Below are 45,024 nucleotides of genomic sequence, written 5' to 3' on the forward strand. Positions count from 1 at the left end.
CATGCTCACCATGCGGAAGCGGTCCTTCGAGCGCACGCGGACGGCGGCGACCGGGTCGTTGTACTTGACATCGCGGCGGCGGCGCAGGGTCAGCGCGATGGCGGCGACCATGCCGACCAGCAGCAGCGCGGCGCCGACTTCGATGGCGTAGATGTAGTGCGTGTACATCGCTTCACCGAGGGCGCGGGCGTTGTTGTAGTCGCCGGCGACCGGGGCTTGCGGGCCCGAGCCGTACCAGGTCGACCCCAGCACGAAGGCCATTTCCAGCACCATCACCAGGCCGATCACCAGGCCCAGCGGCAGGTAGGTCTTCATGCCTTGGCGCAGGGCATCCATGCGGATGTCCAGCATCATGACGACGAACAGGAACAGCACCATCACGGCGCCCACGTACACCAGCACCAGCAGCAGCGCGAGGAACTCGGCGCCCAGCAGCATCCACAGCATGGCCGCGTTGGCGAACGCCAGGATCAGGTGCAGGACGGCGGTGACCGGGCTGCGCGCGGTGATCACGCGGAACGCCGCGATCACCAGCACGGCGGCCAGTATGTAAAACAGGACAGTGGTAAAAGTCATGGATCAGGACCCTGGGCTCAACGGTAGGGAGCGTCTTCGGCCCGGCGGCGGGCGATTTCGGCTTCGTAGCGGTCGCCCACGGCGAGCAGCATGTCTTTGGTGAAATACAGGTCGCCGCGCTTTTCGCCGTGGTATTCGTGGATGTGCGTTTCCACGATCGAGTCCACGGGGCAGCTTTCCTCACAGAAGCCGCAGAAAATGCACTTGGTCAGGTCGATGTCGTAGCGCGTGGTGCGGCGGGTGCCGTCGTCACGCTGGTCCGACTCGATGGTGATGGCCAGCGCGGGGCACACGGCTTCACACAGTTTGCACGCGATGCAGCGCTCTTCCCCGTTGGGGTAGCGACGCAGCGCGTGCAGGCCGCGGAAACGCGCCGAGGTCGGCGTCTTTTCCTGCGGGTAGCGCAAGGTGACCTTGCGCTTGAAGAAATACTTGCCCGTCAGGCGCATGCCCTTGAGCAGTTCGGCCAGCATCAAGCTGCCGAAGAAATCTTTGATCGCTTCCATATCCTGCCTCTGCCTGGCGGCTTAGCGCCAAATGTTCCAGGGCGTCTGCATCCAGATCGCCACAATGACCAGCCAAACACCGGTCAGCGGGATGAAGATCTTCCAGCCCAAACGCATGATCTGGTCGTAGCGGTAACGCGGGAACGACGCACGGAACCATACGAACAACGAAACCACGACGAACGTCTTGAGACCGAGCCAGATCCAACCCGGGATCCAGGTCAGCGGCGCGATGTCGATCGGCGAAGCCCAACCGCCCAGGAACATGATCGACGCCATGCACGACAGCAGGATCATGTTGGCGTATTCGCCCAGGAAGAACAGCGCGAAGGCCATGCCCGAGTATTCGACCATGTGGCCGGCCACGATTTCCGATTCGCCTTCCACCACGTCGAACGGGTGGCGGTTGGTTTCGGCCACGGCCGAGATCACGTAGATCACGAACAGCGGCAAGAGCGGCAGCCAGTTCCAGGACAGGAACGTCAGGCCCTTGTCGGCGAACCAGCCGCGGTTCTGCACATGCACGATCTCGGACATGTTCAGGCTGCCGGACACCAGCAGCACCGTCACCAGCACGAAGCCGATGGCCAGTTCATACGACAGCATCTGGGCCGAGGCGCGTAGCGCGCCCAAGAACGCGTACTTCGAGTTCGAGGCCCAGCCGGCGACGATCACGCCGTACACGCCGATCGACGTGATGGCCATGATGTACAGCAGGCCGGCGTTGACGTTGGCCAGGACCACGTCGGGGCCGAACGGCACCACCGCCCAGGCGGCCAGCGCCGGCATCAGCGTGACCACGGGGGCCACGACGAACAGCACCTTGTTGGCCTGGCTGGGGACCACGACTTCCTTGGTCAGCAGCTTGAACACGTCGGCGAACGGCTGCAGCAGCCCCTTGAAACCGACGCGGTTCGGGCCCATGCGCACGTGCATGGCGCCGATCATCTTGCGCTCCCAGTACGTCAGGTAGGCGACGCACAGGATGATGGGCACGGCGATGACCACGATCTTGATGAGGGTCCAGAGGACCATCCAGACCGTCGGGCCCAGCAATGCCGTTCCCTGGCTTTCAAGAACATTGAGCCATTCCATCAGGCACGCTCCACGCTGAGTTGACCAAATGCGCCACCCAGGGCTGCGGTATTTTCAAAGGCTGCGGCGATGCGCACGGCGCGATCGGCCACGGCGTCGTCCTGCACGGTTTCGAGTTCGACAGCGCCCTGCCCGCCCGTCACGCGCACCTTGACGCCGGCGGTCAGGCCGAGGCTGGTGAGCGTGTTGCCGTTCATGCGCGCGGCGGGCAGCTTCGAGGCCGGCGCGGCCTGCAGCGGCTCCGAGCGGCGCACCATGGCGTCGGTACGGTAGATCGGCACGTCGGCAACGCGTTCCAGCCCGGTCAGGGGCTGGCCCAGGCCCAGCGGGGCCTTGATGTCGTTGGACAGGCGGCCTTCGACGCCGCCGGCCAGCGCGGCGTCGCGCACGGACTCGGAGGTTTCGTCATCGAAGCCGGCCAGGTGCAGGACGTTGCCCAGCACGCGCAGGACCTTCCAGGCCGGACGGGTCTGGCCGAACGGCGCGACCGTGCCCTTGAAGCTCTGGGCCAGGCCCTGGGCGTTGACGAACGTGCCCGAGGTTTCGGTGAACGGCGCCACCGGCAGCATGACGTCGGCCCATTCGGCCGCGGCCGAACGGTAAGGCGTCAGGGCCACGGCGAACTGCGCGCCGCGCAGCGCGGCGATGGCCTGCTGGCCGTTGTCAGCGTCCAGCAGCGGCTCGGCGTGCAGCACCACGTAGGCCTTGAGCGGCTCGGCCAGCATGGCGGCGGCGTTCTTGCCGCCCTTGCCCGGGATGGCGCCGGCCAGGTAGCCGCCGACGGTGTTGCCGCCGGAGGTCAGGAAACCGAACTTGCCGCCGGCCAGATCGGCCACGGCGCGGCCGTTGGCGGCCAGGGTCGAGGCCTGGGCGCTGGCCACGGCCAGGTTGCCCATCAGCACGGCGGTGTTGGCACCCGATGCCAGGCTGGCGGCGATGATCTTGGCGTTCTCGCCCGGCGTGACCGAGGCGAACTCGGCCGGCACCGCGGCTTGCTTGGCTTGCGCCAGGGCCACGGCCACTTCGGCCAGGGCGCGCGGCAGCTCGGACGGGGCCACGGTGAGGCGGCCGGCGACCGGCATCAGGGGATCGTCGGCGGCGCTGTCGACCATCAGGATCTGCGTGCCGCGCTTGGCGGCCTGGCGCAGGCGCTGGGCCATCAGCGGGTGGTCCTTGCGCAGGAACGAGCCGACCACCAGGACGCGGTCCAGGTTGTCGAGTTCGGCGATCGGCATGCCCAGCCACGGCGCGCCGGTCAGCGCGGCGTCGAAGGCCGGGTCGGTCTGGCGCAGGCGGAAATCGATGTTCTCGGAACCCAGCGCGCGGACCAGGCGGCCCAGCAGCGCGTATTCCTCGGTGGTGGCGTATTCGGACGCCAGGGCGCCGATCTGGCCGGCGCCGAAGCTGTCACGCACGCGCGACAGGCCTTGGGCCACGGCGGCCAGGGCGTCGGCCCAGGAGGCTTCCTGCCACTTGCCGTCGGCGCCCTTGATCATCGGGGCGGCCAGGCGGTCTTCGCTGTTCAGGCCTTCGTACGAGAAGCGGTCGCGGTCGCTGATCCAGCATTCGTTGATGGCTTCGTCCTCGAACGGCACCACGCGCATCACGCGGTCGCCCTTGACCTGGACCACCAGGTTGGCGCCCAGGCTGTCGTGCGGGCTGACCGAACGGCGACGGGCCAGTTCCCAGGTGCGGGCGCTGTAGCGGAAGGGCTTGGAGGTCAGCGCGCCCACCGGACAGATGTCGATCATGTTGCCCGACAGTTCGGACTCGATCGAGCGGCCCACGAACGAGGTGATCTCGGAGTGCTCGCCACGGCCCAGCATGCCCAGTTCCATGACGCCGGCGATTTCCTGGCCGAAGCGCACGCAGCGGGTGCAGTGGATGCAGCGGCTCATTTCCTCGGCGGAAACCAGCGGGCCCAGGTCCTTGTGGAACACCACGCGCTTTTCTTCCTGGTAACGCGAGGAAGAGCCGCCGTAGCCCACGGCCAGGTCCTGCAGCTGGCATTCGCCGCCCTGATCGCAGATCGGGCAGTCGAGCGGGTGATTGATGAGCAAGAATTCCATCACCGACTTCTGAGCGGCGCGAGCCTTCTCGGAGCAGGTGTGCACGACCATGCCGTTCGTCACGGGGGTGGCGCAGGCGGGCAGCGCCTTGGGCGCCTTTTCCACTTCGACCAGGCACATGCGGCAGTTGGCCGCGATGGACAGTTTCTTGTGGTAGCAGAAATGCGGCACGTAAAGCCCGACTTTCTGGGCCGCATGCATCACCATGCTGCCCTCGGGCACTTCTACCGTATTGCCGTCGACGGTTAGTTCAACCATTGCTGTTCCTGAGACCTACAGATATTGCGGAACCACACACGACTTGTGCTCGATGTGGTGCGCGAATTCGTCGCGAAAATGCTTGAGGAAGCCACGCACGGGCATGGCGGCGGCATCACCCAGGGCGCAGATGGTGCGGCCCATGATGTTGCCGGCCACGTTGTCCAGCATGTCCAGATCTTCCGGACGGCCGTGGCCGTTTTCGATGCGATGCACCATGCGGTACAGCCAGCCGGTGCCTTCGCGGCACGGCGTGCACTGGCCGCAGCTTTCCTCGAAATAGAAATACGACAGGCGCAGCAGCGACTTGACCATGCAGCGCGTCTCGTCCATGACGATCACGGCGCCCGAACCCAGCATGGAACCCGCCTTGGCGATGGCGTCGTAGTCCATCGTGGTTTCCATCATGATGTCGGCCGGCAGCACCGGGGCGCTCGAACCGCCGGGGATCACGGCCTTGAGCTTCTTGCCGCCGCGCATGCCGCCCGCCAGTTCCAGCAGGGTCGAGAACGGGGTGCCCAGCGGGATCTCGTAGTTGCCGGGACGCTCGACGTCGCCGGTGATCGAGAACAGCTTGGTGCCGCCGTTGTTGGGCTTGCCAACTTCGAGGTAGGCCTGGCCGCTGTTGCGGATGATCCAGGGCACCGCCGCGAAGGTTTCGGTGTTGTTGATGGTGGTGGGCTTGCCGTACAGGCCGAAGCTGGCCGGGAACGGCGGCTTGAAGCGCGGCTGGCCCTTCTTGCCTTCCAGCGATTCCAGCAGCGCGGTTTCCTCGCCACAGATGTAGGCGCCGTAGCCGTGGAACGCGTGCAGCTGGAAGTTGAATTCCGAACCCAGGATCTTGTCGCCCAGGAAGCCGGCGGCGCGCGCCTCCTCCAGGGCTTCTTCGAAGCGCTCGTAGACTTCGAAGATTTCACCGTGGATGTAGTTGTAGCCTACGCTGATGCCCATCGCGTAGGCGGCGATCGCCATGCCTTCGATCACGATGTGCGGGTTGAAGCGCAGGATGTCGCGATCCTTGAACGTGCCGGGTTCGCCTTCGTCCGAGTTGCAGACGAGGTACTTCTGGCCCGGGAAGGCGCGCGGCATGAAGCTCCACTTCAGGCCGGTCGGGAAGCCCGCGCCGCCACGGCCGCGCAGGCCCGACGCCTTGACTTCGGCGATGACGTCTTCCGGCTTCATGCCGGTGGTGAGGATCTTGCGCAGGGCTTCGTAGCCACCGCGCTTGACGTAGTCGGCCAGGCGCCAGTTGGCGCCGTCGACGTCGGCCATGATCTGCGGCTTGATGTGACGGCCGTGCAGGCACATCGAATTGGACAGGTCGTTCAGCGGGTTGGGCTCCAGGCCCTGCGCGAACTGCTTGTAGATGTCGGGCGCGTTCATGCCGACTCTCCTTGCGCCTTGAGGGCCGCGACCAGCGCGTCCAGCTTCTCTTCGGTCATGCGCACGCACATATGCTTGTTGTTCACGATCAGCACGGGGGAATCGCCGCAGGCGCCCATGCACTCGCCCTCGACCAGGGTGAACTGGCCGTCAGCGGTGGTTTCGCGGTAGTCCACGCCCAGCTTGCGCTTGAGGTAGTCGCCGGCGCGTTCGCCGTCGCGCAAGGCACAGGGCAGGTTGGTGCAGACCGCGATCTTGGTCTTGCCGACGGGCTTGACGTCGAACATGTTGTAGAAGGTGGCGACTTCCTGCACCGCGATGGGCGGGACGCCGATGTAGTTGGCCACATCTTCGATGATGTCGGTAGCCAACCAGCCCTTCTCTTCCTGCGCGATGGCAAGAGAGGCCATGATGGCGGACTGCCGCTGGTCGGCCGGGAACTTGGCGAGTTCTCGGTCGATTTTCTGGTAGGCCTGTTCGGAAAGCAGCATAGTTTGAATCCGGGTTATGCGGGCGTGCTCGTGACGGTTCTGGGCGGATCAGCGATCGATCTCGCCGAAAACGATGTCCTGCGTACCAATGATGGTGACGGCGTCGGCGATCATGTGACCGCGCGACATTTCGTCCAGCGATTGCAGGTGGGCGAAGCCGGGCGCCCGAATCTTCAGGCGGTACGGCTTGTTGGCGCCGTCCGACACCAGGTAGATGCCGAACTCGCCCTTGGGGTGCTCCACCGAGGCGAACGCTTCACCCGGGGGCACGTGGAAACCTTCGGTGAAGAGCTTGAAGTGGTGGATCAGCTCTTCCATGTTGGTCTTCATGGCGGTGCGCTTGGGCGGGGCGATCTTGTGGTTCTCGATCATGACCGGGCCCGGGTTGTTGCGCAGCCATTCCACGCACTGGCGGATGATGCGGTTGCTCTCGCGCATTTCGGCGATGCGGACCAGGTAGCGGTCGTAGCAGTCGCCGTTGACGCCGACGGGGATGTCGAAATCGAGCAGGTCGTAGACTTCGTAGGGCTGCATCTTGCGCAGGTCCCAGGCCACGCCCGAGCCACGCAGCATCGGGCCGGTGAAGCCCAGCGCCTTGGCACGGTCGGGATCGACCACGCCGATGCCGACCAGGCGCTGCTTCCAGATGCGGTTGTCGGTGAGCAGGGTTTCGTACTCGTCGACGCAGGCGGGGAAGCGGTTGGTGAAGTCTTCGATGAAGTCCAGCAGCGAGCCCGAGCGCGCGTCGTTCATGACGCGCACTTCCTTCTCGCCGCGATACTTGCTGGTCTCGCCGTACTGCGGCATGGTGTCCGGCAGGTCGCGGTAGACGCCGCCCGGACGATAGTAGGCCGCGTGCATGCGCGCGCCCGAGACCGCTTCGTAGCAGTCCATCAGGTCTTCGCGTTCACGGAAGGCGTACAGGAACACCGCCATGGCGCCCACGTCCAGCGCGTGCGAACCCAGCGACATCAGGTGGTTCAAGAGGCGCGTGATTTCATCGAACATCACGCGGATGTACTGCGCGCGCAACGGGGCTTCGACGCCCAGCAGCTTCTCGATGGCCATGACGTAGGCGTGCTCGTTGCACATCATGGACACGTAGTCCAGGCGGTCCATGTAGGGCAGCGCCTGGATGTAGGTCTTGTGCTCGGCCAGCTTTTCGGTGGCGCGGTGCAGCAGGCCGATGTGCGGGTCGGCGCGCTGGATGACTTCGCCGTCCAGCTCGAGCACCAGGCGCAGCACGCCGTGGGCGGCCGGGTGCTGCGGGCCGAAGTTGAGCGTGTAGTTCTTGATTTCTGCCATGATTCAACGTCCCAAGCCGTAGGTGTCTTCGCGCACCACGCGCGGCGTGATCTCGCGCGGGTCGATCGTGACGGGCTGGTAAATGACGCGCTTCTGTTCCGGGTCGTAGCGCATTTCGACGGTGCCGGAGAGCGGGAAGTCCTTGCGGAACGGGTGGCCGATGAAGCCGTAGTCGGTCAGGATGCGGCGCAGGTCCGGGTGGCCTTCGAAGACGATGCCGTACAGGTCGAACGCCTCGCGCTCGAACCAGCCCACGGCCGGCCAGCATTCCATCAGCGAGGCGACCATCGGGAATTCGTCATCGGGCGCCCAGGTGCGCACGCGCAGGCGCCAGTTGTTCTCGACCGACAGCAGGTGCGCGACCACGGCGAAACGCGCGCGATGCACCTTGGCGTTGGCTTCCTCGGGCAGTTGGCGCGTGCCGTTGCCCCAGGTGAGGTAGTCGACGCCACAGAGGTCGATACAGATTTCAAAGCGCAGGCCGGCTTCGGTGCGCAGCTTGTTGCAGACGGAGAACCATTGTTCCGCGGGCACTTCGAGCGTCAGCTCGCCCAGCGCCTCGGTCAGCGCGATATCCGCACCGAGGGTGGTCTGCAAATTGTTTTTCAGGGTTTCGAGCCTGGTCATCATCTTGTACGCTTAGGTGAACCGATACGCTGTTTCGCGGGATCCTGCGGCGGCATTTGCGGCGGCCACGGACCGGAGCGCAAACTCAGCGCGCAATCGTGTTGGTCAGACGGATCTTGTTCTGCATCTGCAGCAAGCCGTAGACCAGCGCCTCGGCCGTAGGCGGGCAGCCCGGCACGTAGACGTCTACCGGTACGATGCGATCGCAGCCGCGCACCACGGAATACGAGTAGTGGTAGTAACCGCCACCGTTGGCACAGGAGCCCATCGACACCACCCAACGCGGTTCGGGCATCTGGTCGTAGACCTTGCGCAGCGCCGGCGCCATCTTGTTGCACAGCGTGCCGGCCACGATCATCAGGTCGGACTGGCGCGGGCTGGGGCGGAAGATGATGCCGAACTGGTCCAGGTCGTAGCGGGCCGCGCCCGCGTGCATCATCTCGACCGCGCAACAGGCCAGGCCGAAGGTCATGGGCCACATGGAGCCGGTTTTCGCCCAGTTAAGGAACTTGTCGGCGCTGGTTGTGATGAACCCTTGCTTGAGAATGCCGTCTATAGCCATATTCGTCTCTGATAGCGTGCGGTGATGAAATAACCCGGCGGGTCATTCCCAGTCCAGCGCGCCCTTTTTCCATTCGTAGATGAAGCCGACGGTCAACACGGCGAGGAAAACCATGACCGTCCAGAAGCCGACGATTCCAACCGTGCCCTGGGCGATGGCCCACGGGAACAGGAACGCGATTTCCAGGTCGAAAAGAATGAACAGAATCGCCACCAGGTAGTAGCGCACGTCAAACTTCATGCGCGCGTCTTCGAACGCTTCGAAGCCGCACTCATAGGGGGATAGCTTCTCGGCGTAGGGACGCCGCGGGCCAAGGAGGGAGCCGGCCGTCAGAAGCGCGAACCCGATAAGGGTGGCCACTACGATAAACAGCAGGACGGGGAAATACTGTTGCAGGTTCATTCAGGCGTCCGTCAAATGCGCAAACCTTAGGATTGTAGCATTCGCGCGGTTACTTCCGGCTGAACTCTGTAGCGTGAACAACAGGTGAAAGACTGCATTTCTCCGGTAGAACAATCGCAGTCTTTGACGGGGCGCAGACAGCATACCGCAATCCAAGTCCGGCCGCGCCGCGCACACTTTAAAACACCCATCACCCCACCCCGACAAGCCCAACCCAAATAAAAAAGCCACCCCGGAGGGTGGCTTCATATGAGCGGACCGCAGCCCGCTCATGCACACGCGATAATCGAGGCAGGACTCGCGTCCTGCTGTCGATTAGAAGCGGTGACGCAGGCCGACGCCGACGGCGCTCGACTTGACGCCATCCAGGAACGCGTAGTTCTTGGCATACGAACCGTAGGCGTACAGGTTGGTACGCTTGGACAGGTCGTAGGTGTAGCCCAGGCTGAACACGTTCATCGTGGCGTCGTCGCCGGTCAGCTTGTCGTTCGACGCGGACACACGCTGCCACGAACCGAACAACTTGCTGGCGCCGCCGATGGGGGCCGACAGACCGACCATGTACGAGTTGGCCTTGAAACCATCAGCGAAGGCGTTGGTGCCGAAGCCGATCGAGCCAGCCGAAGTCTTGGTATCTTGGCTACCGAACCAGCCGTCGGTCGTGCGAGCGTAGGCCAGAGCCAGCTTCACGACTTCGAAGTCGTACGAACCGCCGATGGAGTATTGACGCGGGGTGGCGTCAACCTGGCCCTGGGCCAGCTTGTTCGAGGCGTTCAGCTGGTCATAGGCCAGGGCGACGTTCAGCGGGCCGTTGACGTAACGCAGGCCGGTCGTGATGGCGCGGGTGTTGTCGGCGGTGCGGAAGCCGGTTTGGTTCGGGTTGCTCTTGAGCGTGCCGTCAGCGTTGAACTGAGCAGCGCCGTCCTTGGTGTCGTCAGCGCTGAACGAGTAGCCAATGCCGAACTGGAAGCCGCTGAACGACGGGGTCTGGTACATGACCATGTTGTCGTAGCGGACGGTGTTCGCGGCGCTCAGGCCCAGACCGATGTTGGCTTGACCGAAACCAGCACCGAACGGATCGATCGAACCGAAGTACTTCGAGGCGATGTTGGTTTGACGACCGAAGTCCACTTGGCCCCAGCTGTCGCTGGCCAGACCGATCGTGGCTTGACGGCCGAACAGACGACCGCCTTGGGCCGACTTGCCGTTACCCGAGTCGAAACCCGATTCCAGTTGGAAAACAGCGCGCAGGCCGTCACCCAGATCTTCCGAACCACGCAGACCCCAGCGCGAACCGTTTTGCACGCCGTTGATCATGCCGAACTTGCTGCCGTTCTGAGCGTCGGTACCGCCGCTGATCTTGTTGTAGCCGAGGCCCGTGTCGATGATGCCGTACAGGGTGACAGACGTTTCTGCCTGGGCGACACCGGCAAAACCGGCGAGCAGGGCGGCAGCGAGCAGAGTCTTTTTCATTTAAGAAATCTCCGTTGATTTGAGTGACAAGAGCAGCAATCCAGCAAACCAGCCTGCCGCCCCCCTAACTCCGCGAAGGGAAGTTGACGCTATTGCATCAAAAATCGGGGGGACTGGCTATGGTCGACACCAGAAAAGTGCAGGTTTGCGACAGGCCTGTTGGGATATTGCAACATCAGACCAACTCCGCCTAGGGCTAACCCTGCTTTTTACCAATGACCACGTATCCATGCGACTTTCAGCCCTGGCCCTAATATTTATTGAACTGATCCGAGGTTTCTTTAGGCTCCGTTTTCAGACCGATCCCAAGCTCCCGCCAAGCCGGTGGCGGCACCGCCAGGCGCAAGCGCAGCCGCCCTCCTCCGCGTCTCTGGATAACATTGTTATTTAAATAAAGCGTCGATATTATTCAAGAACACCCGGATATTCTTCAATGACCACCAGCACGCCGCGCACCGACCGCAACGAACGCCTGACCGCCCTGCGGCGGCAACTGATCCTGGACGCCGCCCAGCGCGTATTCGAACGCGACGGCCTGGAGCAGACCAGCCTGCGCGCCATTGCCAAGGAAGCCGGCTGCACGACGGGCGCGATCTATCCCTGGTTCGCGGGCAAGGAGGCGCTTTATGGCGCCCTGCTGGACGAATCCCTGCAGCGCCTGCATGCCCACCTGCTGGACGCGACCGCCGCCAGCGCTTGCGCCACGGCGGCGCGCCGGACCATCCAGGCTTTTTTCGGCTACTACGCCAAGCGCCGTACCGACTTCTCGCTCGGGCTGTATCTGTTCCAGGGTGCGGGCCCGCGCGGGCTCGGCCGCGACCTGGACGAGCAGCTCAACGACCGGTTGCGGCAATGCGTCGACGTGCTGGGCGAGGCCCTGGCCCGCACCAAGGCCTGGGCGGCCGAGCGGGTGCGGGTCGAACAGATGAATGTCTTCACATACCTGATCGGGCTGTTGCTGCTGCTGCACACCCGCCGCCTGAAATCACTGGGCCAGCAGGCCGATGTGCTGCTGGATCATTACTGCCTCGCGCTGGAACAACAATGACCGCCACGACCCTGCCCTGCGCCGACTCGGATGCGCCACTGATCAGCCTGGCCGACTTCCGGCTGCTGCTGGCCGAGCAGCACCCTTTTTCGCTCCTGCTCGGCATCGAGGTCCGGCACATCGGCCGCGGCACCGCGCGGGCCGTGCTGCCCGCGCGCGACAGCCACCAGCGGCTTGGCGGCATCGTTGCCGGTCCGATGCTGATGGGACTGGCCGATCTGGCCATGTATGCCGCGGTGGTCGGCGCCACCGGCCAGGCCCACGCGGTGACCGCCAGCCTGACCATCAATTTCCTGCGCAAGAGCCCGGCCGGTGCGATCCACGCCGATGCACGCCTGCTCAAGGTGGGGCGCCTGGCGGCGGGCGAGGTCATCCTGACCGCCGCCGGCAGCGATGAGCCGCTGGCCCATATCGTCAGCACCTGGTCGGTGCCCAAGCCATGAGCCCGCGCATCAGCATCGTCGGCATGGGCCGCGCCGGCACCCAGGCGGCGCGACGCCTGCTTGCCGCCGAACCCGACATCGCCCTGACGGTCTATGACATCGATCCGGACCGTTGCGAGGATTTCCGTGGCAGCGCCACCTTGGCGACCTCCGCGCGCGAAGCCCTGGCCGAATCCGACACCATCGTGCTGGCCCTGCCGCGCGAGCGCGAGATCGACCGCACGCTGGAGCGCTTCAGCGACGGCGCGGTGACCGCGCCCGTGGCGGGCAAGCTGATCGTGGACCTGCAACCGCCGCCGGCCGAGCGCGCGCGCCGCCTGGATCAGGCGATCACCACTGCCGGCGGCCGCTACGCCTGCGCGCCGTTGCGGCAGCACCCGGATGGAGCACCCGACGCCCGCCTATTGAACGCCCTGATCGCGCCGTGCTGAGGCCGCCTGGCTTTCGGCCACGGCAACGCACAACACCAGCCAGGCGAAGCTGATGGCGAAGCCCGCCACCACGTCGCTGGCGAAATGCACTTGCAGCAGGACACGGCTCAGGCCGATCGCCATCACCAGCCCCGCCGCCAGCGCCACGCCCGGCAGCCTCCAGGGCGCGGGCGCCAGGCGCCAGGCCAGGTAGCAGGCCGCGCCGTACACCGCCATCGCGGCCGAGGCGTGACCGCTGGGAAAGCTCCAGCCCAGCGCGGTGGCAAATCCGTGATCGTGCTCGGGTCGCGCGCGTTCGAAGCCGTGCTTGAGGAAACGGTTGATCAGTCCGCCACCGCCGGTGGCGGCCACGCAGAAGAGCGCCAGCCCCCAATGGCGGCGCGCCAACAGCGCGAGGGTCATCAAGATGGCGAGCACCGTCAGGACATTGCGATCGCCCAGCGTGGTAAACCAGGACAGCAGCCACAAGAGGGAATCGCCCATCGACATGCTGAGCGCACCGGCCAGGGCGCTGTCGAACTCCACCACCCCCCCCGGCCGCGTCACCGCGTGCGCGAGCTCCAGGAACAGCGCGCCGGCCAGCGCCACCGCCCCGCCCCAGCCGGCCGCGCGCAGCCCCGGCGAGGCCCGCGCGCCGATGCGTGCCATCGCCACCGCGACCGCCGCCGCGCCCAGCGGCAGCAGCAGGAACAACAACAGCGCATGGACCGACACCCATTCCGCGCAGGCGTCGATAAGCGAGGCGTCCGTGCCGATTCCCATTGCCGCTCCCTACCCCGTCACCAAGGTCTTGTCGACCGGCGCGAAGGCATGGGTGGCGTCGGCGTAGTCCCAGCGCTCGACATGGCAGGCACGGGTTTCGCCTTCGCCCTCGCGGGTGATGACATTGACGGAATTGGGAATGTTGCCGCGCACCCGGCGCGAGCAGGTGGTGCCGGCCTGCACCGCCCAGCCGGCCGCCAGGGCCGGATCGGCGCTGGCGGGCAGCACGTAGGGCAGATGGATATGGCCGCCCAGGATCAGGTCGACACCGGCTTCGGCCCAGGCCGCCAGCGCCCGCTCGCGCCCGATCAGCAGGTTGAAGCGATCGGATTCGACTTTGGCGCGCACCGGATGGTGCGCCACCACCACGCGCAACTGGCCGGGCCGGGCCTGGCGCAGGCGCTGCGCCACCCGCGCGATCTGGACCTCGGATATCTCGCCGTCCTTGTGGCGGCGCGGCCGAGTGGTGTTGACGCCGATGGCCAGCAGGCCGCCTGTTTCGTAGACCGGTTCGAGCACGGCGCCGAGCGCGCGCTTGTAGTTGCCGTAAGGGTTGAGCGCGCGCGCGAACAGGTTGAACAGCGGAATGTCGTGGTTGCCCGGCACCGCCAGCACCGGCAGCGACAGGCGCTCGATGAACTTGCGGGCGGCGGCGAACTGGCCGCGCCGGGCGCGTTGGGTGATGTCGCCGCTGATCACGACCAGGTCTGGCGCCAGCGTGCGCGCCAGGTCCAGCGCGGCCTCGAGTACCGGCTTGCGCTCGGTGCCGAAATGGGTATCCGAGAATTGCAGGATGCGCGTCATGGGCGCTCCGGATCCGGCGTTTCGGCCGGCACCACCAGCGGCAGCGGGGTGTCGGACACCTTGAATTCCAGCGGCGTGTCCATCCAGGAGATTTCGCCGTCCATGGCGACCTTGACGCGGCGCCGACCGCGAATCGAGACCGTCAGGCGGTCGAAGGCGAAGCTGACGACGTGTTCGGCATCGCCCAGGCGGCTGAACAGGCCGCGCAGCAGCAGGCCGTACAGCGCCAGCGTGCCGACCGGGCGCGCGGCCATGGCCACCAGGCGGTTGCGGTCCAGTTCGGCGGGATCGATGCCGATGTGTTCCAGTTGCAGGCGGTTGTTGCCCACCACCAGGGTGGGCGACCGCAGCTCGCGCATGCGCCCTTCGTAGTCGAGCCTCAGGCTGAGCTGGCGCGGCGCGCGCAGCAGCGTCACCAGACCTGACCACAACGCCACCAGGCGGCTGCGGCCGAAGCGCTGCTTGTAGGCTTCGCGATCTTCGAGCAACTGCGGATACAGGCCCAGGCTGGCATTGACCAGGAACAGGCGGCCGTTGAGCAGGCCGACCTGCACCGGCCGCAGCTCGCCGCCCAGCAAACCGCGCAGCGCGGCTTCGGTGTCCTGCGAGATGCCATAGCGGCGGCCGAAGTAATTGAAGGTGCCTTGCGGCAGGATGCCGAACGGCACGCCCTGCCCGAGCACCTGGCCGGCTACGGCGTTGAGGGTGCCGTCGCCGCCCGCGGCGACCACGATGCCGTTGGCCTGGCGCGCCTGCGCCACGGCGTCGCGGGCGGTGGCGACCAGGCGCGTCGGATCGTCGACCGGCATCAGCTGATAGCGTCGGCCGGCCTCGTCGAGCACGCGGCGGATGATGTCCTGCAGCGCTTGCGCGTCGCCGCGCCCGGAGCCGGTGTTCAGGACGATGAAGAGAGGTTCGTGTCCCGCGAGGGGAGGAGCCCCGGTCGCCGGGCTCTGCTGGATAGGCGTCATGGGCAAAAGATAGCCCATGGCGGCAAATCGCCGCAACCGTGCCGGCGCGCGCCGGGCGGGCGCGCCGGCACGCGGCTCAGCGGCCGACCGCGTAGGCCTGCATCAGGCGCGGCGTGGCGGCCGCATGCAGCAGGCCGTCGGCGTCGCGCGAAGCGGCGGTCAGGCGGCCTACCGACCATTGCGGCACTTCCTCGATGTGGTGGCCGCGGGCGCGCAGCGCGGCGATGGTCTCGGCGCCGAAGCCGCTTTCCACCGCCAGATGCCCCGGCTTGCGGTCGCGCGGGTAGAACGAGGTGGGGAAATGCATGGTGTGCGACATCGGCAGGTCGATGACTTCCTGCAGGTTCAGGCCATGGTGCGCGTGGCGCAGGAAGAACAGCAGTTGCCATTGCTCTTGCTGGTCGCCGCCGGGTGTGCCGAATGCCAGGTAGGGCCGGCCCTCACGCAGCGCCAGCGACGGCGTCAGCGTGGTGCGCGGACGCTTGCCCGGCGCCAGCGTGCCCGGCAGGCCCTCTTCCAGCCAGAACATCTGGGCGCGGGTGTTCAGGCCGAAGCCCAGTTCCGGGATCACCGGCGAGGACTGGAACCAGCCGCCGGACGGCGTGGCCGAGATCATGTTGCCCCAGCGGTCGATGACGTCGACGTGAGTGGTGTCGCCGCGCTTGACCGAGGCGCGCATATCGGCCAGCGTCGGTTCGTTGGTCGCGCTGCCGGGGGCCGAGACCCTGGACAGGCGCTGCAGCGTGTCCATCACTCGCGCCACCTGCGCCTCGAAGCCGGGAATCACGCCGGGCCGCAGGTCCTGCGAGGCCTGCTCGCCGATCAGGGCGCGGCGCGCGTCGTTGTACTCGTCGGACAGCAATTGCGCCAGCGGCACGTCGACGAAGGCCGGATCGCCGTAGTAGGCCTCGCGGTCGGCGAAGGCCAGTTTCATGGCCTCGGTGACGCGGTGCACGAACTCGGCGCTGGTCGGGCCGACGCCGGCCAGGTCCATGTCCTTGAGCAGCGCCAGGGTCTGCAGGAACACCGGCCCCTGGCTCCAGGCGCCTGCCTTGGCCACGGTGTAGCCGTGGTAGTCATAGGTGGCGGGCTGGTCGTAGCTGGCCGACCAGCCGGCCAGGTCGTCGGCGGTGATCACGCCCCGATGGCGCTGGCCGCTTTCATCCATGACCTCGGTGCCGCGCGCGAACTTGTCGATGGCCTCGGCGACGAAGCCGCGGTAGAAAGCATCGCGGGCCGCCTCGATCTGGCGTTCGCGGTCGGCGCCGGCCTGTTCGGCCGCCTGCAGCACGCGGGTCCAGGTGGCGGCCAGCGCCGGATTGCGGAACAGCTTGCGGGCCTCGGGCACGTTGCCGCCGGGCAGGTAGACCTGCGCGGTGGTGGGCCAGTGGGCCTGGAAGAAGTCCTTCAGGCCGGCGATGGTGTTGGAGATGCGCGGCATCAGCGCGTGCCCATGCCCGGCGTAGTAGATGGCGGGTTCCAGCACGTCGCGCACCCGCATCGTGCCGTGGTCGCGCAGCAACTGCATCCAGGCGTCGAAGGCGCCGGGGATGACGGTGGCGAGCAGGCCGTTGCCGGGGATCAGCTTGAGGCCTTCGGCGCGGTAGCGCTCGAGCGTGGCGGCGGCGGGCGTCGCGCCCTGGCCGCACAACACTTCGACGCGCCCGGTGCGCGCGGAATAGAACACCGCCGGCACTTCGCCGGCCGGGCCGACCAGGTGGGGTTCGACCACCTGCAGCACGAAGGCCGAGGCGACACAGGCGTCGAAGGCGTTGCCGCCGCGCTCCAGCAGCGACATGCCGGCCGAACTGGCCAGCCAATGGGTGGAGGTCACGACACCGAAGGTGCCAAGGATTTCCGGGCGAGTCGTAAACATGGTGCGATCCTGTTGCGGGACGGCGCGCCGCGGCCGGCCGGAAATGGCGCCGCCGGCCGCTGGCCACGGGAGGAAAAGAAAACGGGACCCGCATCCGGGTCCCGCGGGCGCTGGCCTATTGCTTGGCGAGGCTGACACCCTTCAGGCGGATCAGGCCGTCGGGATACGGCACGAAACCTTGCACCTTCTTCTGTGCGCCGAAGGTCCAGGGCAGGTAGAACAGATAGATGATGGGGCGTTGTTCCTGCATCACAGTCAGCACCTGGTCATACAGGGCGCGGCGCTTGGCGGGGTCGGGCTCGGCGCGGGCCTCATTGAGCAGCTTGTCGGCCTGCCGATCGCAGAACTTGCCATCGTTGAGATTGCCCTTGCAGCTCAGGTATTGGTGGATGTTGCCACTGGGGTCGACACGCCCGGACCAGCCGCTCTGGCCGACTTCGAAGTCGCCCCGCGCCAGCGACGATTGCAGCGAGGCGAACTCGACCGGGCGCAGGGTGATGTCGAAGCCGGCTTCGGCGCCCATGGCCTGCACCAGTTCGAACACCTGTTGCATGGTGGTGTTGTTGCCGAAGGTGATCTCGAACTTGACGCGGTCGAAGCCCGCCTCCTTCAGCAAGGCCTGGGCCTTCTTCGGATCGCGGCCGGCGTGCTCGAACGACTTGTTGTAGGCGAAGCTGGCCGGCGGGAACGGCTGGTAGGCCGGCTGGTACTGGCCTTCGCCGATGACCTGGTTGAGCACGTCGCGGTCGATGGCCAGGTCGAGCGCCTGGCGCACGCGCTTGTCCTTGGCCAACGGGTTGTTGGCGCGCGCGCCATTGCCCAGGTTGATGGAGATCGACTGGAAGCCCAGGCCGGTGACCGGCGCCAGGCGCAGGTTGGCGTCGTCCTTGACTGCCTTGGCGTCGCTGGGCGCGACCCGCTCGATGATGTCCAGGTCGCCGGCGCGCAGATTGTTCAGGCGCACGGTATTGTCGGGAATCGGCGTGAAGACCACGCGATCGAAGTGGTAATTGCCGGCGTCCCAGTACTTGGGGAATTTCTCCAGCACGATGCGGTCATTCTGCACCCGTTCCTTGAACTGGTACGGGCCCGAGCAGACCGGCTTGCCGCCGGGGTCCTTGTCGAAGGAAGCAGGCGAGATCATCATGCCGGCGCGGTCTGACAACTGCGACAGCAACGACGCATCGGGTGCGGACAGGTGCAGCACCACGGTGCTGGCATCCGGCGCGTCGACGCTGGCCACGGTAGCCAGTTCACTCTTGCGGTTGCTGTCGGGCAGCGTGCGGGCGCGGTCGAGGTTGGCCTTGACCGCGGCAGCATTGACAGGCGTGCCATCGTGGAACACGGCATCGGTGCGCAACTTGAAGGTCAGCGTCTTGTTGTCCGCACTGGTGCTCCAGGACTGCGCCAATTGCGGCACGAACTTCAGGTCGGGCGTGATATCGACCAGCTTGTCGCACAGCGAGGCGAACACGATGCGGCCGACGAAGGTGCGGGCGCGGGCCGGATCGAGCACGTCCGGGTCGTCCTGCAGGCCGATCCGCAGGGTCGATTGAGCCTGGGCCAGCCCGCTGGCCAGAAGTCCCGCCATGGTCATGGCGAGGCAGAGTTTACGCATGAGATATCTCCGTCGATTCCGCGGGTCCGCTTCCCCGCGCGCCGCCGGCGCGCCGCCCGGCATCGAGGGAACAGACCCCGCTCGTGCCGCATCGCCGGGCCCATTCCCCCGTTGCGCACGCTCTTGTCGGATTCTGCGCCAGGCGCGCGCCGATTGTATAGAGCGGCGGCCGCCGCTCCCGCGCGCCCCGCGCCCACCGACCGCCTTGCGGACAGGTGCGCCGAGACGGAGCCGGCCTGCCCTTCAAGGCAATCGGCAAGGCGCCGAGAAATCCACCGCAGCGCCCACCGCGGCGCGCAGCTTGGCGACCAGCGGCCGGGCATCGCCGCGGCGGCATTGGAAGGCGTATGGCAGCGCCGCCGGCTCGGGGTCGCAACGCAGCACCCGCAGACTGCCCTCGGCCTCCAGCGCGCGCGCCCAGTGGCGTGGCAACAGCCCGACCCCGGTCCCCTCGATCAGCAGGCCGACGATGGCGCCCCAGTTGTTGCAGCACAGACGCTCGCCGGCCCCGTCACGGCCGGCGAGCGAATCGTCGATGATACGGGTGGTGCCGGCGCCAGCCGGCAGGGTCACCAGCGGCAGGCGCGCCAGCAGTTCGGCGGACATGTCGGTGGCGCCATCCAGCACGGACGGCGCCGCGGCCCAGGCGAACACCGCCTCGCCGATCGGCGTCGAGGCAATGCTGGGACGCGACGAACGGCCGGCAATGACGGCGAAGTCGAGCTCGCCATCGGCGACCCGTTGCTCCAGCACCTGGCCGATGTCCACGTAGGGTTCCAGCACCAGATCGGGATAGGCGGCGCGCACCACACCGATCAGGCGCGGCAGCCAGGTCAGCGCGGTCAGTTCGCCCACGCCGAAACGGCAGCGGCCACGCAGCCCCGGGGTTTCGGTCATGGAGGCGCGGATCTGGTCGGCCGCGGCCAGCAGTTCGCGCGCTTGCGGCAGCAGCCGCTGGCCGGCATCGGTCAGCACCGCCTTGTGGCCGCTGCGGTCGAACAACGGCTGGCCGAGCGCATCTTCCAGCTCGGCGATGCGCTTGGAGAGCGATGATACCGACAGGTGCAGGCGCTCGGCTGCCACGGCAAAACTGGCGCAGGTGGCGGCCCAGTAGAAGGCTTCGAGTTGCTTGAGGGTCATGCCGGGATTGTAGGGGCCGTCGCCGCGCGCGGCGCGGGCCCGCGCGGCACTCAGGAACGCGAATGCGGCAGCGTGCCTAGATGGCTTGGGGCAGGCGCAATTGGGGCGAGAGGCGCAGGGTATCGATGCCGGCGCGGAGCATGCGCTCGACGCGCGGCCAGATATCGCCCTTGAGACGATCAGACCAGCAGATAGTGCCGAACACGCCCTCGATCAGGGAATGCAGGTAGACGTTGGACAGGCGCACGTCCAGCGCCGGCGGCAGGTCTTCGCGGCTGACGGCGGCGCGCAGCAGTTTCTCGGAGGTGCGCAGGGCGTGGCGCTCCCACAAGTCGCGGCGGCGCAGAAGCGGCGCATTCTCGTCACTGCGCTCGCACTTCAGGTAGAGGATCTCCAGCACGCGCTGCACCGAGCCTTCCTCGGCATAGATCTGCACGTACTGGCGCATGGAGGCGTAGAGCGATTCCAGCGCCTCGCCCTCGGTCGAGACCCGGGTCAAGGACACCGCCTCGCCCAGGGCCCGGTCGCACATGGCGATGCAGACATCGATCTTGTTCTTGTAATGGCCGTAGACGGCGCCCCGCGACACGCCCGCGAAGTCGGCGATATCGCTCATGGTGGTGCTGGCCACCCCCTTGGACAGGAACACGCGCTCGGCGGCGTCCAGGATGCGATCGCGGGTGCGTTGCGATTCTTCTTTCGTCTTGCGGGCCATACAAAGATCTCCTTGTAAATGAATGGGTTGCGGGAAATACGGACGACACGAAAACGGCGGCCCGCCTTGCGGGAGCCGCCGTCCGCGCACTGTAAAGAAGTGTGCAGCCGTCAGCATACTTTCGAACAAAACAATTAATCAATCATGACGGATTAAATGATAGACTGCCAGCCCCACAGGGAAAACCCTCGCACTTTCCCGCATCGCCCACCATGGGCAATCCACAATAATTTCTAAAAAATGCCGCACCGAGTCCCGTTCAGAACGCTCGCCATCGCATCCGTACTGGTTCTTGTTTCCGCCTGTTCGAAGCAGACCCCGGTCGATACCGCCAAAACGCCCGCTGAAATCGGCGTCATCGTGGCCAGGGCCACTCCCACTGCCGTCGCCAGCGAACTGCCCGGCCGGCTGGAGCCCTATCGCGAAGCCGAAGTCCGTGCCCGCGTGGCCGGCATCGTCATCCACCGCCTGTACGAAGAGGGCCAGGAGGTGACGCGCGGCGCGCCGCTGTTCCAGATCGATCCGGCGCCGCTGCAGGCCGCCTACGATTCCGCGGCCGCCTCCCTGGCGCGGGCCCAGGCCAATCTGTCGGCCGCCGCCGACAAGCTGCGCCGCTACGCCGACCTGGTATCGGACCGCGCCATCAGCGAACGCGACCACGCGGAAAGCGTGGCCGAGGAACGCCAGGCGCGCGCCGAAGTGGCACTGGCCAAGGCCAACCTGCAAAGCGCCAGGCTGCGCCTGGAGTACGCCCGCGTCACCTCGCCGATCGACGGCCGCGCGCGGCGCGCGCTGGTCACCGAGGGCGCCCTGGTCGGCGAAGGCCAGGCCACCCCGCTGACGGTGGTGCAGCAACTCGATCCGATCTACGTCAACTTTTCGCAACCCGTGGCCGAAGTCATGCGGTTGCGCAGGCAGATCCGTGACGGCGCGGTGCAAAGCGTAGCGCCCGAACAGATGCGGGTTCGCCTGCTGTTGCCGGACGGTTCGGAATACGTCCGCGGCGGCACGCTGTCGTTCGCCGACCTGGCGGTCGATCCGGGCACCGACAACGTGACCATGCGCGCGCGGTTCGACAACCCGGACCGCGAGCTGCTGCCGGGCATGTATGTACGGGTACGGCTGGAGCAGGCGGTCAACCACGACACCTACCTGGTGCCGCGCGACGCCTTGCTGCGCAGCGCCGGCGGCGCGCATCTGCTGGTGGCAGGCGACGATGGCGAACTGCGCAGCGTGCCGGTGGCCGCGCATCGGCTGCTGGGCCCGAACTGGGTCATCACCGAGGGCCTGACAGGCGGCGAGCGCGTGGTGGTCGAAAACGCCGCGCAACTGGCCCCCGGCCAGAAAATCAAACCGGTCGAGCGGGCCGCGCCGAGCGCGCCCGCGGCGACCGCGGGAAACAAAGAAAAAAGGTAAACCGCCATGGCGCGTTTCTTTATCGATCGCCCCGTTTTCGCATGGGTGATCTCGCTGCTGATCGCGCTGGTCGGCCTGTTGTCGATCCGCGCGCTGCCGGTGGCGCAGTATCCGGACATCGCTCCGCCCGTCGTCAACATCGGCGCCAGCTATCCCGGCGCCTCGGCCAAGGTGGTCGAGGAAGCCGTCACCGCCATCATCGAACGCGAGATGAACGGTGCACCGGGCCTGATGTACACCTCGTCCAGCAGCGATTCGACCGGCTGGGCCAGCATCAACCTGACTTTCAAGCAAGGCACCAATCCCGACCTCGCGGCGGTGGAAGTGCAGAACCGCCTGAAGGCGGTCGAGCCGCGCCTGCCCGAATCGGTGCGGCGCGACGGCGTGCGCGTGGAGAAGGCGGCCGACAACATCCAACTGGTGGTGTCGCTGAAGTCGGACGGCAGCCTGGACGACATGCAACTGGGCGAGCTGGCGGCCTCCAATGTGCTGCAGGCGCTGCGGCGGGTCGAGGGCGTGGGCAAAGTACAGTCGTTCGGCGCGGAAGCGGCGATGCGCATCTGGCCGGATCCGGCCAAGCTCACCGCCCTGTCGCTGACGCCGGGCGACATCGTCTCGGCGCTGCGCAGCCACAATGCGCGCGTCACCATCGGCGAGCTGGGCAACCAGGCCGTGCCGCAGGACGCGCCGCTGAACGCCAGCATCGTGGCGGGTGAATCGCTGCACACGCCGGAACAGTTCGCCAACATCCCGCTGCGGGCGCAGCCGGACGGCGCCACGCTGCGCCTGAAGGACGTGGCGCGGGTGGAACTGGGCGGCACCGATTACATGTACCTGTCGCGCGTCAACGGCATGACCGGCACCGGCCTGGGCATCAAGCTGGCGCCCGGCTCGAACGCGGTCGAGACCACCCGCCGCATCCGCGAGACGATGCGCGAACTGGCGCAGTACTTCCCGCCGGGCGTGAGCTGGGACATCCCGTACGAGACCTCCACCTTCGTCGAGATCTCGATCAGGAAGGTGCTGATGACGCTGCTGGAGGCGGTGGCGCTGGTGTTCTGCGTGATGTACCTGTTCATGCAGAACCTGCGCGCCACGCTGATCCCGACGCTGGTGGTGCCGGTGGCGCTGCTGGGCACGCTGGGGGTGATGCTGGCGCTGGGCTATTCGATCAACGTGCTGACGATGTTCGGCATGGTGCTGGCCATAGGCATCCTGGTGGACGACGCCATCGTGGTGGTCGAGAACGTCGAGCGCATCATGGCCGAGGAAGGCCTGTCGCCGCATGACGCCACGGTCAAGGCCATGGGCCAGATCAGCGGCGCCATCGTCGGCATCACGGTGGTGCTGGTGTCGGTGTTCGTGCCTATGGCGTTCTTCGATGGCGCGGTGGGCAACATCTACCGCCAGTTCGCCGTGACGCTGGCGGTGTCGATCGCGTTCTCGGCCTTCCTGGCGCTGTCGCTGACGCCGGCGCTGTGCGCCAGCCTGTTGCAACCGATCCCGGCGGGCCACCACGAGAAGCGCGGCTTCTTCGGCTGGTTCAACCGCGCCTTCGCGCGCCTGACCGCGCGCTATACGGCGCGCGTGGCCGGCGTGCTGGCGCGGCCGGTGCGCTTCGGGCTGGCCTACGCGCTGGTGATCGGCGTGGCGGCGCTGCTGTTCGCGCGCCTGCCGTCGTCGTTCCTGCCGGACGAGGACCAGGGCAGCTTCATGGCCATGGTGATCCTGCCGCAAGGGGCGCCGCAGGCCGAGACCATGGCGGTGGTCAAGGACGTGGAGCGCTACATGATGGAGCACGAGCCGGTGCGGTACGTGTACTCGGTCAACGGCTTCAGCCAGTACGGCAGTGGCCCGAACTCGGCCATGTTCTTCGTCACGCTCAAGGACTGGAAGGAACGACGCGCCCCGTCGCAGCACGTCGGCGCAGTGGTCAAGCGCATCAACGAAGCCTTTGCGCACCGCAAGAACCTGATGGTATTCGCGCTCAATTCACCGCCGCTGCCGGACCTGGGCTCGACCTCGGGCTTCGATTTCCGGCTGCAGGACCGCGGCGGCCTGGGCCACGAAGCCCTGGCGCGGGCACGACAGCAACTGCTGGCGGCGGCGGCCGGGCATCCCGCGCTGGCGGACGTGGTGTTCGCCGGACAGCAGGACGCTCCGCAGTTGCAGTTGCGCATCGACCGTGACAAGGCGCAGGCCATGGGCGTGCCGATCGACGAGATCAATACCGCGCTGGCGGTGATGTATGGCTCGGACTACATCGGCGACTTCATGCTCAACGGCCAGGTGCGGCGCGTGACGGTGCAGGCCGACGGCAAGCGCCGCGTGGACGTGGATGACATCTCGCGCCTGCACGTGCGCAACCTGCAAGGCCAGATGGTGCCGCTGTCGGCGTTCGCCACGCTGAAGTGGTCGATGGGACCGCCGCAGCTCAATCGCTACAACGGCTTCCCGTCGTTCACCATCAACGGCTCGGCGGCGCCGGGCCACAGCAGCGGCGAGGCCATGCGCGCCATGGAGGCGCTGGCGGCCGAACTGCCGCGCGGCATCGGCTTCGACTGGTCGGGCCAGTCATACGAAGAGCGGCTGTCCGGCAACCAGGCGCCGGTGCTGTTCGCGTTGTCGGTGCTGATCGTGTTCCTGGCGCTGGCGGCCCTGTATGAAAGCTGGTCGATTCCGCTGGCGGTAATCCTGGTGGTGCCGCTGGGCGTGATCGGCGCGCTGCTGGGGGTGACCGTGCGCGGCATGCCCAACGACATTTACTTCAAGGTCGGCCTGATCGCCACCATCGGCCTGTCGGCCAAGAACGCGATCCTGATCGTGGAAGTGGCCAAGGATCTGGTGCGCGACGGCCAGGGCATCCTGTCGGCCACGCTCGAGGCGGCGCGGCTGCGGCTGCGGCCGATCGTGATGACCTCGCTAGCCTTCGGCGTGGGCGTGCTGCCGCTGGCGCTGGCCAACGGCGCCGCCTCGGGCGCGCAGGCCGCCATCGGCACCGGCGTGCTGGGCGGGATCATCACCGCCACCGTGCTGGCGGTGTTCCTGGTGCCGCTGTTCTTTCTCATCGTGGGGCGCATGGTCGGCATGCGCGCCCGCCCCGCGCGCCCCGAGGGCCGCGAATCGCTGGAGACGACGCCATGAAACCCGTGGCAATGACCCTGCTGGCGCTGGCGCTGTCCGGCTGCTCGCTGGCGCCCACCCATGAGCGCCCCGCGGCGCCGGTGCCGGCGCAATACGATACGCCGGCGCAACCCGGCCAGGCTGCCGCGCCCCAGGACTGGCGCGCCTATTTCAACGACCCGGCGCTGCAGGCCTGGATCGCGGCCGCGCTGGCCAACAACCGCGACCTGCGGGTGGCGGCGCTGCGCATCGAGGAGGCGCGCGCGCTGTACGGCGTGCAGCAGTCCGAACGCTTGCCGGCCATCGACGCCAGCGGCGAATTCAGCCGCGGCCGCGCCACCGAGCCGGGCCAGCCGCGCACGCCGGTGTCCAACCGCTACCGCGCCGCGGTCGGCATCACCGCCTTCGAGCTGGATTTCTTCGGCCGGGTGCGGAGTCTGTCGGACGCGGCGTTGGCGCGCTACCTGGCCAGCGAAGAGGCCCACCGCGCCGCCACGCTGGCGCTGGTGGCGGAGACGGCAACGGCCTACTTCAACCAGCGTTCCCTGGCCGAACAGTCGCGCCTGACCGACAACACGCTGGCGCTGCGCGAGACCTCGCTCAAGCTGACCCAGCGCCGCTACGACGCCGGGCTGGAGACCGCCATCGGCCTGCGCACCGCGCAGATGCTGGTGGAAAGCTCGCGCGCCACACGCGCCGAGCTGACCCGCGAGGCCAGCCTGGCGCGGCATGCGCTGGGCCTGCTGGCAGGCGACTTCACCCTGCCGGTCGGCGTCGATGCGACGCCGCTCGAAAGCCAGACGCTGACGCCGCTGGCGGCCGGCCTGCCGTCCGAGCTGCTGACGCGCCGCCCCGACCTGCGCCAGGCGGAACAGGCGCTGCGCGCGGCCAACGCCGACATCGGCGCGGCTCGCGCGGCGTTCTTCCCGTCGGTGCAGCTGACCACCGACATCGGCACCACCGCCGGCCGCTTCTCGGATCTGTTCAGCGGCGGCACCGGCGGCTGGACCTTCGCGCCGCGCCTGACGCTGCCAATCTTCAATGCCGGGCGCAACCGAGCCAACCTGTCGCTGGCCGAAACCCGCAAGCACATCGCGGTGGCGCAGTACGAGGGCAGCATCCAGGCGGCGTTCCGCGACGTGGCCGACGCCCTGTCGGCGCGCGATGCGCTGCGCGACCAGATCGAGGCACAGCGCAAGGTGCGCGACGCCGACCGCGAACGCCAGCGGCTGGCCGAGCGGCGCTATGCGCGCGGGGTGGCGAACTACCTGGAGACGCTGGAGGCCCAGCGCAGCCTGTTCGAATCCGAGCAGGAATATATCCGGCTGCAGCAGCGCCGGCTGGTCAATGCGGTGGATCTGTACAAGGCGCTGGGGGGATGGGACGACGGCGCATCGCCGGCGTCCTGACGCGGCCCGGTCTTCACGCCGCGGGGTGCGGCGGCCGCGGCGATCAGGCGCGCGCGCTGACGCGGTAGGCGCAGCGGCGCGCGCCCAGCAGGATGTGCTCTTCTCGCTCGACGCGCACCTCATCCCCCAGCACCTGCCGGAACAATTCCAGTTCGCTGCGGCAAAAGCCCATGCAGGCCTGGGCCGCCGCACAGATCGGACAGTGGTTTTCGATGAACAGGAAGTCGTCGCCGTCGCGGCGCATCTCGGCCATGTAGCCCTCGGCCGAGCGCACCCGCGCCAGGCATTCGAGCCGTTGCGGCAGGTCTTGCGCGCCCTCGAGCCCCTGCCGGTAGGTCGCCAGCATGGCGGCCTCGCGCACCGCGATCAGCTTGTCAACGCCTTCCTCGCCGAACACCTGGCGCACGGCGTTGATCATCTGCACCGTCATGTCGGCGTGCGTGTCGGGGAAGCGGCGCTGGCCGGCGTCGGTCAGGAACCAGATCTGCGTGGGCCGGCCGCGGCCCGCGCTGCGGCTTTCCGAATCCACCAGGCCGTCCGCGTGCAGCCGCGCCATCTGTTGGCGCACCGCCTCGGCCGTGACGTCGAGCGCCTTGGCGATGACCGCGACCGACTGCGGCCCGCGCGTCTTGAGCGTCATGAGCACGCGGTCCGCCGGCTGGTGCGGTTGCCAGGAAATGGGATGGGACAGGGTATCGTCGGACATGGAAGGTCGGAAAGGCGCCAAGCCCTTATGGTGCCACGAACCGCGCCCGTCAGTCAGCCGGCCGGCGCGGGCGACTGCGCTCGCGGGGTCTCCGTTTCCGAAGGCGCCTCCCAGCCGCCACCCAGCGCCTTGTAGAGCGCGACCAGGCTGGTGTAGGAGGCCGTTTCGGCCTGCGCCATCGCGTCCTGCGCCCGCAGTTGCGTGCGCTGCGCGTCCAGCACCGTCAGGTACGGCGTGCCGCCTTCGCGGTAGCGCAGGCGCGCCAGTTCCGCCGCCCGGGCGCTGTGCGCGGCCGCCTGCGCCAGGTTGCCGAGCCGCTGCTGGGTCTGGCCGTACTGCGTCAGCGCGCCCTCCAGTTCCTCGACCGCCCGCAGCACGGTCTGCTCGTAGCGCGCCACCTCGCCCTGCGAACGCGCCTGGGCGGCGCGCTTGCGCGCCAGCGCGGTAGGCAGATGGAAGGCCGGCCAGGTGACGCCGGACGCCACGCTGAAGGCGCGGCTGGAAGCGCTGCCGAAATCGGCGCCACGCAGGGCCACGAAGCCCAGGAAACCGCCCAGGTCGATGCGCGGATACAGCTCGGCGGTGGCCACGCCCACGTCGGCATTGGCCGCCGCCATGTTGCGCTCGGCCGCCCGGATGTCGGGACGGCGCGACAGCAAAGCGCCGACGTCGCCGATCGGCAGGCGCGCCGCCAGCGGCGACTGCGGCGTGGCCGCGTCCAGTTCGCCCAACTCCACCGGCCGCAGCCCGGCCAGCACCGCCAGCCGGTACAGCGCCAGGCGCCGCGCGGTTTCCTGCAGCGGCACGCTGGCCTGTACCGTTTCGAGTTCGGCCCGCGCGCTGGCAAGATCGCCCTCGTCGCCCCGGCCCGCCGACACCATCGCCTGGATCACGCGCAGGCTGTCGCGCTGGCTCTCCAGGTTGGCGCGCGCCACCGCCAGGCGTTGCTCGGCGCCGCGCAATTCGAAGTAGTTGCGCGCCACTTCAGCCATCACCACGATGCGGGCCTGCGCCAGATCGGCGGCCTGGGCCTCGCTGCGCGCCGCCGCGCCCTCGGCCGCGCGCCGCAGGCGGCCGAACAGGTCGATCTCCCAGGTGGCGTCGAAACCGGCGCGGTAGCTCTTGGCGAGATTGCGCTCGCCCGTCACGCCGGGGTTGGCCTGCGACAGGCTGCGCTCGAAACGCCCGCCCAGCGTCACGGTGGGGAACTGGTCGAGTTCCTTCTCGTCCAGCACCGCGCGCGACTCGGCCAGGCGGGCCTGGGCGATGCGGATGTCGTGGTTGCGTTGCAGCGCCAGCGTGATCAGCCGGTCCAGTTGCGGGTCCTGCAACTGCTTCCACCAGTCCTGCTGCAGCCGGTCGGTGGAGAACAGCGCCTGCTCGGGGCTGGCCAGCGCCACCGGCGCGGCCTGGGGTTTCTGATAGTCGGGGCCCACCGCGCAGCCGGCGGTGGCCAGCGCGGCCAGCAGCGCCGTGGCGCCGCGGCGCAGGCGTTTGGAGAGGTCAGGATGGTTCATGATGGTTCCTCAATGCGTGGCGGCGGGCCGCGACGTCGCGACCGGCAACCTGTCCTCGGCCTGGGCCTGCGCCAGTTCGCAGGCGCGCGGCGTGTCGTTGGCGGCGCGGTGGTCGCGCGCCAGCACGGTGTAGACGGTGGGCAGCACGAACAGCGTGAACAGCGTGCCGACCAGCATGCCGACCACGATCACCAACCCCAGGCTGTAGCGGCTGTGGGCGCCGGCGCCGCTGGCGAACAGCAGCGGAATCAGGCCCACCACCATGGCGGCGGTGGTCATCAGGATCGGGCGCAGGCGGATGCGGGCGGCGTGCTCCATGGCGCTGCGCCGGTCCAGGCCGTGGCTGACCTGCATCTCGTTGGCGAACTCCACCATCAGGATGCCGTGCTTGCTGATCAGCCCGATCAGCGTCACCAGCCCGATCTGGGTGTAGATGTTGATGGTCGCCATGCCCAGCGCCAGCGGAATCAGCGCGCCGCAGATCGACAGCGGCACGCTCACCAGGATGATGAACGGGTCGCGCAGGCTTTCGTACTGCGCCGCCAGCACCAGGTAGATGACGATGATGGCGAAGATGAAGGTGATCATCAGCGCCGAGCCTTCCTGGCTGAACTGGCGCGCATCCGACTGCCAGTCATAGCTGAAGCCGGCCGGCAACTGCTGCGCCTGGCGCGTCAGGAACTGCACCGCATCGCCCATGGTCACGCCCGGCATCGGGATGGCCTGGAAGGTGGCGGCGTTGAGCTGGTTGAACTGGGTCAGCTTGTTGGGCTCGACGCCCATCGACACCGACACGATGTTCGACAGCGGCACCTGCGCGCCGCTGGCGCTCTTGACGTAGTACCGTGCCAGCGATTCGGGCGAGATGCGCTGCTCGCGCAGGCTCTGCGGGATCACGTCGTACGAGCGGCCGTCCATGCCGAAGCGGTTGATGTAGTTCTCGCCCACCAGCACCGCCAGCGTGTCGCCGACCGCCTTCATGGTGACGCCCAGGCTGTTGGCCTTGGCTCGGTCCACCTTCAACTGCACGACCGGGTTGTTGTAGTCGAGGTCGCTGTCGACCACCATGAACAGGCCGCTGGCGCGCGCCGCCTGTTTCAGGTTTTCCATGGCCTCGTAAACCACCGGATAGTCGGCCGCGCTCATGATGACCATCTGCACCGGCAGGCCGCCGGTCGAACCCGGCAGCGGCGGCAACTGGAAGGCGAAGATGTTGCTGCCCTCGATCTGGTTGACCATCGACTGCATGTCGGCCTGGATCTGGTCGGCCGAGCGCTTGCGCTCGTGCCAGTCGACGAAGTCGACCCCGCCGATGCTGTTGGACACGCCGTCCGAGCCATTGATGAGCCAGCGGCCCTTCTGCTCGGGCAGCGTCGCCATCACGTCGTCCCACTTCTTGCCGAACTTCTCGACGTAGTCGATGTTGGCGTGCTGCGGCGACTTGATCGCGGTGAGCACGGTGGACTGGTCCTCGACTGGCGCCAGCTCGCGCTGGGCGGCGTTGTACAGGAACGGCAGGCTGGCCATCACCGCCACCGCCAGCAGGCCGGTGACCCAGCGATGGTGCAGCGACACATCCAGCAGCCGGCCGTAGGCCTGCCCCAGGCGATTGAAGAAGTGTTCGGCGCGGCGCGCCATCCAGCCTTCGGATACCCGGCTATCGAGCAGGAATGAACTCATCACCGGCGACAGCGTCAGCGCGATCACGCCCGACACCACCACCGCCCCCGCCAGCGTGAAGGCGAACTCCTTGAACAGCGAACCGGTCAGGCCGCCCATCAGGCCGATCGGCGCATACACCGCCGCCAGGGTGATGGTCATGGCGATGACCGGGCCGGCCACTTCGCGCGCGCCGATCAGGGCCGCGCGCACCGGCGACTTGCCTTCCTCGATATGGCGGTGCACGTTCTCGACCACCACGATGGCGTCGTCCACCACCAGGCCGATGGCCAGCACCATGGCCAGCAGCGTGAGCAGGTTCACGCTGAAGCCGAACAACGCCATGATGGCGGCGCCGCCCAGCATCGACAGCGGGATGGTGACCACCGGGACCAGCACCGCGCGCAGCGAGCCCAGGCACAGGAAGATCACCGCCACCACGATGACGACGGCCTCCATCAGCGTGTGCACCACGCCGTCGATCGAGGCGCTGATGAAGCGCGCCAGCTCGAACGGCACCTGCACGCTGGTGCCGGGCGGCAGGTTCTGCTTGATGTTGGGCAGCAGTTCGTTCAGGCGCTTGACGATCACCAGCGGGTTGCCGACCGGCGTGGCGTTGAGGCCGAAGTACACGGCCGGCTCGCCATCCATCAGGCCGCTGGAGTCGGTCGAGGCCGCGCCCAACTCCACGGTCGCCACGTCGCCCAGGCGCACGATGGCGTCGCCCTCGCGCTTGATCACCATGTCGCGGAACTCGGCCACGTTGACCAGGTCGGTGTTGACCTTGATGTTGGACACCACGTACAGGCCCTTGGCCTGGCCGGGCGCGGCCTGCACGTTGTTCTGGCGCAGGGCCTCGGCCAGCTCGCCGGCCGAGATGCCGCGCGCCGCCAGCCGGTCGGGGTCGAGCCAGACGCGCATCGCCAGCTTCTGGCCGCCGTACAGTTCCACGCTGGCCACCCCGTCGATGGACGACAACTGCGGCTGCACCACGCGCGACAGGTAATCGGTCAGCGCCGGCAGCGACATGGTGGAACTGGAGAATCCCACGTAGGCCACGGCGGTCGCCTCGCCGGCGGACTTGACCAGCACCGGGTCGTAGGCGTCCTGCGGCAGGCGGTATTTGACTTCGTTGACCTTGGCCATGACCTCGGTCATGGCCTTGTTGGAATCGGCGTTGAGCTTCATGCGCACCGTGATCACGCTGCGGCCCTGGGTCGAGGACGACGACAGGTAGTCGATGCCTTCGACGGTGGCGACCGATTGCGCGATGGGCTGGGTGACGAAGCCCTGCATCAGGTCGGGCGAGGCGCCCGGGTACTGCGTGGTGATGGTGATGGTGGTGCTTTCGGTCAGCGGGTACTGGCGGATCGGCAGGCCGCTCAGGGCGCGCAGCCCCATCAGCAGCAGCAGCGTGCTGACCACCAGCGCCAGCACCGGCCGGCGCACGAACAGATCGGTGAACTTCATGATGGGCTCCGCGGGCTCAGCGGGCTTGCGCCACGGATTGCGGCGCGGCGTCCAGCGCCACGGTGTCCTGGGCGCTGATTTCGACCGGCGCGCCGTTGTGCAGGCGCAATTGGCCCGAGGTCACTACCCGATCGCCGGGCTTGAGGCCCTTTGTCACCACCACTCGGCCGTGCACGCGCTCGGCGGTCTGCACGTAGGCCTGGGTCACGGTCGGCGGGGCCGAGGCCTCGCCCCCCTTGGGCGTTGTCACCACATAGACCGAATCGCCATAAGCGCTGTAGCTCACGGCGGTTTCCGGTACGGTCAGGACGCCCGGCCGCGGCGGCAGCACCACCTGGCCATGGGCGAACATGCCCGCCGCCAGCGCGCCGTCGGCGTTGACCAACGTGGCCTGTACCCGCACGGTGCGCGTACCTGGATCGACCTGCGGTTCGATGGTCGTGACGGTCCCGTCGAACACGCGGCCGGCATGGGCGTCGACCGTCACAGTGACCGGCTGGCCCGTGCGCAGCGCGCCCAATGCCTGCTCCGGCAACGTGATGTTGGCGTAGACGCTGGCGGCGTCGGTCAGCGACACCAACGGATCGCCGGCGCGGGCGAATTGGCCCAGGTTGACGCGGCGCACGCCCAGCACGCCGTCGAATGGCGCCTTGACGCGCTTTTGCTCGATCAGCGCCTGGATCCGCTTGATCTCGCCCGCGGCCTGATCGTAGTCGGCCTGGGCCTGGTCCAATTGTTCGCGGGTGGCCGCCTGCTGCGGCACCAGGCGGCGGGTACGCTCCAACAGGGCCCGCGCGTTCCTGGCCTGGGCCTGCAGGCGCGCCAGTTCGCCCTGCTCGGGCGCGTCGTTCAGTTGCACCAGCAATTGCCCGGCGCGCACCCGCTCGCCCGCGGTGAACAGGATCCGCGTCACGCGGCCGTCGGCTTCGGCCGGCACCAGCACCTGCCGCGTCGCCTCGAGCGTGGCGATGCCCGACAGCGCCACCGGGAAGTCGGCTTGCATCACCGGCGCCACCGCCACCTTGGCCGGCGCCATCGACCAGCCCCCCTGATGCGGGGCCCGGCCGAATTTCCAGTACAGCCCGCCCCCCGCCATCACCGCCACGGCCAGCAGCCCCGCTGCCCATGCCCCGGATTTTGCCTTCATGATTCTCTCGCTATTTATCAAAGGAATGGCTTGGATAATCCTTGAAAAATCAGACGAAGTCAAAAAACCTAAAGCAATGTTGAGGATTAAGGAAAACTATCGATGAAAAAATGACCAAAAAAAACCGCCGGCAAATGCCGGCGGCTCGAACAAGCACTGTGTTGCACTCCGGGGCCGAAAACACGCGCGGCCCGGGTTGCCTGAAGTGAATCCGACCTAGGTGCGCACCATGTGCAGGTAGTGGCGGTGACGCTCGTACTGGTCGAGGATGTCGCCGATGACGGCATCGCGGCTCCAGCCCATGATGTCGTAGTCCTGACCGCCCTCGCGCAAATGGACTTCGGCGCGGAAGTACTTGCGTTCTTCCTCGTCGGCGGCCTCTTCCGGTGTCAGGCTGGGGCGCACGAAGGCCTGCGGCCGCACCGAGTAGAAGAAGTCCAGGTGTTCGCCGTGATTGACTGCGAGCATGATGTCGCCCTCGCCTTCGCCTTCCTTGACCTCGACAGCGTAACCCTGCTTGCGCAGTTCGTCCGCCACGTCCTCCAGCGCCGGCTGCACCACGTCGGCAATGAAACGCATCACATGGGCCCGCCGCGGCATCATCACCATGTTGCGCAGGCGCCGCTCCCAGGATTGGCCGCCGCGCGCCGGGCGCGACAGGGTCAGCGACTGGAAGCGGATGCCGCGCTTGGTCGCGTCCAGCTTGAGCGCCTTGAACAGCCCCCACAGCGACAACAGCAGAATCACGGAAAACGGCAGGGCGCTGGCGATGGTCGCGGTCTGCAGCGCGGTCAGGCCATCGGCCAGCAGCAGCGCGATGGCCACCGCCCCCATCAGCAACGACCAGAAGATGCGTTGCCACACCGGCGTGCGGTCGGAACCGCCTGAGGCCAGCAGGTCCACCACCAGCGCGCCGGAGTCGGCCGAGGTCACGAAGAACACGGCGACCATGGCGATGGCCACCAGCGAAATCACGCCGCTCCAGGGCAATTGCTCGAAAAAGGCGAACAACGCCAGGGAACTGTCGGCCTGCACCGTCTGCGCGAAGTCTTTGACGCCGTCGACCAGGATGAGATGGATGGCGGTGTCGCCGAATACCGTCATCCAGAACAGGGTGAAGCCCGCCGGCACCAGCAGCACGCCGCTGACGAATTCGCGAATGGTGCGGCCGCGCGAAATACGGGCGATGAACAGGCCCACGAACGGCGACCAGGCGATCCACCAGCCCCAATAGAACAGGGTCCAGCCGCCAATCCAGTCGGTCGGTTCGTAGGCATACAGATTGAAGGTCTTGTTGACGATATCCGAAAGATAGGCGCCGGTATTCTGCACAAAGGTCTGCAGCAGGAATACGGTCGGGCCGACCACCAGCACGAACATCAGCAGCACCGCGGCCAGCACCAGGTTGGTCTCGGACAGAATGCGGATGCCCTTGTCCAGCCCGCTCGCCACCGATAGCGTCGCCAACCCGCAGGTGACGATGATCAGGATGATCTGCGTCGGAACCCCCACCGGCACGCCGAACAGATGATTCAGGCCGCTGTTGATCTGCGCCACGCCCAGTCCCAGCGACGTCGCGACGCCCAGCACGGTGCCGAGGATGGCGAAGATGTCGACGGCGTGCCCCACCGGGCCGTAGATGCGATTGCCGATCAGCGGGTATAGCGCGGAGCGCAGGGTCAGCGGCAGGCCGTGGCGATAGCTGAAAAATGCCAGGATCAGGGCCACGATGGCATAGATCGCCCAGGCGTGCAGCCCCCAGTGGAAGAATGTGATCTTCATCGCCTCGCGGGCGGCGATGGCAGTGCCGCCCTCGCCGACCGGCGGCGCCATGAAGTGCATGACAGGTTCGGCCACGCCGAAGAACATCAGGCCGATGCCCATGCCGGCGGAGAACAACATGGCGAACCAGGTGAAATTGCGGTAGTCGGGTTCGCTATGGTCCGGCCCCAGCTTGATGTCGCCGTAGCGGCTGACAGCCAGGAACACCACCGACAACAGGATGATGGCGACGACCAGGATATAGAACCAACTGGCGTTGCCCAGTATCCAGGCCTGGACCGACTCGAACAGGCTCTGCGCGGCCTTGGGTGCGCTGATCGCGAAGCCCACCAGCAGCAGCGTGAAAACCGCCGCAGGGTAGAAGACCGGGCGATTGATGGTGGGTGGTCGGGTTTCTGAAGACATGCTGCCGCTCCTTTCGCCCGAGGGATTCCGAAGGCTGCGGCGCTGGCCCCCTCAGTCCAGCCGGCGCGCCGCGGTTATTACTAACATGTTGTGGGTGGCCGTGACAAATGGCCGCAGGCCATCAACGCCGCAACTCCCTGCCGCCGCCTCGCCACGGGCGCGCGGCGGCCCGGTCGCCGCTAGCCGGGCTCGCGGTCGCCGAACACCACCCGGCGGAAGAAGCCGGCCAGCACCGCTTCGGTCGTTTCCGCGGGCACGCCCTGCGGATCGAAGGCGAAGCTGAACTGCATGCCATCGGACAGCGCCAGCAGGCCGATGGCCAGCTCCCGGGCCGGCAGCGGCAAAGGCGTGCCGACAAGCTGCGAAAACTGGCGGATGTACTCGGTGGTGGCTTCGCGCAATTCGCCCATGCAGGCGATGAAGCCAACCCGGAACTCGGGGTCGCGCGCCGCCTGCAGCTTGGCTTCCATCCACAGCAGGAAGCACTCGTTGTCGCGGAAGTGGCTGCTGTAGTAGCGCAGCACGCTCTCTTCCATCTGTTCGCGGGTCTCACCGCCTTCGAAGATGGCGCGCATGTCGCCCATCACGTTCTCGTGATCGCGCTTGAGCAGTTGCAGGAAAAGCTCGGACTTGCTGGCGAAATTGGAATAGAAGGCGCCCCGGGTGTAACCGGCCAGCTCAGCGATGTCCTCGACGCTGGCGGCAACGAAGCCCTTCGCCAGGAAGATCGATTGCGCGGCATCGAGCAGACGCTGGCGCGTCTGGTCACGGCTTTGCTCTCGGGTAAGACGGACTTTTGACATGGGCCGATTCTAGCATCGGCCGTTATTTCGGATTCATCCTTGTATCTGAATACAGATGTGAATTAGAATCCGTCGCGTATCCGATTGCCGGAGCGCAACGCCGCCAACCGCCGCGCGCCCCGCTTTCCCTTCCCTGCCCGCGTCGCGAGGTATTTCGTGAATCTTCCTGGTCTTCGCGCGTCCGCTGTCGCGCGCAATCCCGCCGTCAGCGCGACACATTCCCCGTCTTCCTGGCGTCGCGTCCGGCCCGCCATGACCCTGACGCTGATCCTGGCGCTGGCCGGCTGCGGTAGCCAGGAAGCCGACGCGCCGGCACCACGCCCCGTGGTCGCCATGCCCGCTCGGGCCGACGCCGCGCTGCCGGCCTGGACCCTGCCGGGTGAAGTGCAGGCGCGCTACAGCACGCCGTTGTCGTTCCGCGTGGGCGGCAAGATCATCGAACGCGAGGTGCGGCTGGGCGATAGCGTCGCGCCCGGCCAGGTGGTGGCAAAGCTCGACCCCGCCGACGCCGCCAAGAACGCGGCCAGCGCCCGCGCGCAGTTGTCTGCGGCCCGGCACCAGTTGGACTACGCCAGGCAACAACTCGATCGCGACCGCGCCCAGGCCAGGGAAAACCTGATTGCCGCCAACCAGCTCGAGCAGACCCGCAACGCCTACGCCTCGGCCCTGGCGCAGCGCGACCAGGCAGCGCAGCAGGCCGCGCTGGCGGCCGACCAGCTCAACTACACCACCCTGGTGGCCGACCATGCCGGCGTCATCACCGCCGAGCAGGCCGACACCGGCCAGAACGTGGCGGCCGGCCAGGCGGTCTACCACCTGGCCTGGGCCGGCGATGTCGACGCCCTGTGCGACGTGCCCGAAAGCGTGCTGGCGGGCCTGGCCATCGGCCAGCGCGCCACCGTGACGCTGGCGCCGCTGCCCGGCAAGACCTTCAACGCCGTGCTGCGCGAGATCGCGCCGGCCGCCGATCCGCAGAGCCGCACCTACCGCGCCAAGCTGACGCTGGAATCGCCCTCGCCCGAGGTGCGGCTGGGCATGACCGCCAACATCAGCTTCGACAACCGCCAGGCCAATGGCGCCACCACCTACACGGTGCCGGCGACGGCGCTGTTCCATGACGGCACCGAGCCCGCCGTCTGGATCGTCAAGCCGCAGGAAGACACGCTGGAGCTGCGCCGCGTGCAGGTGCTGCGCTACGACGCGCGCAGCGTCACCCTGTCGCAGGGCGTGCAGGCCGGCGAGCGCGTCGTCTGGCAAGGCGTGCACGCAGTGTCGGCCGGCGAAAAGGTCCGCGCGGTGCCGCCGCTGCACCCCGAGGACTTCGCATCATGAGCGCGCCGGTTCCCGAGAATCAGAACGCCGCGCACCGCCACGAGGAAGGAAAATTCAACCTGTCGGCCTGGGCCCTGCGGCACCAGCCGCTAGTGATCTTCCTAATCACGCTGGTGACGCTGTTCGGCGTGTTGTCGTATTCGCGCCTGGCGCAGTCGGAAGACCCGCCCTTCACCTTCCGCGTGATGGTCATCAAGACCCTGTGGCCCGGCGCCACATCGCAGCAGGTGCAGGAACAGGTTACCGACCGCATCGCCAGGAAGCTGCAGGAAACGCCGTCCACCGACTTCCTGCGCAGCTATTCGCGCCCCGGCGAATCGCTGATCTTCTTCACCATGAAGGACTCGGCGCCGGCCAGCGAGGTGGCCAACGAGTGGTACCAGGTGCGCAAGAAGGTCGGCGACATCCGCGCAACCCTGCCGCAAGGCGTGCAGGGGCCGTTCTTCAACGACGAGTTCGGCGACGTCTACACCAACATCTACACCCTGGCCGGCGACGGTTTCTCGCCGGCGCAGTTGCGTGACTACGCCGACAATCTGCGCACGGTGCTGCTGCGGGTGCCGGGCGTTGCCAAGGTCGACTACTTCGGCGAGCAGCCCGAGCACGTCTACATCGAGATCGGCAACACCGAGTTGACGCGGCTGGGCGTGTCGCCGCAGCAGATCGCCGAGGCCATCAACAGCCAGAACGCGGTCGCCAGCGCCGGCACCCTGACCACCGCCGACGACCGCGTGTTCGTGCGTCCCAGCGGACAGTTCCAGGACACCCGGGCGCTGGCCGAGACGCTGATCCGCATCAACGGCAAGTCGATCCGGCTGGGCGACATCGCCTCAATTCATCGCGGCTACGACGATCCCCCGGCCGAGCAGATGCGCACGCGCGGCCAGCCGGTGCTGGGCATCGGCATCACCATGCAGCCCGGCCGGGACGTCGTGCATCTGGGCCGCGCGCTGGACGCCAAGTTCGACGAACTCAAGGCGCGCCTGCCGGCCGGCCTGACACTGACCGAGGTGTCGAGCATGCCCGAGGCGGTGTCGTTCTCGGTGGACGAATTCCTGCGCTCGGTGGCCGAGGCCGTGGCCATCGTGCTGATCGTCAGCCTGGTGTCGCTGGGCCTGCGCACCGGCATGGTGGTGGTGATCTCGATTCCGGTGGTACTGGCCGTGACCGCGCTGTTCATGGACATGTTCGGCATCGGCCTGCACAAGGTCTCGCTGGGCACGCTGGTGCTGGCGCTTGGCCTGCTGGTGGACGACGCCATCATCGCGGTCGAGATGATGGCGGTGAAGCTGGAGCAGGGCTGGAGCCGAGCGCGCGCCGCCGCCTTCGCCTACACCAGCACCGCCTTCCCGATGCTGACCGGCACGCTGGTGACGGTGGCCGGCTTCCTGCCGATCGCGCTGGCCGAGTCCAGCACCGGCGAATACACCCGTTCGATCTTCCAGGTGTCGGCGATCGCGCTGATCACCTCGTGGTTCGCCGCGGTGGTGCTGATCCCGCTGCTGGGCTACCGCATGCTGCCCGAGCGCAAGCGCGAGGCGCACCTGCCCGATGACCACGAGCACGACATCTACAACACCCGCTTCTACCAGCGCCTGCGCGGCTGGGTGGCGTGGTGCGTGGACCGGCGCTGGCGCGTGCTGCTGGCGACGTTGCTGGTCTTCATCGTGGCGATGGCCGGATTCCGGCTGGTGCCGCAGCAGTTCTTCCCCAGCTCGGACCGCACCGAACTGCTGGTGGACGTGCGGCTGCAGGAAGGCGCCTCGTTCGCGGCCACGCTGCGTCAGGTCGAAAGACTGGAAGAGGCGCTGGACGGCCGGCCCGAGATCGCCCATTCGGTGAGTTTCGTCGGCACCGGCGCGCCGCGCTTCTATTTGCCGCTGGACCAGCAGCTGGCCACGCCCAACTTCGCCCAGATCGTCATCACCGCCAATTCGGTGGAAGACCGCGAGAAGCTGGCGCACTGGCTGGAACCGGTGCTGCGCGAACAGTTTCCGGCGATCCGCAGCCGCCTGTCGAGGCTGGAGAACGGCCCGCCCGTGGGCTTCCAGGTGCAGTTCCGCGTCAGCGGCGACAAGATTCCCGAGGTGCGCCAGGTGGCCGAGAAGGTCGCCGCCGAGGTGCGCGCCGACAGCCGCTCGGTCAACGTGCAGTTCGACTGGGACGAACCATCCGAGCGCTCGGTGCGCTTCGACATCGACCAGCAGAAGGCGCGCGAGGTCGGCGTAAGCTCGAACGACATTTCCGGCTTCCTGGCGATGACGCTGTCGGGCTATACCGTGACCCAGTACCGCGAGCGCGACAAGTTGATCAACGTCAGCTTGCGCGCGCCTGAACACGAACGGGTCGATCCGGGCCGCCTGGCGACCCTGGCGGTGCCCACGCCCAACGGCCCGGTGCCGCTGGGCAGCCTGGGCCAGGTGCGCTATGGCCTGGAGTACGGCGTGATCTGGGAACGCGACCGCCAGCCCACTATCACGGTACAGGCCGACGTCAAGGCCGGCGCGCAGGGCATCGACGTGACCCATGCGATCGACAGGAAACTGGACGCGCTACGCGCCGAACTGCCGGTGGGCTACCGCATCGAGGTCGGCGGCCCGGTCGAGGAAAGCGCCAAGGGCCAGTCGTCCATCAACGCGCAGATGCCCATCATGATCGTGGCGGTGCTGACGCTGCTGATGGTGCAGTTGCAGAGCTTCGCCCGCGTGCTGATGGTGGTGCTGACCGCGCCGCTCGGCCTGATCGGCGTGGTGGCCGCGCTGCTGCTGTTCGGCAAGCCGTTCGGCTTTGTCGCCATGCTGGGCGTGATCGCGATGTTCGGCATCATCATGCGCAACTCGGTGATCCTGGTCGACCAGATCGAGCAGGACATCAGCGCCGGGCACAAGCGCGTCGACGCCATCGTCGGCGCCACGGCGCGGCGCTTCCGCCCCATCACGCTGACGGCCGCGGCCGCGGTGCTGGCGCTGATCCCGCTGTTGCGCAGCAATTTCTTCGGCCCCATGGCCACGGCGCTGATGGGCGGCATCACCAGCGCCACGGTGCTGACGCTGTTCTTTTTGCCAGCGCTGTACGCGGCCTGGTTCCGGGTGCGCCACGACGAGCGCGAGGAACCCGAAGGCGTGCCGCCCGGCGCCCACGCCGGCGACAACGTAGAACGAGGAGCCTGACGATGTCCCTCCGTCTCCCGACCCCGCCCTGGCGCCTGGCCGCCCTGCCGCTGTTGCTGGCGCTGGGCGCTTGCGCCTTCGCCCCCGACGGCAAGCCGCCTGTAATGGCGCAGCCCCCGCAATACGGCATCGAGCCGTTGCCGGCCACTGGCGCTTCCGCCCAGGGCGTGGCGCAACGCTATGCGCGCGCAGCGCACCCGGTGCCCGCGTGGTGGAAGCGCTACGGCTCGGCCGCGCTCGACGCCATGGTGGCGGAAGGGCTGGCCAACAGCCCCGACCTGGCCGCGGCCGAGCGCAACCTGGCCGGCGCCCGCGAACAATTGCGCGGGCAGGTCAATGCCTCATTGCTGCCGTCGATCGACGCCGGCGCCGAGGCCTCGCGCAAGCGCGCACTGACGATGCCGGAAATGCGCGAACCCACCGCGCTCTATAACGTCTTCACCGGCCAGATCCAGGCCCGCTACGACCTGGACCTGTTCGGCGCGGCGCGCTTCGAGAACCGCTCGGGCGCGGCGCAGGTGGCGCAGCAGGCGTTCCGGTTCGAGGCGGCGCGCCGCGCCCTGGTGGGCAACATCGTCACAGGCGCCATCACCTCGGCCTCGCTGGCCGAGCGCGTGGCCTTGACCGAGAAGCAGGTGGTGCTGGCGCGCCAGGTGGCGCGCGACACGCAGCGCCGCTACGAACTGGGATCGGCCTCGCAGAACGACGCCCTGCAGGCCGACCAGGATGCCGCCACGCTGGCGGCATCCCTGCCGGGACTGCGCGCGCAATGGCTGGCGACGCGCCATGCGCTGGCCGTGCTGATGGGACGCACCCCGGACCAGGCGCCGCCCGACCTGCCCTTCGGCTCCCTGGCAGTCCCCGCGGAAGTGCCGGTCGTGGTGCCCTCCGAATTGCTGGCGGCCCGGCCCGACATCCGGGTTGCCGACGCCGCCCTGCAGGCAGCCGCGGCGGATGTGGGCATGGCCACGGCACGCTTGTTTCCCAGCCTGTCTTTGTCGGCCTCCATGGGCCAGGGCGGATTCAACTGGCCGGCGGCACTGTCCGGCGCGGGTTCGATCTGGGCGCTGGGCGCGTCCTTGACGCAACCCATCTTCCACGGCGGGGCCATGTTGGCCGAACGCCGCGCCGCCGGGGAGCGCTACGCCGCCGCCACGCAGCAATACAAGCAGACCGTGCTGACCGCCTTCCGCGACGTGGCCGACACGCTGGCGCGGCTGGACGCGGACGGCCAGGCGCTGGCGTCGGCGGAAGCCTCGCGCCGGGCGGCGCAACAGTCGCACCGCAACACCGTCGGCCGCGTGCGGCTGGGCGCACTGGCCCCTTACACCGCCTATGCCAGCGAGCAGCATTATGTCGCGGCGCGCCTGCGGGAATTGGAATACGCCAATGCCCGCCTGACCGGGACGGCGGCGCTGTTCCAGGCCATGGGATCGCCGCTGAGCGAGCCCCCGGCACCGCCGGCCGAGAAGACCGACCCGAGCCCCGCGCCACCGCGGGCACAACCATAGCGCTCGCGGCGACAAGCCGCGCAATGCCATCGCGCGCGCCGACCACGGTATCGGCCGCGCCGCCCGCCCGCCGAGGATCGAGCGCCCGCCAGGTCGATGGCGCGCATTCATACGGGCAAACCCTCGGTAATATTGGCGCCAAAATAAGCTATTATTTTTGTGACAATCCCTCCCCTTACCGACCTCGCGGCGCCCTCCGTCCATGAACCAGATCCCCCCATTCCCGTTCGTATCGGTCTCCGGTACTCCCGAGGCCCGTGGCCGCGCCTATGGCCAGCAAGCCGCCGACCGCGTGCGCAAGAGCGCCGCCATGTACGGCCAGACGCTGGTCGACCTGGGTTACGACGCCATGGCGCGCACCCGCCTGATCGAAAGCTTCGCCCGCGAAATCGAGAACTTCGCGCCGCACTACCTCGAGGAAATGCGCGGCATCGCCGCCGGCGCCAGCGTGCCCTTCGAAGACATCGTGATGGTCAACGCCCGCACCGAAGTCATCGCCAAGGCCCGCGCCGAAAAAAAGAAGGCCGCTGAACTCGAACCCGGTGACGGCTGCACCGGCGCCCTGATCCTGCCGACCCGCTCGGCCAACGGCCGCCTGATCCACGGCCAGAACTGGGACTGGCGCGCGGAATGCGCCGAAACCGCCATCGTGCTGCGCGTGCGCAGCGACAATGGCCCCGACATCCTGACCTTCGTCGAAGCCGGCGGCCTGGCCCGCAGCGGCCTGAACAGCGCCGGCGTGTCGATCACCGCCAACTACCTGGAATCCGATCGCGACTTCCGCCAGCTCGGCGTGCCGCTGTCGCTGATCCGCCGCAAGGTGCTGGAACAGGAACATTTCGCGCTGGCGATCAAGGCCGTCAGCACCACCCCGAAGTCGTGCTCGAACAACATCATGATCGGCATGGCCGCGGGCTTCGGCGTCGACTACGAGTGCACCACCGATGAAGCCTTCCCGATCTACCCGGGCGCCGATGACCTGATCGTGCACGCCAACCACTGGGTCAGCGAAGTGGCCCTGGGCAAGCTGCGCGACACCGGCCGCGCCAGCACCCCCGAAAGCGCCTACCGCGACTGGCGCGTGCGCCGCCTGCTGAACGAAAAGGACAAGCTGACCCGCGAGGACCTCAAGCGCGCGCTGTTCGACGACTTCGGCACGCCCTACTCGGTCTGCCGCCCGCCGCGCCCCGGCAGCCACGACAACCTGTCGGCCACGGTGGCCATGGTCGTCATGGAACCGGCCGCCGGCCTGATGGAAGTGGCGCCGCTGCCCGCGCTGAACCGCTGCTTCACCCGCTACAGCCTGGACGCCGAGCCCGAACTGCTGGCAGCGGCCCGAACGCTCCCGGCCACCTGAGCCGCTGGCGGCGGCCGGATAGACGGCCGCCCGCGCCCCTTCCTGGAAACGCATCGATGAAAGCCACTTTCCTGAACACCGCGATTGCGCTGGCGCTGGGCGCGCTGGCCGGGTCCGCCTGGGCCCATGCACAGCCGCCGCTGCGCATCTCGTTCACCGCCGACATCCGCTCGACCGAGCCCGGCGTCAACCGCGACAGCAACAGCGACGCGGTGGTGCTGCACATCGTCGAGGGCCTGGTGGCCTATGGCGAGGACGCCGAGGTCCGCCCGCTGCTGGCCGAATCCATCGATATCAGTCCCGACGGCAAGACCTACACCTTCAAGCTGCGCCAGGGCGTCAAGTTCCACAACGGCGCGCCGCTGACCTCGGCCGACGTGCTCTGGACCTGGCGGCACTACACCGCCGCCAACTCCGGGTGGCGCTGCTCCAGTGAGTTCGACGGCCGCGGCACCGTCAAGGTCACAGGCGTCGAGGCCCCCGATGCCCAGACCGTGGTCTACCACCTTGAAAGACCCAGCAGCCTGTTCCTGGCCTCGCTGGCGCGCGCCGACTGCGGCGGCACCGGCATCCTGCAGAAGGCCTCGGTCAAGCCCGACGGCACCTGGGACAAGCCCATCGGCACCGGCCCCTTCATGTTCGCCGAATGGAAGCGCGGCGAATACGTGCGCCTGACCCGGTTCGCCGACTACGCCAACCGCGGCGCCAAGCGCGACGGCTACACCGGCTCCAAGCGCCCCCTGGTCGATGAAGTGCGCTTCGTCATCGTGCCCGATGACTCCACCGCCAAGGCCGCCCTGCAACGCGGCAACATCGACATCATCGAGGACGTCTCCAACAACGACGTGCCGGTGTTGCAAGGCGCCCCCGACGTCAAGGTCGCCTACGCGCCCGTCATGAGCATGACGGCGCTGCTGCTGCAGACCAGGGACCCGCTGCTGTCCAACCCCAAGATGCGCCAGGCCCTGGCCCACGCCATCGACTACGACCAACTGGCCGCCGCCGTCACCGAAGGCCTGGCCAAGCCCAACAACTCCATCGTCCCGCTGGTCTCGCCATACCACGACGCCACCCAGCAGGAAGGCTGGAAGTACGACCCCGCGCTGTCCCGGAAGCGGCTCAAGGAAGCCGGCTACAAGGGCCAGGAGATCGAACTGATCACCACCAAGCGCTACCCGCAGTCGTACAACTCGGCCGTCATCATCCAGGCCATGCTGCAGGCCGTCGGCATCAACGCCAGGCTGTCCGTGTCCGAATGGGCCACCCAGCTCGACCGCTACAACGCCGGCGCCTACCAGATGATGACCTTCCCCTACTCCGCCCGCCTGGACGCGGCGCTGAATTACGAAATGGTCACCGGCGACAAGGCCAAGCAACCGCGCAAGGTCTGGGACAACCCCGACGCCCAGAAGCTCCTGGACGCCGCATCGGTCGATACCGATCACGCCAAGCGCCAGGCCGCCTTCGACCAGTTGCACAAGCTGTTCCTGGCCGACGTCCCCAGCATCCCGCTCTACAACGGCCTGGACATCGGCGCCTTCCGCAGCGATATCAAGGGCTACACCCCCTGGGCCGTGAAGAAGCCGCGCGCCTGGGAAGTGGAGCGCGTGGCGAAGTAACCCGCCACGTCGACGCAAATGCGAAGAGGCCGCGAAAGCGGCC

General features: G+C 67.5%; 35 protein-coding genes (1 of these 35 cut by a window edge). 11 read left to right on the forward strand and 24 right to left on the reverse strand.

Annotation, left to right across the window (positions count from 1 at the left end):
• The 11 genes from AC6LKG_RS06290 to AC6LKG_RS06340 all read right to left on the reverse strand — a co-directional run.
• Positions 1 to 576, reverse strand: the 5' portion of a protein-coding gene (locus tag AC6LKG_RS06290) for an NADH-quinone oxidoreductase subunit J (RefSeq protein ID WP_236754990.1). Its footprint begins 75 nt before the window's first position; the window shows 576 of its 651 coding nt (coding positions 1–576); the start codon lies at positions 574 to 576; the stop codon falls past the left edge of the window.
• A gap of 17 nt (positions 577 to 593) precedes the next feature.
• Positions 594 to 1,082 carry an NADH-quinone oxidoreductase subunit NuoI gene (gene nuoI, locus AC6LKG_RS06295; RefSeq protein ID WP_006389216.1) on the reverse strand — a complete coding sequence of 163 codons (489 nt, stop codon included), beginning with the start codon at positions 1,080 to 1,082 and terminating at the stop codon, positions 594 to 596.
• Between the two features lie 21 nt (positions 1,083 to 1,103).
• Positions 1,104 to 2,177, reverse strand: a complete 1,074-nt coding sequence (gene nuoH, locus AC6LKG_RS06300) for an NADH-quinone oxidoreductase subunit NuoH (RefSeq protein ID WP_049055051.1) — start codon at positions 2,175 to 2,177, stop codon at positions 1,104 to 1,106.
• Positions 2,177 to 4,504: an NADH-quinone oxidoreductase subunit NuoG gene (nuoG, locus tag AC6LKG_RS06305; RefSeq protein WP_498163546.1), complete on the reverse strand. Its 2,328-nt coding sequence runs from the start codon at positions 4,502 to 4,504 to the stop codon at positions 2,177 to 2,179. Before nuoG ends, nuoH begins: the two co-directional genes overlap by 1 nt.
• A gap of 15 nt (positions 4,505 to 4,519) precedes the next feature.
• Positions 4,520 to 5,887 (reverse strand): NADH-quinone oxidoreductase subunit NuoF, encoded by a 1,368-nt coding sequence (nuoF, locus tag AC6LKG_RS06310; RefSeq protein ID WP_006393405.1) that lies wholly within the window; start codon positions 5,885 to 5,887, stop codon positions 4,520 to 4,522.
• Entirely contained in the window at positions 5,884 to 6,378 is a 495-nt protein-coding gene (gene nuoE / locus AC6LKG_RS06315) for an NADH-quinone oxidoreductase subunit NuoE (RefSeq protein ID WP_006389212.1), read from the reverse strand. The genes nuoF and nuoE overlap by 4 nt, the downstream gene beginning before the upstream one ends.
• Positions 6,379 to 6,426: 48 nt before the next feature.
• Positions 6,427 to 7,683: an NADH-quinone oxidoreductase subunit D gene (locus AC6LKG_RS06320; RefSeq protein ID WP_006389211.1), complete on the reverse strand. Its 1,257-nt coding sequence runs from the start codon at positions 7,681 to 7,683 to the stop codon at positions 6,427 to 6,429.
• Between the two features lie 3 nt (positions 7,684 to 7,686).
• The gene (locus AC6LKG_RS06325; protein WP_006389210.1) at positions 7,687 to 8,313 is read right to left on the reverse strand and encodes an NADH-quinone oxidoreductase subunit C; all 627 of its coding nucleotides are present in this window, start codon (positions 8,311 to 8,313) and stop codon (positions 7,687 to 7,689) included.
• Positions 8,314 to 8,395: 82 nt separating this feature from the next.
• Positions 8,396 to 8,872: a NuoB/complex I 20 kDa subunit family protein gene (locus AC6LKG_RS06330; RefSeq protein ID WP_006217960.1), complete on the reverse strand. Its 477-nt coding sequence runs from the start codon at positions 8,870 to 8,872 to the stop codon at positions 8,396 to 8,398.
• 42 nt (positions 8,873 to 8,914) lie between these two features.
• On the reverse strand, positions 8,915 to 9,274 hold the full coding sequence (locus AC6LKG_RS06335) for an NADH-quinone oxidoreductase subunit A (protein ID WP_020924744.1): 360 nt from the start codon (positions 9,272 to 9,274) through the stop codon (positions 8,915 to 8,917).
• 315 nt (positions 9,275 to 9,589) lie between these two features.
• Complete coding sequence (locus AC6LKG_RS06340) at positions 9,590 to 10,747, reverse strand: porin (RefSeq protein WP_498163547.1); 1,158 nt, start codon at positions 10,745 to 10,747, stop codon at positions 9,590 to 9,592.
• Between the two features lie 433 nt (positions 10,748 to 11,180).
• Between AC6LKG_RS06340 and AC6LKG_RS06345 the strand changes: the two genes are divergently transcribed.
• From AC6LKG_RS06345 to AC6LKG_RS06355, 3 genes are read left to right on the forward strand one after another with little or no spacing between them, the layout of a single operon-like run.
• Positions 11,181 to 11,795: a TetR/AcrR family transcriptional regulator gene (locus tag AC6LKG_RS06345; protein WP_498163548.1), complete on the forward strand. Its 615-nt coding sequence runs from the start codon at positions 11,181 to 11,183 to the stop codon at positions 11,793 to 11,795.
• Entirely contained in the window at positions 11,792 to 12,238 is a 447-nt protein-coding gene (locus tag AC6LKG_RS06350; protein ID WP_498163549.1) for a PaaI family thioesterase, read from the forward strand. The genes AC6LKG_RS06345 and AC6LKG_RS06350 overlap by 4 nt, the downstream gene beginning before the upstream one ends.
• Complete coding sequence (locus AC6LKG_RS06355) at positions 12,235 to 12,669, forward strand: NAD(P)-binding domain-containing protein (protein WP_498163550.1); 435 nt, start codon at positions 12,235 to 12,237, stop codon at positions 12,667 to 12,669. The genes AC6LKG_RS06350 and AC6LKG_RS06355 overlap by 4 nt, the downstream gene beginning before the upstream one ends.
• Here the strand turns inward: AC6LKG_RS06355 and AC6LKG_RS06360 are convergent.
• The 7 genes from AC6LKG_RS06360 to axyZ form a co-directional block, all read right to left on the reverse strand.
• Complete coding sequence (locus tag AC6LKG_RS06360) at positions 12,640 to 13,431, reverse strand: phosphatase PAP2 family protein (RefSeq protein ID WP_498163551.1); 792 nt, start codon at positions 13,429 to 13,431, stop codon at positions 12,640 to 12,642. The genes AC6LKG_RS06355 and AC6LKG_RS06360 overlap by 30 nt on opposite strands.
• Before the next feature lie 9 nt (positions 13,432 to 13,440).
• Positions 13,441 to 14,235, reverse strand: a complete 795-nt coding sequence (locus AC6LKG_RS06365; protein WP_498163552.1) for a metallophosphoesterase family protein — start codon at positions 14,233 to 14,235, stop codon at positions 13,441 to 13,443.
• Complete coding sequence (locus AC6LKG_RS06370) at positions 14,232 to 15,224, reverse strand: diacylglycerol/lipid kinase family protein (RefSeq protein ID WP_498163553.1); 993 nt, start codon at positions 15,222 to 15,224, stop codon at positions 14,232 to 14,234. Before AC6LKG_RS06370 ends, AC6LKG_RS06365 begins: the two co-directional genes overlap by 4 nt.
• A 58-nt stretch (positions 15,225 to 15,282) precedes the next feature.
• On the reverse strand, positions 15,283 to 17,082 hold the full coding sequence (locus AC6LKG_RS06375; protein ID WP_498163554.1) for a gamma-glutamyltransferase family protein: 1,800 nt from the start codon (positions 17,080 to 17,082) through the stop codon (positions 15,283 to 15,285).
• 115 nt (positions 17,083 to 17,197) lie between these two features.
• On the reverse strand, positions 17,198 to 18,700 hold the full coding sequence (locus tag AC6LKG_RS06380) for an ABC transporter substrate-binding protein (protein WP_498163555.1): 1,503 nt from the start codon (positions 18,698 to 18,700) through the stop codon (positions 17,198 to 17,200).
• Positions 18,701 to 18,943: 243 nt separating this feature from the next.
• Positions 18,944 to 19,840 carry a LysR family transcriptional regulator gene (locus AC6LKG_RS06385; RefSeq protein WP_498163556.1) on the reverse strand — a complete coding sequence of 299 codons (897 nt, stop codon included), beginning with the start codon at positions 19,838 to 19,840 and terminating at the stop codon, positions 18,944 to 18,946.
• A gap of 76 nt (positions 19,841 to 19,916) precedes the next feature.
• Positions 19,917 to 20,555: a multidrug efflux transcriptional repressor AxyZ gene (gene axyZ / locus AC6LKG_RS06390; protein WP_498163557.1), complete on the reverse strand. Its 639-nt coding sequence runs from the start codon at positions 20,553 to 20,555 to the stop codon at positions 19,917 to 19,919.
• A 240-nt stretch (positions 20,556 to 20,795) separates the two neighbouring features.
• On the opposite strand from axyZ, the gene AC6LKG_RS06395 reads away from it, so the two are divergent.
• The 3 genes from AC6LKG_RS06395 to oprZ are packed head-to-tail and all read left to right on the forward strand — an operon-like array spanning position 20,796 to position 26,503.
• Entirely contained in the window at positions 20,796 to 21,971 is a 1,176-nt protein-coding gene (locus AC6LKG_RS06395) for a MexX/AxyX family multidrug efflux RND transporter periplasmic adaptor subunit (protein WP_498163558.1), read from the forward strand.
• A 6-nt stretch (positions 21,972 to 21,977) separates the two neighbouring features.
• Positions 21,978 to 25,115, forward strand: coding sequence for a multidrug efflux RND transporter permease subunit AxyY (gene axyY, locus AC6LKG_RS06400; RefSeq protein ID WP_498163559.1), 3,138 nt, complete (start codon positions 21,978 to 21,980; stop codon positions 25,113 to 25,115).
• Positions 25,112 to 26,503 (forward strand): multidrug efflux RND transporter outer membrane subunit OprZ, encoded by a 1,392-nt coding sequence (oprZ, locus tag AC6LKG_RS06405; protein WP_498163560.1) that lies wholly within the window; start codon positions 25,112 to 25,114, stop codon positions 26,501 to 26,503. Before axyY ends, oprZ begins: the two co-directional genes overlap by 4 nt.
• A gap of 43 nt (positions 26,504 to 26,546) precedes the next feature.
• Here the strand turns inward: oprZ and AC6LKG_RS06410 are convergent, their stop codons facing one another.
• From AC6LKG_RS06410 to AC6LKG_RS06435, 6 genes are all read right to left on the reverse strand, one after another.
• The gene (locus tag AC6LKG_RS06410; RefSeq protein ID WP_144654936.1) at positions 26,547 to 27,209 is read right to left on the reverse strand and encodes a helix-turn-helix transcriptional regulator; all 663 of its coding nucleotides are present in this window, start codon (positions 27,207 to 27,209) and stop codon (positions 26,547 to 26,549) included.
• Between the two features lie 53 nt (positions 27,210 to 27,262).
• Positions 27,263 to 28,726 carry an efflux transporter outer membrane subunit gene (locus tag AC6LKG_RS06415; protein WP_498163561.1) on the reverse strand — a complete coding sequence of 488 codons (1,464 nt, stop codon included), beginning with the start codon at positions 28,724 to 28,726 and terminating at the stop codon, positions 27,263 to 27,265.
• A gap of 9 nt (positions 28,727 to 28,735) precedes the next feature.
• Complete coding sequence (locus AC6LKG_RS06420) at positions 28,736 to 31,855, reverse strand: MexW/MexI family multidrug efflux RND transporter permease subunit (RefSeq protein ID WP_498163562.1); 3,120 nt, start codon at positions 31,853 to 31,855, stop codon at positions 28,736 to 28,738.
• 16 nt (positions 31,856 to 31,871) lie between these two features.
• Positions 31,872 to 33,002, reverse strand: a complete 1,131-nt coding sequence (locus tag AC6LKG_RS06425; RefSeq protein WP_498163563.1) for an efflux RND transporter periplasmic adaptor subunit — start codon at positions 33,000 to 33,002, stop codon at positions 31,872 to 31,874.
• 216 nt (positions 33,003 to 33,218) lie between these two features.
• Positions 33,219 to 35,189 carry a BCCT family transporter gene (locus tag AC6LKG_RS06430; RefSeq protein ID WP_498163564.1) on the reverse strand — a complete coding sequence of 657 codons (1,971 nt, stop codon included), beginning with the start codon at positions 35,187 to 35,189 and terminating at the stop codon, positions 33,219 to 33,221.
• A gap of 179 nt (positions 35,190 to 35,368) precedes the next feature.
• Complete coding sequence (locus tag AC6LKG_RS06435) at positions 35,369 to 35,992, reverse strand: TetR/AcrR family transcriptional regulator (protein ID WP_498163565.1); 624 nt, start codon at positions 35,990 to 35,992, stop codon at positions 35,369 to 35,371.
• Positions 35,993 to 36,244: 252 nt separating this feature from the next.
• Between AC6LKG_RS06435 and AC6LKG_RS06440 the strand changes: the two genes are divergently transcribed.
• The 5 genes from AC6LKG_RS06440 (at position 36,245) to AC6LKG_RS06460 (ending at position 44,981) form a co-directional block, all read left to right on the forward strand.
• A complete protein-coding gene (locus AC6LKG_RS06440) occupies positions 36,245 to 37,324 on the forward strand; it encodes an efflux RND transporter periplasmic adaptor subunit (RefSeq protein ID WP_498163566.1) in 1,080 nt (359 codons plus the stop codon).
• Entirely contained in the window at positions 37,321 to 40,494 is a 3,174-nt protein-coding gene (locus AC6LKG_RS06445; RefSeq protein WP_498163567.1) for an efflux RND transporter permease subunit, read from the forward strand. Before AC6LKG_RS06440 ends, AC6LKG_RS06445 begins: the two co-directional genes overlap by 4 nt.
• A 2-nt stretch (positions 40,495 to 40,496) precedes the next feature.
• Positions 40,497 to 42,005, forward strand: coding sequence for an efflux transporter outer membrane subunit (locus tag AC6LKG_RS06450; protein ID WP_498163568.1), 1,509 nt, complete (start codon positions 40,497 to 40,499; stop codon positions 42,003 to 42,005).
• A 202-nt stretch (positions 42,006 to 42,207) separates the two neighbouring features.
• Complete coding sequence (locus AC6LKG_RS06455) at positions 42,208 to 43,362, forward strand: C45 family autoproteolytic acyltransferase/hydrolase (RefSeq protein WP_498163569.1); 1,155 nt, start codon at positions 42,208 to 42,210, stop codon at positions 43,360 to 43,362.
• Positions 43,363 to 43,418: 56 nt separating this feature from the next.
• Positions 43,419 to 44,981 (forward strand): ABC transporter substrate-binding protein, encoded by a 1,563-nt coding sequence (locus AC6LKG_RS06460; protein ID WP_498163570.1) that lies wholly within the window; start codon positions 43,419 to 43,421, stop codon positions 44,979 to 44,981.
• Positions 44,982 to 45,024 lie beyond the last annotated feature (43 nt).

It is taken from the genome of Achromobacter sp. 46006 (assembly GCF_059761975.1).

Bases quoted from the DNA above. Each gene is read 5' to 3' on its own strand.
- nuoI (WP_006389216.1), bottom strand. From the start codon at position 1,082: ATGGAAGCGATCAAAGATTTCTTCGGCAGCTTGATGCTGGCCGAACTG.
- nuoH (WP_049055051.1), bottom strand. From the start codon at position 2,177: ATGGAATGGCTCAATGTTCTTGAAAGCCAGGGAACGGCATTGCTGGGC.
- nuoG (WP_498163546.1), bottom strand. From the start codon at position 4,504: ATGGTTGAACTAACCGTCGACGGCAATACGGTAGAAGTGCCCGAGGGC.
- nuoF (WP_006393405.1), bottom strand. From the start codon at position 5,887: ATGAACGCGCCCGACATCTACAAGCAGTTCGCGCAGGGCCTGGAGCCC.
- nuoE (WP_006389212.1), bottom strand. From the start codon at position 6,378: ATGCTGCTTTCCGAACAGGCCTACCAGAAAATCGACCGAGAACTCGCC.
- AC6LKG_RS06320 (WP_006389211.1), bottom strand. From the start codon at position 7,683: ATGGCAGAAATCAAGAACTACACGCTCAACTTCGGCCCGCAGCACCCG.
- AC6LKG_RS06325 (WP_006389210.1), bottom strand. From the start codon at position 8,313: ATGATGACCAGGCTCGAAACCCTGAAAAACAATTTGCAGACCACCCTC.
- AC6LKG_RS06330 (WP_006217960.1), bottom strand. From the start codon at position 8,872: ATGGCTATAGACGGCATTCTCAAGCAAGGGTTCATCACAACCAGCGCC.
- AC6LKG_RS06335 (WP_020924744.1), bottom strand. From the start codon at position 9,274: ATGAACCTGCAACAGTATTTCCCCGTCCTGCTGTTTATCGTAGTGGCC.
- AC6LKG_RS06340 (WP_498163547.1), bottom strand. From the start codon at position 10,747: ATGAAAAAGACTCTGCTCGCTGCCGCCCTGCTCGCCGGTTTTGCCGGT.
- AC6LKG_RS06345 (WP_498163548.1), top strand. From the start codon at position 11,181: ATGACCACCAGCACGCCGCGCACCGACCGCAACGAACGCCTGACCGCC.
- AC6LKG_RS06350 (WP_498163549.1), top strand. From the start codon at position 11,792: ATGACCGCCACGACCCTGCCCTGCGCCGACTCGGATGCGCCACTGATC.
- AC6LKG_RS06355 (WP_498163550.1), top strand. From the start codon at position 12,235: ATGAGCCCGCGCATCAGCATCGTCGGCATGGGCCGCGCCGGCACCCAG.
- AC6LKG_RS06360 (WP_498163551.1), bottom strand. From the start codon at position 13,431: ATGGGAATCGGCACGGACGCCTCGCTTATCGACGCCTGCGCGGAATGG.
- AC6LKG_RS06365 (WP_498163552.1), bottom strand. From the start codon at position 14,235: ATGACGCGCATCCTGCAATTCTCGGATACCCATTTCGGCACCGAGCGC.
- AC6LKG_RS06370 (WP_498163553.1), bottom strand. From the start codon at position 15,224: ATGGGCTATCTTTTGCCCATGACGCCTATCCAGCAGAGCCCGGCGACC.
- AC6LKG_RS06375 (WP_498163554.1), bottom strand. From the start codon at position 17,082: ATGTTTACGACTCGCCCGGAAATCCTTGGCACCTTCGGTGTCGTGACC.
- AC6LKG_RS06380 (WP_498163555.1), bottom strand. From the start codon at position 18,700: ATGCGTAAACTCTGCCTCGCCATGACCATGGCGGGACTTCTGGCCAGC.
- AC6LKG_RS06385 (WP_498163556.1), bottom strand. From the start codon at position 19,840: ATGACCCTCAAGCAACTCGAAGCCTTCTACTGGGCCGCCACCTGCGCC.
- axyZ (WP_498163557.1), bottom strand. From the start codon at position 20,555: ATGGCCCGCAAGACGAAAGAAGAATCGCAACGCACCCGCGATCGCATC.
- AC6LKG_RS06395 (WP_498163558.1), top strand. From the start codon at position 20,796: ATGCCGCACCGAGTCCCGTTCAGAACGCTCGCCATCGCATCCGTACTG.
- axyY (WP_498163559.1), top strand. From the start codon at position 21,978: ATGGCGCGTTTCTTTATCGATCGCCCCGTTTTCGCATGGGTGATCTCG.
- oprZ (WP_498163560.1), top strand. From the start codon at position 25,112: ATGAAACCCGTGGCAATGACCCTGCTGGCGCTGGCGCTGTCCGGCTGC.
- AC6LKG_RS06410 (WP_144654936.1), bottom strand. From the start codon at position 27,209: ATGTCCGACGATACCCTGTCCCATCCCATTTCCTGGCAACCGCACCAG.
- AC6LKG_RS06415 (WP_498163561.1), bottom strand. From the start codon at position 28,726: ATGAACCATCCTGACCTCTCCAAACGCCTGCGCCGCGGCGCCACGGCG.
- AC6LKG_RS06420 (WP_498163562.1), bottom strand. From the start codon at position 31,855: ATGAAGTTCACCGATCTGTTCGTGCGCCGGCCGGTGCTGGCGCTGGTG.
- AC6LKG_RS06425 (WP_498163563.1), bottom strand. From the start codon at position 33,002: ATGAAGGCAAAATCCGGGGCATGGGCAGCGGGGCTGCTGGCCGTGGCG.
- AC6LKG_RS06430 (WP_498163564.1), bottom strand. From the start codon at position 35,189: ATGTCTTCAGAAACCCGACCACCCACCATCAATCGCCCGGTCTTCTAC.
- AC6LKG_RS06435 (WP_498163565.1), bottom strand. From the start codon at position 35,992: ATGTCAAAAGTCCGTCTTACCCGAGAGCAAAGCCGTGACCAGACGCGC.
- AC6LKG_RS06440 (WP_498163566.1), top strand. From the start codon at position 36,245: ATGACCCTGACGCTGATCCTGGCGCTGGCCGGCTGCGGTAGCCAGGAA.
- AC6LKG_RS06445 (WP_498163567.1), top strand. From the start codon at position 37,321: ATGAGCGCGCCGGTTCCCGAGAATCAGAACGCCGCGCACCGCCACGAG.
- AC6LKG_RS06450 (WP_498163568.1), top strand. From the start codon at position 40,497: ATGTCCCTCCGTCTCCCGACCCCGCCCTGGCGCCTGGCCGCCCTGCCG.
- AC6LKG_RS06455 (WP_498163569.1), top strand. From the start codon at position 42,208: ATGAACCAGATCCCCCCATTCCCGTTCGTATCGGTCTCCGGTACTCCC.
- AC6LKG_RS06460 (WP_498163570.1), top strand. From the start codon at position 43,419: ATGAAAGCCACTTTCCTGAACACCGCGATTGCGCTGGCGCTGGGCGCG.